This is a genomic window from Bradyrhizobium sp. ISRA442, assembly GCF_038085055.1.
In the GTDB taxonomy this organism is placed as follows: domain Bacteria; phylum Pseudomonadota; class Alphaproteobacteria; order Rhizobiales; family Xanthobacteraceae; genus Bradyrhizobium.
Genome location: NZ_JALGCN010000023.1, coordinates 1 through 56794, shown reverse-complemented (window position 1 = coordinate 56794; position 56794 = coordinate 1). Strand labels below are relative to the sequence as shown.

Annotated in this window: 49 protein-coding genes, 1 tRNA gene and 1 pseudogene; 21 read left to right on the top strand and 30 right to left on the bottom strand. The window is 64.7% G+C overall.

All coding sequences use genetic code 11. The features are described 5' to 3' along the window. Positions 1–173 precede the first annotated feature (173 nt). Positions 174–1100 (top strand): septal ring lytic transglycosylase RlpA family protein, encoded by a 927-nt coding sequence (locus tag MTR72_RS32870; protein ID WP_341511857.1) that lies wholly within the window; start codon positions 174–176, stop codon positions 1098–1100. Here the strand turns inward: MTR72_RS32870 and MTR72_RS32865 are convergent. Beyond that, on the bottom strand, positions 1094–2050 hold the full coding sequence (locus MTR72_RS32865; protein ID WP_341511856.1) for an alpha/beta fold hydrolase: 957 nt from the start codon (positions 2048–2050) through the stop codon (positions 1094–1096). The genes MTR72_RS32870 and MTR72_RS32865 overlap by 7 nt on opposite strands. A gap of 153 nt (positions 2051–2203) precedes the next feature. On the opposite strand from MTR72_RS32865, the gene MTR72_RS32860 reads away from it, so the two are divergent. From MTR72_RS32860 to MTR72_RS32820, 9 genes are all read left to right on the top strand, one after another. Next, positions 2204–3466 carry a D-alanyl-D-alanine carboxypeptidase family protein gene (locus MTR72_RS32860; RefSeq protein ID WP_341511855.1) on the top strand — a complete coding sequence of 421 codons (1263 nt, stop codon included), beginning with the start codon at positions 2204–2206 and terminating at the stop codon, positions 3464–3466. A gap of 2 nt (positions 3467–3468) precedes the next feature. Beyond that, the gene (gene tmk / locus MTR72_RS32855) at positions 3469–4155 is read left to right on the top strand and encodes a dTMP kinase (protein ID WP_280963912.1); all 687 of its coding nucleotides are present in this window, start codon (positions 3469–3471) and stop codon (positions 4153–4155) included. Beyond that, entirely contained in the window at positions 4152–5198 is a 1047-nt protein-coding gene (locus tag MTR72_RS32850; protein ID WP_341511854.1) for a DNA polymerase III subunit delta', read from the top strand. Before tmk ends, MTR72_RS32850 begins: the two co-directional genes overlap by 4 nt. A gap of 47 nt (positions 5199–5245) precedes the next feature. Then, entirely contained in the window at positions 5246–7207 is a 1962-nt protein-coding gene (metG, locus tag MTR72_RS32845) for a methionine--tRNA ligase (protein WP_341511853.1), read from the top strand. Between the two features lie 14 nt (positions 7208–7221). Beyond that, entirely contained in the window at positions 7222–7998 is a 777-nt protein-coding gene (locus MTR72_RS32840) for a TatD family hydrolase (protein WP_341511852.1), read from the top strand. 13 nt (positions 7999–8011) lie between these two features. Further along, positions 8012–8809: an MBL fold metallo-hydrolase gene (locus tag MTR72_RS32835; RefSeq protein WP_280963916.1), complete on the top strand. Its 798-nt coding sequence runs from the start codon at positions 8012–8014 to the stop codon at positions 8807–8809. 169 nt (positions 8810–8978) lie between these two features. Next, on the top strand, positions 8979–9575 hold the full coding sequence (locus MTR72_RS32830; protein WP_280963917.1) for a TRAP transporter small permease: 597 nt from the start codon (positions 8979–8981) through the stop codon (positions 9573–9575). Positions 9576–9577: 2 nt separating this feature from the next. After that, positions 9578–10891, top strand: coding sequence for a TRAP transporter large permease (locus MTR72_RS32825; protein WP_341511851.1), 1314 nt, complete (start codon positions 9578–9580; stop codon positions 10889–10891). Positions 10892–10930: 39 nt separating this feature from the next. After that, positions 10931–11908, top strand: coding sequence for a TRAP transporter substrate-binding protein (locus MTR72_RS32820; RefSeq protein ID WP_280963919.1), 978 nt, complete (start codon positions 10931–10933; stop codon positions 11906–11908). Positions 11909–12002: 94 nt separating this feature from the next. On the opposite strand, the gene MTR72_RS32815 is transcribed toward MTR72_RS32820, so the two are convergent. Genes MTR72_RS32815 through MTR72_RS32805 form a run of 3 tightly spaced genes read right to left on the bottom strand, consistent with a single transcriptional unit; the run spans position 12003 to position 16599 of the window. Next, positions 12003–13652, bottom strand: a complete 1650-nt coding sequence (locus MTR72_RS32815; protein ID WP_280963920.1) for an acyl-CoA synthetase — start codon at positions 13650–13652, stop codon at positions 12003–12005. Between the two features lie 22 nt (positions 13653–13674). Continuing rightward, entirely contained in the window at positions 13675–15564 is a 1890-nt protein-coding gene (locus MTR72_RS32810; protein WP_280963921.1) for a TRAP transporter large permease, read from the bottom strand. A 15-nt stretch (positions 15565–15579) separates the two neighbouring features. After that, positions 15580–16599, bottom strand: a complete 1020-nt coding sequence (locus MTR72_RS32805) for a TRAP transporter substrate-binding protein (protein ID WP_280963923.1) — start codon at positions 16597–16599, stop codon at positions 15580–15582. Positions 16600–17023: 424 nt separating this feature from the next. Between MTR72_RS32805 and MTR72_RS32800 the strand changes: the two genes are divergently transcribed. Further along, positions 17024–18229, top strand: coding sequence for a M24 family metallopeptidase (locus MTR72_RS32800; RefSeq protein WP_280963925.1), 1206 nt, complete (start codon positions 17024–17026; stop codon positions 18227–18229). 603 nt (positions 18230–18832) lie between these two features. Here the strand turns inward: MTR72_RS32800 and MTR72_RS32795 are convergent. Both MTR72_RS32795 and MTR72_RS32790 read right to left on the bottom strand, forming a co-directional pair. Next, entirely contained in the window at positions 18833–19507 is a 675-nt protein-coding gene (locus MTR72_RS32795) for an HAD family hydrolase (protein WP_280963926.1), read from the bottom strand. A gap of 137 nt (positions 19508–19644) precedes the next feature. After that, complete coding sequence (locus MTR72_RS32790) at positions 19645–20472, bottom strand: hypothetical protein (protein WP_280963927.1); 828 nt, start codon at positions 20470–20472, stop codon at positions 19645–19647. 183 nt (positions 20473–20655) lie between these two features. Here MTR72_RS32790 and MTR72_RS32785 point away from each other — a divergent pair, with 183 nt between their 5' ends. Next, on the top strand, positions 20656–21306 hold the full coding sequence (locus tag MTR72_RS32785; RefSeq protein WP_280963928.1) for a glutathione S-transferase family protein: 651 nt from the start codon (positions 20656–20658) through the stop codon (positions 21304–21306). On the opposite strand, the gene MTR72_RS32780 is transcribed toward MTR72_RS32785, so the two are convergent. After that, the gene (locus tag MTR72_RS32780) at positions 21303–23300 is read right to left on the bottom strand and encodes a primary-amine oxidase (protein ID WP_280963929.1); all 1998 of its coding nucleotides are present in this window, start codon (positions 23298–23300) and stop codon (positions 21303–21305) included. The two genes, MTR72_RS32785 and MTR72_RS32780, sit on opposite strands and share 4 nt — an antisense overlap. Positions 23301–23315: 15 nt before the next feature. Beyond that, positions 23316–24512 (bottom strand): serine hydrolase domain-containing protein, encoded by a 1197-nt coding sequence (locus tag MTR72_RS32775; protein WP_280963930.1) that lies wholly within the window; start codon positions 24510–24512, stop codon positions 23316–23318. A 180-nt stretch (positions 24513–24692) separates the two neighbouring features. Here MTR72_RS32775 and MTR72_RS32770 point away from each other — a divergent pair, with 180 nt between their 5' ends. Next, on the top strand, positions 24693–25682 hold the full coding sequence (locus MTR72_RS32770) for a helix-turn-helix domain-containing protein (protein WP_280963931.1): 990 nt from the start codon (positions 24693–24695) through the stop codon (positions 25680–25682). Between the two features lie 6 nt (positions 25683–25688). Here the strand turns inward: MTR72_RS32770 and MTR72_RS32765 are convergent, their stop codons facing one another. From MTR72_RS32765 to MTR72_RS32750, 4 genes and pseudogenes are all read right to left on the bottom strand, one after another. Further along, on the bottom strand, positions 25689–26354 hold the full coding sequence (locus MTR72_RS32765) for a methionine ABC transporter permease (protein WP_280963932.1): 666 nt from the start codon (positions 26352–26354) through the stop codon (positions 25689–25691). Then, positions 26344–27480, bottom strand: a pseudogene (locus MTR72_RS32760) (methionine ABC transporter ATP-binding protein). Before MTR72_RS32760 ends, MTR72_RS32765 begins: the two are co-directional and overlap by 11 nt. Before the next feature lie 237 nt (positions 27481–27717). Further along, complete coding sequence (locus tag MTR72_RS32755; protein WP_280963933.1) at positions 27718–29193, bottom strand: DASS family sodium-coupled anion symporter; 1476 nt, start codon at positions 29191–29193, stop codon at positions 27718–27720. A gap of 115 nt (positions 29194–29308) precedes the next feature. Next, positions 29309–30115 carry an enoyl-CoA hydratase/isomerase family protein gene (locus MTR72_RS32750; protein ID WP_280963934.1) on the bottom strand — a complete coding sequence of 269 codons (807 nt, stop codon included), beginning with the start codon at positions 30113–30115 and terminating at the stop codon, positions 29309–29311. Positions 30116–30238: 123 nt separating this feature from the next. Here MTR72_RS32750 and nthA point away from each other — a divergent pair, with 123 nt between their 5' ends. Genes nthA through MTR72_RS32735 form a run of 3 tightly spaced genes read left to right on the top strand, consistent with a single transcriptional unit; the run spans position 30239 to position 31910 of the window. After that, positions 30239–30874, top strand: a complete 636-nt coding sequence (gene nthA / locus MTR72_RS32745; protein ID WP_280963935.1) for a nitrile hydratase subunit alpha — start codon at positions 30239–30241, stop codon at positions 30872–30874. Continuing rightward, entirely contained in the window at positions 30871–31530 is a 660-nt protein-coding gene (nthB, locus tag MTR72_RS32740; RefSeq protein WP_280963936.1) for a nitrile hydratase subunit beta, read from the top strand. The genes nthA and nthB overlap by 4 nt, the downstream gene beginning before the upstream one ends. Continuing rightward, the gene (locus MTR72_RS32735; RefSeq protein WP_280963937.1) at positions 31530–31910 is read left to right on the top strand and encodes a nitrile hydratase accessory protein; all 381 of its coding nucleotides are present in this window, start codon (positions 31530–31532) and stop codon (positions 31908–31910) included. The genes nthB and MTR72_RS32735 overlap by 1 nt, the downstream gene beginning before the upstream one ends. A 158-nt stretch (positions 31911–32068) precedes the next feature. Here MTR72_RS32735 and queC read toward each other — a convergent pair whose 3' ends face one another. After that, positions 32069–32782, bottom strand: coding sequence for a 7-cyano-7-deazaguanine synthase QueC (gene queC, locus MTR72_RS32730; RefSeq protein WP_280963938.1), 714 nt, complete (start codon positions 32780–32782; stop codon positions 32069–32071). Between the two features lie 126 nt (positions 32783–32908). Here queC and mazG point away from each other — a divergent pair, with 126 nt between their 5' ends. Further along, entirely contained in the window at positions 32909–33766 is an 858-nt protein-coding gene (gene mazG / locus MTR72_RS32725) for a nucleoside triphosphate pyrophosphohydrolase (RefSeq protein WP_280963939.1), read from the top strand. Positions 33767–33804: 38 nt separating this feature from the next. On the opposite strand, the gene hflX is transcribed toward mazG, so the two are convergent. The 4 genes from hflX to MTR72_RS32705 all read right to left on the bottom strand — a co-directional run bounded on the left by hflX (position 33805) and on the right by MTR72_RS32705 (position 39441). Further along, positions 33805–35187: a GTPase HflX gene (hflX, locus tag MTR72_RS32720; RefSeq protein WP_280963940.1), complete on the bottom strand. Its 1383-nt coding sequence runs from the start codon at positions 35185–35187 to the stop codon at positions 33805–33807. 11 nt (positions 35188–35198) lie between these two features. Then, positions 35199–35447: an RNA chaperone Hfq gene (hfq, locus tag MTR72_RS32715; RefSeq protein ID WP_007591126.1), complete on the bottom strand. Its 249-nt coding sequence runs from the start codon at positions 35445–35447 to the stop codon at positions 35199–35201. A gap of 248 nt (positions 35448–35695) precedes the next feature. Continuing rightward, a complete protein-coding gene (gene ntrX / locus MTR72_RS32710) occupies positions 35696–37066 on the bottom strand; it encodes a nitrogen assimilation response regulator NtrX (RefSeq protein WP_280963946.1) in 1371 nt (456 codons plus the stop codon). Between the two features lie 17 nt (positions 37067–37083). Continuing rightward, positions 37084–39441, bottom strand: a complete 2358-nt coding sequence (locus MTR72_RS32705) for a sensor histidine kinase (protein ID WP_280963948.1) — start codon at positions 39439–39441, stop codon at positions 37084–37086. Between the two features lie 151 nt (positions 39442–39592). On the opposite strand from MTR72_RS32705, the gene MTR72_RS32700 reads away from it, so the two are divergent. Beyond that, on the top strand, positions 39593–39796 hold the full coding sequence (locus MTR72_RS32700) for a hypothetical protein (protein WP_341511850.1): 204 nt from the start codon (positions 39593–39595) through the stop codon (positions 39794–39796). 163 nt (positions 39797–39959) lie between these two features. On the opposite strand, the gene ntrC is transcribed toward MTR72_RS32700, so the two are convergent. The 3 genes from ntrC to dusB are packed head-to-tail and all read right to left on the bottom strand — an operon-like array spanning position 39960 to position 43585. After that, positions 39960–41402: a nitrogen regulation protein NR(I) gene (gene ntrC, locus MTR72_RS32695; RefSeq protein ID WP_280963950.1), complete on the bottom strand. Its 1443-nt coding sequence runs from the start codon at positions 41400–41402 to the stop codon at positions 39960–39962. Between the two features lie 9 nt (positions 41403–41411). After that, positions 41412–42587 carry a two-component system sensor histidine kinase NtrB gene (locus MTR72_RS32690; RefSeq protein ID WP_280963951.1) on the bottom strand — a complete coding sequence of 392 codons (1176 nt, stop codon included), beginning with the start codon at positions 42585–42587 and terminating at the stop codon, positions 41412–41414. Continuing rightward, entirely contained in the window at positions 42584–43585 is a 1002-nt protein-coding gene (gene dusB, locus MTR72_RS32685; protein ID WP_280970984.1) for a tRNA dihydrouridine synthase DusB, read from the bottom strand. Before dusB ends, MTR72_RS32690 begins: the two co-directional genes overlap by 4 nt. Positions 43586–43866: 281 nt before the next feature. Here dusB and MTR72_RS32680 point away from each other — a divergent pair, with 281 nt between their 5' ends. Both MTR72_RS32680 and MTR72_RS32675 read left to right on the top strand, forming a co-directional pair. Further along, positions 43867–45048 (top strand): bifunctional 2-C-methyl-D-erythritol 4-phosphate cytidylyltransferase/2-C-methyl-D-erythritol 2,4-cyclodiphosphate synthase, encoded by a 1182-nt coding sequence (locus tag MTR72_RS32680; protein ID WP_280963952.1) that lies wholly within the window; start codon positions 43867–43869, stop codon positions 45046–45048. Between the two features lie 3 nt (positions 45049–45051). Then, complete coding sequence (locus MTR72_RS32675; protein ID WP_280963953.1) at positions 45052–45654, top strand: CinA family protein; 603 nt, start codon at positions 45052–45054, stop codon at positions 45652–45654. A gap of 8 nt (positions 45655–45662) precedes the next feature. Here the strand turns inward: MTR72_RS32675 and MTR72_RS32670 are convergent, their stop codons facing one another. From MTR72_RS32670 to lipA, 4 genes are all read right to left on the bottom strand, one after another. Continuing rightward, on the bottom strand, positions 45663–46442 hold the full coding sequence (locus MTR72_RS32670; protein ID WP_280963955.1) for a mechanosensitive ion channel family protein: 780 nt from the start codon (positions 46440–46442) through the stop codon (positions 45663–45665). Positions 46443–46612: 170 nt separating this feature from the next. Beyond that, entirely contained in the window at positions 46613–46792 is a 180-nt protein-coding gene (locus MTR72_RS32665; RefSeq protein WP_280963956.1) for a hypothetical protein, read from the bottom strand. A 295-nt stretch (positions 46793–47087) separates the two neighbouring features. Beyond that, the gene (locus tag MTR72_RS32660) at positions 47088–47558 is read right to left on the bottom strand and encodes a type II toxin-antitoxin system RatA family toxin (RefSeq protein WP_280963957.1); all 471 of its coding nucleotides are present in this window, start codon (positions 47556–47558) and stop codon (positions 47088–47090) included. 6 nt (positions 47559–47564) lie between these two features. Beyond that, on the bottom strand, positions 47565–48521 hold the full coding sequence (gene lipA / locus MTR72_RS32655) for a lipoyl synthase (RefSeq protein WP_341511849.1): 957 nt from the start codon (positions 48519–48521) through the stop codon (positions 47565–47567). A 130-nt stretch (positions 48522–48651) separates the two neighbouring features. Between lipA and MTR72_RS32650 the strand changes: the two genes are divergently transcribed. Then, entirely contained in the window at positions 48652–49266 is a 615-nt protein-coding gene (locus MTR72_RS32650; RefSeq protein ID WP_280963959.1) for a DNA-3-methyladenine glycosylase, read from the top strand. 50 nt (positions 49267–49316) lie between these two features. Here the strand turns inward: MTR72_RS32650 and MTR72_RS32645 are convergent, their stop codons facing one another. The 6 genes from MTR72_RS32645 to MTR72_RS32620 form a co-directional block, all read right to left on the bottom strand. Continuing rightward, a complete protein-coding gene (locus MTR72_RS32645) occupies positions 49317–52193 on the bottom strand; it encodes a valine--tRNA ligase (protein ID WP_341511848.1) in 2877 nt (958 codons plus the stop codon). Between the two features lie 130 nt (positions 52194–52323). Continuing rightward, the gene (locus MTR72_RS32640; RefSeq protein ID WP_280963961.1) at positions 52324–53085 is read right to left on the bottom strand and encodes a PopZ family protein; all 762 of its coding nucleotides are present in this window, start codon (positions 53083–53085) and stop codon (positions 52324–52326) included. A 302-nt stretch (positions 53086–53387) separates the two neighbouring features. Next, positions 53388–54794 carry a TolC family outer membrane protein gene (locus tag MTR72_RS32635; protein ID WP_280963962.1) on the bottom strand — a complete coding sequence of 469 codons (1407 nt, stop codon included), beginning with the start codon at positions 54792–54794 and terminating at the stop codon, positions 53388–53390. 205 nt (positions 54795–54999) lie between these two features. After that, on the bottom strand, positions 55000–55662 hold the full coding sequence (locus tag MTR72_RS32630; RefSeq protein ID WP_280963963.1) for a protein-L-isoaspartate O-methyltransferase family protein: 663 nt from the start codon (positions 55660–55662) through the stop codon (positions 55000–55002). Positions 55663–55808: 146 nt separating this feature from the next. Continuing rightward, entirely contained in the window at positions 55809–55988 is a 180-nt protein-coding gene (locus MTR72_RS32625) for a hypothetical protein (RefSeq protein WP_280963964.1), read from the bottom strand. Positions 55989–56203: 215 nt separating this feature from the next. Beyond that, positions 56204–56278 (bottom strand) — tRNA-Asn (locus MTR72_RS32620). Positions 56279–56794: the final 516 nt, after the last annotated feature.

Below are 56794 nucleotides of genomic sequence, written 5' to 3'. Positions count from 1 at the left end.
GGTTTACCATCTTCGCGCGACGCTCGCGCGCTCCCCATTTCCGCCTTGTTCGGGTTGCGATATCGTCACGACTTCCGACGCGGTGGTGGGCCGCGCCGGGCAACGGCCGGCAGAAGGCCTGCTCGCGGTAAAAGCGAGTTGGGCACGCGTCCGGCCAAATGGTATTGGGGCGAATGGGGATCCGACGGTCAGATTCGGTGGTGCGGGCCGCGCGTGGTGTTGCTGCGGCTGCCGCATGCCTTGCGCTCGCAAATTGCGCCTCGTCGGGCAAATTCGCCAGCCGCGTCGATCCGAAATACGGCGTGTCCTCGAGCCCCCGGGTCGTGGCCTGGGGCGAACCGGTCCCCAAGGGCGGCGGCACCTACCGCGTCGGCAAACCCTATGTGGTGGCAGGCCGGACCTACGTGCCGGAGGAGGACGTCAACTATCGCGCCGAGGGCCTGGCGTCCTGGTATGGCGATGATTTCCATGGCCGCCTGACCGCCAATGGCGAGGTATTCGACATGGGCTCGCTGACGGCGGCGCATCCGACCTTGCCGATGCCGTGCTATGCGCGGGTGACCAATATGTCGAACGGCAAGTCGCTTATTGTCCGCGTCAATGACCGTGGCCCCTACCACGGCAATCGCCTCATCGACGTCTCGAACAAGGCTGCCGAACTCCTTGAATTCAAAGGCAATGGTGTCGCCAGGGTCCGCGTCGAATATGTCGGCCGGGCACCGTTGGAAGGCTCCGACGACCGCCAGCTCATGGCCACCTTGCGCACCGGCATTCCGGCGCCGTCGCCGTCGATGGTCCGGGTCGCTTCGGCGAAACCGTTCGTACCGGAACTGCCATCATCGACCCGCGGTGCTATCCGCGGCGAGGTTCCGATGCCCGAGGGGCGCCCCTACAGCCTCGGCAACACATCGGCCGATGTCGCCTCGATCAACGCGACCTCGGAAATGTCGGCCTCAAGCCGCAGCCGTGGCCGAGCGCTCCAGAACGTCCGTCAGGTGTCGTATGACGACGACGGCCGCTACGCCACCGACAGCGGTCCTGCCATCTCTGATGGCGCGGCGGAAGCCCGCAGCATCCTGAGCGGCCGCGGCCTCTACTGAGCCGCGCTCTCCTTCAGGAATTTCACCAGCGCAGCGTTGACCTCGTCGGGCCGCTCCTGCTGGACCCAGTGGCCGGCGCCTTCGATGATCAGCTTGCGCTTGAGGTTCGGCAGCACCCGATCGAGCTCGTTGACGCGCTTGGCGCCGATCAGACCGGTGATGACGGCGTCCCTCGAGCCTGCAATGAACAGGGACGGCTGATGGATCTGCGCGTCCTGCCAGGGCGCCGTCAGCTCCCAATTGCGATCGATGTTGCGATACCAGTTCAGCCCGCCACGAAAGCCGGACTTGCGGAAGGTCTCGGTGAAATAGGCGAGGTCGGTGTCGGTCAGCCAGGTGGGCAGCGGCTCGTCGCCGCTCGCATGGCCGAGAAAGCCCGTGTCCTCCTGGACGAACATGGCAGCGGTGGGATCGGAGAGGCCGCGTCCACCGAGCACGATGCGCATGGTGCGGGCGACGTCCCGCTCGAGCTCGGCCTCGGCGACGCCGGGCGTCTGGAAATACTGCCAATAGAAGTTGGTGACGCCGCCTTGGCGCAACAGGTCGAGCGGCTTGCCGCGGCCGCGGAACGGCGGCGGTACGCTCAGACCGGCGACCGCCGTGAAGATGTCGGGGCGGAACAGCGCGGCGTGCCAGGCGACCGGCGCGCCCCAGTCGTGACCGACCACCATGGCTTTGGTCTCGCCGAGCGCCTGCACCAGGCCGACCACGTCGCCGACCGTGTCGAAGATCGAATAGGTGGAGACCTCGGACGGCGCTGCGCTCTGGCCATAGCCGCGCATGTCGGGTGCGACGACGTGAAAGCCGGCGGCCGCCAGCGCCGGGATCTGGTGACGCCAGGAGTAGGATAGTTCCGGCCAGCCATGGCACAGCACCACCAGCGGCCCCTGGCCTTGCTCACGGATGAAGAGATCGATTCCGTTGGCGGTGATGACGCGGGTGGAAGACATCGCTTTTCCGCCTTGTTTCAGGGATTTGGTCGGAAATCATGAGACGTTACGATAGGGGCGCGGAAAGAATCGTGCAATGTCCGGCTTTTGCGCCCAACCCCGTGTTGTTCGCACTGGTTCCAACTGTTAGAACGCCGCTCTCAGGGCTTCGCCATGGCATTTCGCATTTCTTTGCCTCGTCCAAACCGCCTCACGGCCGGGACGCTGGCGCGCGGCCTGATTGCGGCGCTTCTGGTTGTGAGCGTCGGCTGGGGTGGGGGGCTCTACGCCGCCAACCAGAGCGTCCAGGGCGCCAAGAAGGCTGAAGACGTCGGCTTCGACGGCGACGCGCCGACCGCGATTCTGATCGAGGCCTCCAGCGGCAGCGTGCTGTTCGAGAAGAATGCCGACGAATTGCGTGCGCCTTCCAGCATGATGAAGCTGATGACCGCGGAGGTCGTCTTCAATGCCGTCAAGAAGGGCGACATCAAGCTGACCGACGAATACCGCATCAGCGAGAATGCCTGGCGCAGGGGCGGCGCGCCCTCGGGCGGCTCGACGATGTTTGCCGCCATCAACAGCAAGGTGTCGGTGGATGATCTCCTGCACGGCGCGATCATCCAGAGCGGCAATGATGCCTGCATTGCGCTCGCCGAAGGGATCGCGGGCAACGAGCGCATTTTCGCCGCCGATTTCATGACCAAGCGCGCGCGTGAGCTGGGCCTGACCAAATCGACCTTCGCCAACTCCAATGGCTTGCCCGATCCGGGCAACAAGATGACGGTGCGCGAGCTCGGAATCCTCGCCCGTCACATTATCCTGGACTATCCCGAATTCTACAAACTGTTCGGCGAGAAGGAGTTCACCTGGAACAAGATCCGCCAGCCCAACCGCAATCCGCTGCTCAACACGCTCGAAGGCGCCGACGGTCTGAAGACCGGCTACACCAAGGAGGGCGGCTACGGCATGGTCGGCTCGGCCGTCCAAAACGGCACGCGGCTGATCGTCGTCGTCAATGGGCTGGAAGACTCCGAGGATCGCGCCACCGAAGCCAAGAAGATGCTGGAGTGGGGTTATCGCAATTTCGAGACCCGCACGCTGATCGCGGCCGACCAGCCGGTCGGCTACGCCAGGGTTTTTGGTGGCGAAAGCCGCTCGGTGAAGCTTGTCGCCAAGACGCCTGTGAAGGTGATGGTGCACAAGAACGGCAACGACAAGCTGATCGCGCGGATCGTCTATAGCGGCCCGGTGCGCGCGCCGATCCAGGAAGGTCAGCAGGTCGGTGTGGTGCGGGTCTGGCGCAGCGGCAACATCGCGGTGGAGACGCCGGTCTACGCCGCCGAGGCGATCGGCACCGGCTCGACCATGCGCCGCGCGATCGATGGCGCCAGCGAGCTCGTGATCGGAGCGTTCCGCGCGGGCGCCGAGAAGCTCTGATCATGACCGAGATCGCGGCACAGCGCCCGTCCGGACGCGGACGCTTCATCACCTTTGAAGGCGGCGAGGGGACGGGCAAGTCGACCCAGATCAAGAGGCTCGCCGATCGCTTGAGTGCGGCCAAGCTCCGCACCGTCGTCACGCGCGAGCCGGGCGGCTCGCCGGGGGCTGAGATCATGCGCCATCTCGTGCTCTCCGGCATGGGCAAGCTGCTCGGGCCCGAGGCCGAAACGCTGCTCTTTGCCGCCGCCCGCGACGACCATGTCCGCACCGTGATCGAGCCGGCGCTCAATCAGGGCACCTGGGTGCTGTGCGACCGCTTCGCCGATTCCACGCGGGCCTATCAGGGCAGCCTTGGCAGCGTGCCGGCCGGCTTGATCAACGCGATGGAGCGGGTCACGATCGGCGACCTCAAGCCGGACCTCACCTTCATCCTCGACCTGCCGGTCGAGATCGGCCTGCAGCGCGCCGCCGCGCGCCGCGGCAGCGGGACGGCGGACCGGTTCGAAGGCGAGAACCTCAGGTTCCATCAGGGCCTGCGCGACGCCTATCGCAGGATCGCGGCGGAGGAACCCGCGCGCTGTGTGCTGATCGACGCCAATGCCGATGTCGACACGGTGGCCGGACGCATCTGGACGGCGCTGCGCGAGCGCCTTCTCCCCACGCCAGCATCGGTGGTTTCAATATGAGCCCGCGCCAGGCCGAGCGCGAAGCCGCCATTCCGCATCCACGCGAGACCTCTCGGCTGTTCGGCCATCGCGACGCCGAAATGGCGCTGCTCGCCGCCTATCGGAGCGGGCGCATCCCGCATGCCTGGCTGATCGGCGGCCCGCAAGGGATAGGCAAGGCGACGCTGGCCTATAGGATGGCGCGCTTCGTGCTCGCTTACAGTCAGCCGCTTGCGCCGGCCGTGCAGCGCGCCGACAGCCTTGCGATCGATCCGGACGACGCCGTGGCGCGGCAGATAGCCGCCGGCTCGCATGGCGGCCTGTTGACGCTGGAGCGCACCGCCAACGATCGCGGTGTGATGCGCACCGTGATTACCGTGGACGAGACGCGCGAAACCATCGCGTTCTTCGGCTCGACCGCGGCGGCAGAAGGCTGGCGCGTCTGCATCGTCGACACTGTCGACGAGCTCAATCCCAACGCCGCGAATGCGCTTTTGAAGATCCTCGAGGAGCCGCCACAGCAATCGCTATTCCTGCTGGTGAGCCACGCGCCTGCGCGGGTGCTGGCCACGATCCAGTCGCGCTGCCGTAAGCTGCGCCTGCGGCCGCTCGCAACCGACGAGGTGATCGGCGCTGCGGCCGCAGCCGCCGACATCGAGCCGAGCGATCCGGCGCTAGGCGAAGCGGCGGAAGCCTCCGAGGGCAGCGTCGCGCGGGCGCTGACGCTGCTCGGCGGCGATGCGCTCAAGCTTCAGCAGCGCACGGCCGCGCTGCTGGCGCGGCTGCCGCAGGTTGATCCGCGCGAATTGCATACGCTCGGCGATTCCCTCGGCACCAGCGACCGCGTCCCGCTTGCGGCCTTCATCGACGGCATCGATCGCTGGATCGCCGAGCGCCTGCATGCGGACGACGCCAGCGCCAACGAAAACCTGCCGCGCCTTGCGCGCCTTGCGGAGGTATGGGAAAAGATCGTCCGCGCCGCGCGCGACACCGAAACCTACAATCTGGAGCGAAAGCCCTTGGTTTTCTCGGTGTTCGGCTGGCTGGCGGACGCAACGCGCTAGGCGCAGGTTCGTTTCCAAATTTTGAGAAGCCGGTAAAGGAATTCGTGGTGGCAACGCGAGCTAAGAAGACCGTCAAACGCAAGAGCGGCAAGAAGGCTGCGAAGAAAGCCGCCAAGCGGCCGGCCGCGACTCTTGGGAGGGCTCGCGCGCGCAAGGCCGCCAAGAAGGCGAAGAAAGCTGCTGCCAAGAAGGGCGCGAAAAAGACAGCGGGCGCAAAGGCAGCGAAGACGAAGGCCGCGAAGAAGCAGGTCGTCGCCAAGAAGGCCGCGAAGAAAAAGGCGGCCAAGACACCGGCCAAGACTTCTGTAAAGGCTCCGGCGAAGAAAGCGGTCAAGAAGGCGAGGGTGGCGGCGCCGCCCGTGGCGCCTGCTGCCGTCGCTCCGCCGAAGGTCGTGAAAGCGAAGGCGTCGCGCGCGCCGAAGGCCGTTGCCGCGCCGCAAGCTGCGGTGCCCGTTGCGGCACCTGCGCGCGACAACGTCTTCTACATCACGACCGCGATCGCCTATCCCAACGGCCAACCGCACATCGGCCACGCCTATGAGGCGATCGCCACCGACGTGCTGGCGCGCTTTGCGCGGCTCGACGGCAAGGACGTGTTCTTCCTGACCGGCACCGACGAGCACGGCCTGAAGATGATCCAGACCGCGCAGAACGAGGGTCTTACGCCGTCCGCGCTCGCCGCCCGCAACGCCGGCCGCTTCAAGGAGATGGACGAGCGCCTGAACGTGTCGTTCGATCGCTTCATCCGCACCACCGAAGCGCAGCACCATGACTCCAGCAAGGAGATCTGGCGGCGCATGGCCGCCAATGGCGACATCTACGCGGACACCTATTCCGGCTGGTACTCGGTGCGGGATGAGGCCTATTACGCCGAGGACGAGACGCGCCTGAACGATGACGGCGTGCGCCTCGGACCGCAGGGCACGCCGGTGGAATGGGTCGAGGAGAAGAGCTATTTCTTCCGCCTGTCGGCCTACCAGGACAAGCTGCTGAAGCTCTACGAGGAGCATCCCGAGTTCATCGGGCCGGACGCGCGCCGCAACGAGGTGATGAGCTTCGTCAGAAGCGGCCTGCGCGATCTTTCGATCTCGCGCACCACGTTCGACTGGGGCGTGAAGGTGCCTGACGACGAAGAGCACGTGATGTACGTCTGGGTCGACGCTCTCACCAACTACATCACCGGCGTCGGCTTCCCGGACGAGAAGGATGCGAACTGGCGCTACTGGCCGGCGGATGTGCACATCATCGGCAAGGACATCATCCGCTTCCACGCAGTCTACTGGCCGGCGTTCCTGATGTCGGCCGGCCTTGCGGTGCCGAAGCGCGTCTATGCGCACGGCTTCCTGTTCAACAGGGGCGAGAAGATGTCGAAGTCGGTCGGCAACGTCGTCGATCCCTTCAATCTCGCCGACCAGTATGGCGTCGACCAGATGCGCTATTTCTTCCTGCGTGAGGTGCCGTTCGGCCAGGACGGCAACTACAATCACGAGGCCATCGTCGCGCGCATCAATGCCGATCTCGCCAACGATCTCGGCAATCTCGCGCAGCGCTCGCTGTCGATGATCGCAAAGCAGCTCGGCGGCGTGCTGCCCGAGCCCGGCGAGTTCAGCGACAACGACAAGGCGATCCTCAGCCAGGCCGACGGCATGATCGCGGCCGCGCGCGAGGCGATGGCGAGCCAGCAGATCCATCATTGGCTGAACGCCGTGTGGGCCGTGGTCGCGGAAGCCAACCGCTACTTCGCGGGCGAGGCGCCCTGGGCGCTGGCCAAGACCGATCCGGCGCGGCAGAAGACAGTGCTCTATGTGACCGCGGAAGTCGTGCGCCAGATCGCGATCCTGGCCCAGCCGGCGATGCCGACCGCCTCGGGCAAGCTGCTCGACAGCCTCGGTATCCCCCAAGCAGAGCGCAACTTCGCCATGCTCGGCGGCGCAAAGCGTATCGCGCCCGGCTCGACGCTGCCGGCCCCGACGCCGGCGTTCCCGCGCTACATCGAGCCGGCGGCCTAAGGGCAATTTTCGCAATGCTGGTCGACAGCCACTGCCACCTCGATTTTCCGGACTTTTCAGAGGACCTCGACGGGATCGTGTCGCGTGCGCGTGCGGCCGGCATCAAGCGCATGGTCACGATCTCGACGCGGGTGCGGCGGCTGAACGACCTGCTTGCGATTGCCGGGCGCTACGACGACGTCTACTGCTCGGTCGGCACCCATCCGCACAACGCAGATGAGGAGGACGGCATCTCGCCGGATGAGCTTGTCGCGCTGACGCAGCATCCCAAGGTCGTCGCGCTCGGGGAGGCAGGGCTCGACTATTTCTACGACAACGGCTCGCCGGAGGCGCAGGCGAGGGGCTTTCGCGCCCATATCGCCGCAGCGCGCGCGACCGGGCTGCCTCTCGTGATCCATACCCGCGAGGCAGACGAGGATTGCGGCCGCATCCTGGAAGAGGAGGCGGCGAAGGGATCGTTTCGTGCCGTGCTGCATTGTTACACAGGCGGGCGCGAGCTTGCGATGAAGGCGGTCTCGCTGGGGCTGTATATCGGCTTCACGGGCATCCTGACCTTCAAAAAGTCGGAAGCCTTGCGCGCGCTCGCAGCCGAACTGCCGTCCGATCGTATTGTGGTTGAAACGGACTCTCCCTATCTTGCGCCCGGCAAGTTTCGGGGCAAACGCAACGAACCGGCCTATGTGGTCGAGGTCGCAAAGGTGCTCGCCGAAACGCGCGGCGTGTCGCTTGATGAGATCTCACACCAGACCACCGAAAATTTCTTCCGCCTGTTCTCCAAGGTGAAAGCTTAAGTCCAGGAGCCGCATGACACTCACGCTGACGATCCTGGGCTGCGGCTCCTCCGCCGGCGTGCCGCGCCCGGCCCTCGGCTGGGGCGCCTGCGATCCGAACAATCCCAAGAACCGCCGGCGGCGCTGTTCCCTGCTCGTCGAGCACGTCGCCGACCATGGCGCCACGCGCATCGTGATCGACACCTCGCCCGACCTGCGTGAGCAACTCATCGACGCCAATGTCGATCACATCGACGCGGTGTTCTTGACGCACGAGCATGCCGACCAGACCCACGGCATGGACGATCTGCGTTCGGTCGTCCTTCACATGCGCAAGCGCATTCCGGTCTATTTCAACCAGTCGACCGCCAAGGACATCATGGCGCGGTTCTCCTATTGCTTCATCTCGCCGGAGGGCAGTGACTATCCGCCGATCCTGACGCGACACTCGATCGAGGCGGGCGAGAGCCAGGCGATTCTGGGGAAGGGCGGCGCGGTGACACTGCGGGCATTCTTGGTGCAGCACGGCAAGATCCCGGCGCTCGGCTATCGCATTGGCAATGCCGCCTACACGCCCGACCTCAACGACATCCCGCGCGAGAGCTGGGAGGCGCTGGAAAATCTCGATCTGTGGATCGTCGACGGGCTGCGCTACACCGGCCATTCCAGCCACTTCAGCATCAACGACGCGCTGTCCTGGATCGCGCGATTCAAGCCGAGGCGCGCCGTCATCACCAACATGACGGCCGATGTCGACTACGAGGTGATCCGGCAGTCGCTGCCCGCGGGCGTGGTGCCAGCCTATGATGGGCTGCGGCTGGAGACGCACTGAACCTCCAGTTGAGATCGCGGCCCAAGCCGGCATATTCCTTGCTTTCGCGGGCCGCATCATGTTGGTCTAACGTCTCAAAGACAGGTGTCGGACAGGGACGATAATCAAGAAGAGCCGGCGGCGCGTGACGCCCGATCGTCGGGTTCGTTTACACTAGCGTCATCTGAGAATGGGGAACGCGTTGGCGGGACATGACGACGTAGCGGCTGCGGGATTGATCCGACGCACTCTGGATCTTCTCTATCTTTGCGCAGGCTATGCGGCCGGAATCTTCCTGGTTGCGATTTTCGCGATCATGATGGTCATGTCGGTCGGACGGCAATTTGCCCTCAACATTCCGGCCGGCGACGACTTCGCCTCGTGGTGCATGGCGGCAATGGCATTTCTCGGTCTCGCCCACACCTTCAAGCGCGGCGAGATGATACGCGTCGGTCTCGTGCTGGAGCGCTTGCACGGGCGGAAGAAACAGCTCGCTGAGATCGTCGCGCTCGGCATTGCGGCTGCCTTCGTTCTCTACTTTACCCGACACGCCGTGCAGATGACTTACGACTCCTGGCGCTTCAACGACGTGGCACAAGGCGTCGTCGCGCTTCCGCTCTGGATTCCGCAGCTTGGTTTTGCCTCAGGTCTTGCAATTCTGTCGATCGCAGTGGCCGACGAGATGATCAACGTGCTCCGTGGCAATCGGCCGAGTTACGAGAAGGGTTCTCCAGACGAGAGCCCGGAAGAGTTCGTCGAACGCATATCGCAGGGCGGCGGGGGCTGACCATGGCCAATCTCGGCATGATCGAACTGTCGTTCATTCTGCTCGGTGTCATGATCCTGCTCCTGGCGAGCGGGGTCTGGATCGCCGTCGCGCTCGGCCTCGTCGGCTTTGTGGCGATGGCACTGACCACGAGCCTGCCGCTCGGCACGGTGCTTGCGACCACGACCTGGAGTGCAAGCGCCTCCTGGACGCTTGCGGCGCTGCCGTTGTTCATCTGGATGGGAGAAATCCTCTTTCGCACCAAATTGTCGGAGGAAATGTTCCGCGGCCTGTCGCCCTGGGTTCAGTGGCTCCCGGGACGGCTGACCCATGTGAACGTGATCGGATGCGGCATCTTTGCGGCGGTGTCGGGCTCCTCGGCCGCGACCTGCGCGACCATCGGCAAGATCGCACTACCCGAACTCGACAAGCGCGGCTACGACAAGGGCCTCAGCCTCGGCTCGCTTGCAGGCTCCGGCACGCTCGGACTGCTGATTCCGCCTTCGATTCCGATGGTGGTGTACGCGGTCACGGCGAACGTCTCGGTGCTGCAGGTGTTCCTCGGCGGCTTCCTGCCGGGGGCGCTCGTCATGGCCCTCTACTCCGGCTACATCGTTCTATGGTCGCTGCTCAATCCGAAGAAGATACCGCCGCGTGATCCGCCGATGCCGTTTCGCCGGAAGCTGCAGGAATCCGCCAAGCTGCTTCCCTGTCTGATTCTGATCCTCGCAGTCTTCTTTTCGCTCGTACTCGGCTTTGCCACTGCGACCGAATGCGCCGCATGGGGCGTTGCAGGCGCGCTCCTGCTTGCGTGGTGGAGCGGTACGCTCACGCGCAAGAACTTCTTCGAGAGCGTGATGAGCGCGACGCGGCTGACCTGCATGATCATGCTGATCCTGGCGGGTGCGGCCTATACCACAGCCGCGATGGCCTATACCGGCATTCCGGCGGCACTCGCCACCTGGGTCAAGGGGCAGGAGCTGACACCCAGCATGCTCGCGCTGTATCTGAGCGTCATGTACATCATTCTCGGCTGCCTGATCGACGGCATCTCGATGATTGTGCTGACCGCCGTGATTGTGCTGCCGATGGTGAAGCAGGCCGGGCTCGACCTCGTCTGGTTCGGGGTCTACCTCATCATTCACGTCGAGATGGCGCAGATCACGCCGCCGGTCGGTTTCAACCTGTTCGTGCTCCAGAACATGAGCGGGCGCGATACCCTGACCGTTGCGCGGGCGGCGTTCCCGTTCTTCGTCCTGTTGCTTGCCGCCGTGTTCATCATCACCGAATATCCGCAGATCGTGCTGTTCTTGCCTAAGCTCGCTTTTCCCGATTGATCGCGTCGGGCTTCCAAATTGACCGTGAGGAGACGTTCGATGAAGTTTCGCTTGTTCCGCCTGGGCCTGATGGCCGGAGTGCTTTTGGCCGCTACACCCGTGCTCGCCCAGACAAAGTGGAATCTGCCTGCGGCATATCCAGCCGACAATCCGCATTCGGAGAATCTCGTCGCCTTTGCCAAGGACGTCGAAGCCGCGACCTCAGGCAAGCTGCAAATCACCGTCCATCCGGGCGCGTCGCTGTTCAAGGCGCCGGACATCAAGCGCGCCGTGGCGACCGGGCAGGCGCAGATGGGCGAAGTGCTGCTATCGATCCACGAAAACGAGGATCCGGTATTCGGCATCGACGTGGTGCCGTTCCTGGCGACCAGCTTTCCGGAGGCGATGAAGCTGTATCAGGCTTCCAAGCCAGCGATCGCAAAGAAGCTGGACGCACAAGGCCTGAAGCTGCTGTTCGCCGTGCCGTGGGCGCCGCAGGGCGTTTATGTCAACAAGCCGCTCGCGACCATCGAGGACATGAAGGGCCTGAAGTGGCGCGCCTATAATGTCGGAACCGCGCGGATCGGCGAACTGGTCGGTGCCCAGGCGGTGACGATCCAGGCCGCCGAGCTGCCGCAGGCACTCGCTACCGGCGTGGTGAATTCATTCATGTCGTCGGGCGGTACCGGCTATGATTCCAAGGCATGGGAATCGCTGAAGTACTTCTACGACGTGCAGGCCTGGATTCCGAAGGACTACACCTTCGTCAACAAGGCGGCGTTCGACGCGCTCGACAAGCCGACCCAGGAGGCAATCCTCAAGGCGGCCGCAACGGCGGAGACACGCGGCTGGAAGGCCTGGGAAGAAAAGAGCAATTGGTACATTGCTCAGCTCAAGGCCAAGGGCATGACGGTGGAACCGCCAAGCCCGGCGCTGAAGGCCGGCTTTCAGAAGATCGGCGAACAGTTGACGGCCGACTGGCTCAAGAAGGCCGGGGCCAATGGCCAGGCCCTGATTGACGCCTACAAGAAGATGTAAGGACGAGGTTAGATCCTGCTCCTCGCCGTCGCGCGCGAGCAGGATCTTGCCCCGAGCAGGATCTTGCCCATTGGCCGCATAGGCGCCGGCTGGCTCAGGTCGAGATCGCCTTGGCCGATCCGACCTCGTTGCGCAGCAGGAATTTCTGAATCTTTCCGGTCGAGGTCTTCGGGATCGGTCCGAACACGACGGCCTTCGGCGTCTTGAAGCCCGATAGGTGGGTGCGGCAGAAGGCGATGATGTCGGCTTCGCTCGCGCTCGCGCCGTCCTTCAATTCGATGAAGGCGCAGGGCACCTCGCCCCATTTCGGATCGGGCTTTGCGACCACGGCCGCGAACAGCACGGCCGGATGCTTGTAGAGGATGTCCTCGACCTCGACGGAGGAGATGTTCTCGCCGCCGGAGATGATGATGTCCTTGGAACGGTCCTTGATGATGATGTAGCCGTGCTCGTCGAGCACGCCGAGATCGCCGGTGTGAAACCAGCCGCCTTCGAAGGCTTCCGTCGTCGCTTTCTCGTTCTTGAGGTAGCCCTTCATCACGATGTTGCCGCGGAACATGACCTCGCCGATGGTCTCGCCATCGCGCGGCACCTCCTGCATGGTCTGCGGATTGATGACGGTGACAGCTTCTTCCAGCGGGTAGGACACGCCTTGCCGGCGCTTCATGCGCGCGCGTTCGGGCGCGGGAAGCTCATCCCAGCCGGGCTGCTCGGCGCAGACGGAGGCGGGGCCATAGACCTCGGTCAGGCCGTAGACATGCGTGAGCTTGATGCCGATGCTCTCGGCGCCTTCGAGCACCGCGACCGGCGGGGCGGCACCGGCGATCAGGCCGACGACGCGGCGGGCCGCGTTGCCTTTGGGCGCATCGGGCGCGTTGATCAGCGTGTTGTAGACGATCGGCGCGCCGCACATGTGCGTGACGCCGTGCTGCTTGATCAGCGCGAAGATCTTGCTCGGCTCGACCTTGCGCAGGCAGACGTTGATGCCGGCGGCCGCCGCGATGGTCCACGGGAAGCACCAGCCGTTGCAATGAAACATCGGCAACGTCCAGAGATAGACCGGATGCTGGCCGAGATTGCCCGCGAGGATGTTGCTGACGGCGTTCAGATAGGCGCCGCGATGATGGGTGACGACGCCCTTGGGATTGCCCGTGGTGCCCGAGGTGTAGCTCAGCGCGATGGCGTCCCACTCGTCCGCCGGCAGGATCGCGGTGAAGTTCGGGTCGCCCTGGGCGACGGCGGTTTCGTACTCGATCTCGCCGATGCGCTTGCCGCCCTTGAACGCGGCGTCGTCGACGTCGACCACAAGAGGCTTTGGCCCGTTCATCTGCGCGAGCGCGTCGGTGATCACGCCGGCAAATTCGGGATCGACCAGGATGATCTTGGCCCCGCCATGATCGAGCTGGAAGGCGATCGAGGGTGCATCGAGCCGGATGTTGAGGGCATTGAGCACTGCGCCGGCCATCGGCACCGCAAAGTGCAGCTCGTTCATCGCCGGCACGTTCGGCAGCATGGCCGCGACCGTGTCGCCGACGCCGATGCCCTTGCCGGCCAGCCAGGACGCAAAGCGCCGGCAGCGCTCGTAAGTCTCAGCCCAGGTGAAGCTGCGGCCTTCATAGACCGTGCTGACGTGATCGGGAAAGACGGCGGCGCTGCGCGCGAGGAAGCTCAGCGGGCTCAAGGGCACGTAGTTGGCGGGTGTCTTGTCGAGGCCGATATTGTACTGGTTCTGCCGCTCACTCATCGACACCCTCCTGTACGCCGCGTCAAAGGAATCCGATCGAGATCCAGGGGAAGATCGCGACGATGATCAATCCCACGAGCAGCGCCAGCAGGTAGCCCCAGATCGGCCGGATGCCTTCGGCCGGATCGACGCGTCCGATGGCGCAGGCAGCATAATAGCCGACGCCGAAGGGCGGCGCGAATAGCCCGATACCCATCGCCAAAATGATCACCATGGCATAGTGCACCTCATGCACGCCGACGGCGCGGGCAATGGGAAACAGCAGCGGCCCGAACAGCACGATGGCGGGAATTCCCTCCAGCACGCTGCCGAGGATGGTGAAAGCCAGGATCGAGACCGCAATGAACGAGGCCGAGCCGCCGGGCAGGCCGGTCATGGCTGAAGCCAGCGAGCGCGAGAAGCCCGATTGCGTCAGGCCCCAGGCCATGCCGGTGGCGCTGCCGATGATCAGCAGGATGGCGCCGGAGAGCGAGGCGGTCTCGACCAGCATCGGAAACAGCCGCCGCCAGTCGAAGCGGCGGTAGATCAGGAGGCCGACCAGGACGCCGTAGACGATGCCGATCGTCGAGACTTCCGTGGCGGTCGCGATGCCCTCGACCACGGCGTAACGGATCACAAAAGGCAGCGCCAATGCGGGCAGGGCGATGATGAAGGTCTTGCCGATCTCACCAGTGGTGGCGCGGCGGACGTGGCTCATGTCCTCGTGGCGGTAGCGCCACCAGACCAGCATGCAGAGCGTCAGCGCCAGCACCACGCCTGGCAAGAGGCCGCCGGTGAACAGCGCCGCGATCGACACGCCGGTGACCGAGCCGATGGTGATCAGCACGAGGCTCGGCGGGATGGTTTCGGTCTGCGCGCCCGTTGCCGCGAGCAGCGCGACGAGATCGCCGGGGCGGGCGCCACGCTCTTTCATCTCGGGGAACAGCACCGGTGCGACCGCGGCCATGTCGGCGGCCTTGGCGCCGGAGATGCCGGAGACCAGGTACATGGCGCCGACCAGCACGTAATGCAGGCCGCCGCGGACGTGGCCGAGCAGGCTTGCCAGAAACGCCACCATGGCCCGCGCCATGCCGGTCATCTCGATCAGCAACCCTAAGAACACGAACAGCGGTACCGCGAGCAGGATCAGATGGCTCATGCCCTCGTCCATCCGGCCGACGAGCACCATCACGGGCGTACGCGTGGTCAGCGCCAGATAGCCGAAGATCGCGAGGCCAAAGCCGAACGCAATGGGAACGCCGGCAAAGACGCAGAAGCCGGCAACGCCGACAAAGAAGATGACGAGGTTGAGGTTGCCGAGCGGCCGCAGATAAGGCTCGGCGAGCCAGAACAAACCGACGACGATGGCGACGGACGCCACGGCCGCCAGCACCATGCGGTAATCCGCGGCCCGCAACAGCCGCAGCAGCGCGAATGCTGCCATCAGGCAGATGCCGACCGGCAGCGCCACGGCGCGCCACATGTTCGAAATCTGCAGCGCCGGCGTGGTGATGAAGCTTTCCTCATAGGCGTAGTCGTAGGACGGCCAGACGATCATCATGAGGAACGCCAGCGCGGCAGAGACCGCCACGAGATCAAGCCAGGCTCGCATCGCAGGTCCTGCGCTTGCGACGATCGCAGTCATGCGCATGTGCTCGGAGCGGCGGAATGCGACCGCCGCGCCCAGCATCGCCAGCCACAGGAACAGGATCGAGGCGAGCTCGTCCGACCAGATCAGCGGCCGGTGCAGCCCGTAGCGCGCGACCACGCCGGCAAACAGGATGACGATCTCGGCGACGACCAGGATCGCCGCCGGGATCTCGACGAGGAGGCCCAGCGCGCGCTCCAGCGAGGCAAGCACGGAAGATCGGCGAGGGGGCTGCACAGCCACCTCGCCCGCCATTTCGGTCACCGGTGCCTCGATATGAGCCATGACGGCTCCAACGCCTTACGACAGCTTGCCGACGGCTTTTTCCAAGAGGTCCCAGGCCTGCTCACCATACTTGCCCTTCCACTCGGCATAGAAGCCGGCGGTCCGCAGCTTGTCGCGGAACGGCGCGACAGTGGGCTGGTTGAAGGTCAGGCCCTTGCCGGCGAGCTCCTGCTGGAGATTGGCGTTCAGCTTGGCGGTGTCGGCGCGCTCGTTCACGGCAGCGGCGTTGATGTGCTTGGCGACGATGGTGCGCACGTCCGCCGGCAGCTTCTCCCACGCGCGGCGGTTGGCCAGGAACCAGAAGCCGTCCCACATGTGGTTGGTCAGCGAGCAGTATTTCTGCACCTCGTAGAGCTTGGCGGTCGAGATGATCGCCAGCGGGTTCTCCTGGCCTTCGACCACCTTGGTCTGGAGCGCCGAATAGACCTCGCTGAAATTGATCGAAGCGGGCGCGGCATCGAACGCCTTGAACATCGAGGTCCACAGCGGCGACACCGGCACGCGGATCTTGAAGCCCTTGAAATCGTCCGGCCCCGTGATCGGCTTGGTCGAGGACGTGGTCTGGCGGAACCCGTTGTCCCAGATCTTGTCCATGACCTCGAGGCCGGCCTTCTTGATCTCGCCGCGGACATAGGCGCCGAGGTCGCCGTCCATGGCCTTCCAGACCGTGTCGTAGTCCGGGAACGCGAAGCCGATGCCGTTGATGGAAGCTGCCGGAACCAGGGTCGCCAGGATCAGGCCGGACAGCGTGAAGAACTCGACGCCGCCGGACCGGATCTGGCTCAGCATGTCGGTGTCGGACCCGAGCTGGTTGTTCGGGAAGATCTGGAGGTCGAACTTGCCGTTGGTCTCGCTCTTGATCGCCGCGGCCATCTCCTTGGCGCGGGCGTTCATCGGATGTGAGTCAGGCAGGTTGTTGGCGTATTTGTAGGTGAACTCGGCGCTCTGGGCGCGGGCCACATGGGGCGCACCAATGCCGCCCAGGACCGCGGTCGCGGCGGAGGCCTTGAGAAGCGTGCGTCGGGAAAAGTTCATCGGGGTTTGCTCCCAAAAAAGGTTTGTTGTTGTTCTGAGACGCAAACCTATACGGACGGAAGGCCATGAGGTCATCTGCGATCTCGCGAGGCTTCGCTTATTGCAGCCACATCGAGCCGCGGCAATATCGGCTTTCAGACGATGCTGTTGACGCATGCTGCGGCGGATTGGCGCTCAGGGTCGTGGCGAGCGAAACGGTACTGGAGCGAAGGCGGCATCGCAGGATTTCTGCCTAAATATCTGATCTAATTCGATATAAATATATTCCATAATATACCTTATGCGAATTACGGCTGAGCATGCAGATCAGGCCGGACATTTCCGCAGCTAGCCAGAACCCTGCTCCCGGCTCACACTCGTCTTCCAGCAAAGCCCAGACCCACGACGCCGGCATTCAAGCTGCGCCAGCCATGGGAGGTTCGTCATGCAGGAGAACGTTGCGCGCGCGAACGGCTCTCGCGCGATTCCATTCGATGCCGCCAAGCTCGACGGTCTCATGGAGGCCTCCGGGCTCGACGTCCTGATCGCGACCTCCAAGCACAATGTGCAGTACCTGCTCGGTGCCGAGCGCGCGATCTTCTTCGACTACATGGATGCCATGGGCGTCAGCCGCTATCTGCCGGTGCTGGTCTATCCCAAGGGCGCTCCGGAGAAGGCCGTCTATGTCGGCCATCGGCTCGAGACCCATCAGCGCGCCGTGGCGCCGCCATGGGTACCGCAGGTCCGGACCGAGTCCAACGGATCGGTCGATGCGGTGATGCGGGCCGTGGGCCTGATCCGGGACGCCGGCGTGCCGCTGGAGCGGGTCGGGGTCGAGATGGCATTCCTGCCGATGGATGCGGGCCGGGCGCTTACTGAGGCCCTGCCCGGCGCCGAGCTCAAGGACGTGCTGTTGGTGCTGGAGCGGCTGCGCGCGGTCAAGTCGGCGGACGAGTTGGCAAAACTCAAGACCGCCTCCGAGCTCGTCATTGCGTCGATGCTGGAGGTGATTGCGCAGCACGGCCCGGGCACGACCAAGCAGCAATTGTCGGACGGATTGCGCGTTGCGGAAGTCAATCGCGGCCTCACCTTCGAGTATTGCCTGCTGGCCTGCGGCAAAAGCCACAACCGGGCGCCGTCGGCGCAGCGCTGGGAGCAAGGCGACGTGCTGTCGCTGGACTCCGGCGGCAATTATCACGGCTATATCGGCGACCTCGCACGGATGGCCGTGCTGGGCGATCCCGATGCCGAACTCAGGGATTATCTGGCCGAGATTGAGGCGGTGCAGCGTGCCGCCTTCGCCGCGGTCCGGCCCGGCGCCTTGGGTGGCGACATCTACGTCGCGGCCGAGCGGCAGCTTGCCCAGATCAGCCAGCGCGGCTGCACCGATTTCCTGGCCCATGGCATGGGCCTCGTCAGCCACGAGGCCCCTCGCCTGACCGCCACCGGTCCGGTTCCCTATGACGACGTCGATGCCCGCCAGCCGCTCGAAGCCGGCATGGTGGTGTCGATCGAAACCACGATGAAGCATCCCACGCGCGGTTTCATCAAGCTCGAGGATACGGTCGCGGTGACGCCGAGCGGCTACGAGATCTTCGGCGAGGGTGGCCGCGGCTGGAATCGCGGCGGCAGCGGGCTTACCGCGAGATAGCGTTGAGCATCTCGGCAGGCCCACGCGCAAATCGTGAGTTGTGGCGCGACGGGAGACTGTTCCTTTGGCGCACGACAAACGGTGAGCGCGATCCCATCAATAACTTCGGCCCGGGCCAGACGAGCCGCGCGAACCTCGCGCACCGCGGAAGTAACGGCACCACCCGTCCGGGCTGATAGGTCCGGCAACGATCTCGCAGCTACCGGGTGGCCGGAAGTGGGCACAAACGCCGCAGTGTTGGGCTCCGTTCGGTTGATACTGATAATGCGCGACCTCTTTCGGGATGGGCCTACGTGCGCGGGCATAGGCACCCGTGACATATCCTGCCGTGCCATGAGCCCACGCCGGAGCCACTGTCGCGCCGGCGAGCGCTGCGCCGCCGAGCGAGGTTTCGAAGAAGCCGCGGCGAGAGAGGCCTTTATCGGGCTTGTTGCTGGAGGAAGAGCTTGCACCTACCGGCTTGGATTGGTCACTCATCGGTCGCCTCCTGGCGGTACCGCCTTCGAAAAATCGGATTTCCCTGCAACTCACAAACCGTGCCGGAATATTCCTAGTTCCTAAATGCCCTCCGGTTATCGTAATCGCGCCCGCTGGACGCCTGCCTTAGCGCCGGCCGCCGACTTCATCGATCCGGCGCAACATGTCCGCGGGATCGTCATAGACGCGGAAGGCGCCGGATTGCCTGAGTTCGTCCGGTCCATAGCCGCCGCTCAGCAGGCCGACGCCAAGCGCGCGGCAGCGCACCGCCGCCATCATGTCCCAGACGCTGTCGCCAACCACGACCGCCGTCTCGATCGGTGCATTCAGCCGGGCCGCTGCGGCGAGAAACAGATCGGGGTCGGGCTTCGCGTATTTGACCTGGTCGCGCGTCACCACTGGCGTGCGCTGGGGATCGACGCCGAGTGAGGCCAGGTTGACGGCCGCGGTCTCCATCCGGCCGCTGGTCGCAATCGCCCAGGGAATCTTCGCGTCCGACAACCATCGCAGCAGTTCGCGCGCGCCTGGCAGCGGCCGGATCTGGCTGGCCTGCTGCTGGTACGACGCCGCGTGCGCCCGCCGCAGCCGGTCGATGCGTTCTTCGCTTATCTCCACGCCGATTTCGCGCAGGAGCTGGTTGGTGAAGAGCCCGCCGCTCATGCCGATCTTGCGATGAATGCGCCAGACCGACAGCTCGATGCCTTCGGCTTCGAGCGCGTGTTTCCAGGCCAGCACATGTTGATAGACGCTGTCGACCAGCGTGCCGTCGAGGTCAAACAGAAAGATTGGCTCGATGCGCATGTGATGTCTCCGTCGCCAGGCGTCGCCGACCGAGGCGCCCTCGCCTCGCTGGCCCGACGCTTGGCTTACGATCAACAGAGCCGCTGGTTCCCTCCCGTTGCATCACCAGGCCGCGATATACGTCCCCTTGAAGCGCTCTAGCGCAGCGGCAATTGGTCGAGCTGACTCTGCGCCTTCTTGACGGTGGTGGCGAACCAGCTCTGGCTCGGCGCCTGCTTGGCGAAGCACGCCGTGAATGCGGTCATCGCATTGTCTTCGCGGGTCATGTCGCCGCGCGGGTCTTTCTTGTCGACGGGTCTGGCCATCATCTGCTTCCAGACCTTCTCGCAAGCCGGGATCGGCGCCGTCTTTACCGCGTCCGACGTGGCGACAAAGAAAACCTTCTCGCCCTGGATCGCGACGACGTCGATTTCGTCAGGCGGTCCTTTCAGATCGCCATTGCCGCGCACGCCCAGCACGGCGACCGCTACGCTCGCCGTCGCGGGCTTTGCGATCGGCAGCTCTGCATATTTGGCGAAAGCGGAATCCTGGATCGCAGCGTAGTAGAAGCGGTCTGACCTGAACGCGGCGCTGATCTCCTGCGGCATGCCGTCCTCGCGATGCTCGGCAAGCCAGTGCTTGAGCAGCGTGCTGGTCGTCACCACGACTTGCGTCTTGTCGCCTTCGGAGGCGAAAGCGAGCCCATCGAGATGGCCGAAGCCCGAGTCGCCCTTATAGAGCGTGTCGACGTTCGACTTTGCCTCCGTCGGCAGCCCCTTGATCGTGATCGGCCCCATCAGGCCACGCAGCACCTCTGCCAACTCCTTAAGAGCCATATCGTGCTGCTTGTAAGTCTCGTCGTTCTCCGCCGCCTTCGAGAACTTTGCGATGTAGCGATCGCGTAGGTCGAGGTATGGCTGCTCGGGAGCGGCCGCATATGCGTTGGTGGCGAACACGAGCAGGCAGAGCAAGGCAAGCGGTCTCATGGCGATTCCCGCGGGGCGAAGTGATCTCCAGTCTTTGTGCCGGCGCTCGACGGGAGGTTCATCGGCCCCTCAGCCGTCAAAAAAATCTGCAGAATGATGTCGGTCTCCGAACGCCCCGTTCGTCGTGCCAATGCCGGGCCAATGACGCCGGCTCCACAGCTTTTGGCTAAGGAGAGCCTCACGATGACCATCACCATTACCGCCTTTGAACGGTCACCCGATGGCGGCATAGGACTGGCGCGTGATACGCGCGTTCGCTGGGCGTTTGAGGAAGTGGGTCAACCCTACAAGGTCCGCCTCGTTTCGTTTCATGCGATGAAGGAACCTGCGCATCTGGCTCTTCATCCTTTCGGTCAGATTCCGACCTATGAAGAAGGCGATCTCGTGCTGTTCGAGACGGGGGCGATCGTCTTCCACATCGCCCAGCGCCATGCCGGTCTTCTGCCGGATGACGCCAATGCCCGGGCGCGCGCGATCACTTGGATGTTTGCCGCGCTCAACACGGTGGAGCCGCCGATCCTTGAGCTTGGAACCGCCAGACTGTTAGAGGGCGACAAGCCCTGGAACAAGGAGCGCCTGCCTCTGGTCGAAGGTCGCATCCGCGACCGGCTGAACCAACTTTCCCGACGCCTCGGGGATACCGATTGGCTCGATGGTGCGTTCAGCGCGGGCGACCTGATGATGGTATCGGTGCTGCTCCGCCTGAAATCGTCGGGCATTCTGGACGAATATCCGAACCTGGCCGCCTATCTTGCCCGCGGTGAAGCGCGGCCCGCCTACAAGCGGGCTTTCGACGCTCAACTGGCGGTGAACACCGGCAAGCCGCTAATCTAGCTCCTTCGGCAGCACGATCCGCCGGCGCCGTTTTGGTCGGCGGCGAGCACGCTGCGGCTGTTGCGGTCCGGCGGGATGTCGCCGGCGGCATTGGCCGCAAAGAAGCCGGTCGGCTTCAGCATGAAGCCGGCATATTCGACCGGCATGATCGGGAAATCCTCGGGCTTGCAGATATGAGTGTGGCCAAAGGAGTGCCACACCACGAGGTCGGCATTCTCGATGTTGCGGTTCTGCGCGGCGTAGCGCGGCAGGCCGTCGCCGCCGGCATGGACGTTGGGATAGTCCCCGCTGGCGTATTTCTCGGCGGGATCGAACGCCGTGACCCAGACATGCTTGGTGGCGAAGCCGCCTCGTCTGCGCACGTAACTGCCCTCCTGCGCCAGCATCAGCGGGCTCGGATTGACCACGAGCTTGTAGGCCGGCGCGCCGCCGACCGAATTGGTCTCGTTGGGATTGCTGATCTTCCAGAACCGGCCGGTCCCGCCATTGGCGACCGAGGCCGCGTCGCGCTCGCGCGACAGAATGCGCGTTGTCGTGTCAAACACGTTGCCATGCGGATTGTCATCGCCCCAGGGCCGCGGCATGAACTCATGCTCGGTGACGGTGTTACCGCCGCCATCGAGATCCATGTGCAGGCGCACGTTGAAGAAGTGCTGGTGCGTCGGCCCGCCCAGATTGTCGTCGACCATGCCGCCCCAGCGATATTTATCGCCGGGCTTGACGGCCGCAGTCTGGATGATGCCGGTGAGCTTAGTCTCGAGTTGGATGGTGCCGTCCTGGTAGAGGTACCAATAGAAGCCGTAGTCGTAATTGCCGACGGTTGCGAAGAACGAGATGACGAGCCGCCGGGAGCGGCGGACCTCGAACAGGCCGTTGCGGAATTCGTAGTGTTTCCAGGCAATTCCGTAGTCTTCTTCATGCATGCAGATGGCGTTCTGCATGACGAACGGCTCGCCCTTGCTGTCGGCCGCCGGCACGTCGAAATAATGGATGTTGCCGAGGCAGTCGCAGCCGAGCTCGAGCGCATTGGCGAGCATGCCGAGCCCGTATTCGCCGGCGTCGAACGCCGACTTCCAGAAATGGTTGGCGGTCGGGTCGGCATAAGGCACCACCATCTCGGTGACGCTGGCGCGATGGATCAGCGAACGCTTGCGCCCGCCGTCCTGGTAGGCGAGCTGATGCAACACCAGCCCCTCGCGCGGCGTGAAGCCGACGCGAAAGCTCCATTTCTGCCATTCGACCAGCCAGCCATCGACGCGGAAGCTCGCGCCCTCCGGCTGCTCGATGTGCAGCGGCTTGATGTCGGTGCGAGCGTTCTTGACTTCGTGTGCGCCGTAGTTCCGCTTCTTGCGCGGGATCGGCACGATCGGATCCGCATCGGTGAGGTCGATGACCCTGCCCCCGATCAGGTCGACGACCGCGACGACGCCCTCGATCGGGTGGGCGTAGCCGTTGTCCTGGAGGTGCTCGCGAAAATAGCTGACGGCGCGCACGATACGTGCGCCGCGCTCGAACTCCTTGTCGAAGAAGCCCGAGGAGAACGGATCGACCTGGACCAGCTCGATATCCTTGTCGCTGAGGCCGCGCCGGTGCATCGCCGCGCGCCAACCGGGATCGGCCTTGACCACGGCCTCGCATTTGAAGAACTCCTCGAGCATCAGCGGGGGCTGCCCGTAGGGGGCCTCGCGGTTCGGCACGACCTTGCGGCCGACGATCTCGCCGCGGCTGAGATCGACGATGTGCTCGATCGCCTCGCCGGTCACGATGTCCAGCGTCAGCACGAAGGCGCGGCGCGGCAGCCCTGCCCCGCCTGCCGCCAGCTCCTGCTTGGTCGGCTCTTCCAGGCGCACGGCCGGGAAGCGGCAGCTCTCGGGCGATGTGGCTGCTGCGCGCACCAGCGCGCACGCCGCGGAGATTTCCGCGGTCGTCAGCGGATCGAGCGGATGCGGTGTGGCGGCCTGCGCCGGCGATGTGGCTGTGACGGTATCGAGCATGATGATGTCCGAGAGTCAGCGCGAGGCGAGATGCGCGGTGATGGCGCGAAACGCGGCGAGCCAGCGATGATCGAGCGGAACGTCCATCGCCTTCGGCTGAGTCGCGAGCTTGACGATCACGGTATCGGAGGCCGCGTCGACATAGAGCCACTGGCCATGGATGCCGATCGCGGCGAGATCGTTGCGCGAGGGATCGATCGTGTACCATTTGCTGCGGTAGCGCGCGCCCGGGAAGATGTCGGCGAGATCGCCGTCCGCCCACGCCTTGTGATCGCCGTTCTCGTGGATGTCGTCGATCCACCAGCCCGGCACCACCTGCCGCCCCTGAACAGTGCCGCGGCAGCGGATCATCTCGCCGAACCGGATCAGGTCGCGTGGAGTGACCGAGAGCCCGCCCGCGATGCGGCCCATGCCGTGGCTATCGAGAGTCATCGAGGCATCCTCCTCCGCACCCATCGGTTGCCAGAGATATTCAGAGAGGATGCGCGGGTACGACTGGGCGCAGGCGCGCTCATAGACCCAGCCGAGCACTTCCGTGTTCGGCGAGACGTAGTGGAACACCTTGCCGTGTGGTTTGCCTGTGGCCCGCAGCGTCGTGAGATAGGCCCGTTGGTGACCGGCCTCGACACCGGGCGGCGGCACGTCCCAGCCCGAGGAGAAGCGATAGCGCGCGACGTCGCCGGCAGGGTCCTCGTAGTCCTCCTCGAACTTGATCGCGACCGCCATGTCGAGGACGTTGCGGACGGTGCAGGTGCCGTAGGCCGAATTCTCGAGCTCCGGCACATAGCGGACCACCCTCGCCTCCGGATCGACCAGGCCGCGTGCGGCGAGCACGCCGCCGAGCGTGCCGGCGATCGATTTGCTGATGGAGCAGACCAGGTGCGGCGTGGTCGTGCTCATGCCGTCGTCATACCATTCGTGGATCAGCGAGCCCCGGTGCATGACGAGCAGCGCATCGGCGAAGGTCTCGCGCAGCGTGGCCTCGATGGTGGTGGGATTGCCGTCAGGCGCCGTGAAGCCTAGCTTGGTCAGCTCACGCGGCGCGCTTGCGATCGGTGTCGGCTGCGCTGAGCGGCGGATTTCCGCTGTCGGCAGCACCTCACGGACGTGGGTGAACCCCCAACGGATGGCGGGGAAGCTGCGCCAGTTGGCACGCGTTACTTGGGCCTCGGGCGCAGCCGGGCTGCCGCGCATGATCTCGGTCGGTCGCATCTCGATCCTCCGATAGGCCGTCCCGACCTCGATGGCGGGAACGGCAGGACGAAAGTCTGCATCCGGGCGCGGCCGGGCGTTATCGAGATCCGGCAATATTTCGCTGGACACCGCCCGCGGCCGTGCCAGTCTGGCGCGGTTCTTGCTGGTCGGAGGGCCTTGCAAATTTCGAGCGTTGTCATGGGCTTGGACGCGACTCTTCCGACGCCAGGTTCGGCCGTCAGCCTGCTTCAGGCCAGCAGCACGGATGTCGATGAGCATTGCGCCACGCTCGGCCGCTGGCGGCTGAGCTATGACCAGATCAGCGCCGGCACTTTCGCAGGCAGTTTCACGCAGCTCTCGCTGCCCCGCCTCGAGGCGTTCCGCGAAATCACCAGCCAACAGGTCCGCCAGTACGGCCAACTCGGCGCTGGTAGCTTTGGCATCGGCCTGCCCTGGCACGCTACGGACGAGGTCAATTGCAATGGTGCCAGCGTCGCAGGTGCCAAGGTCATCGCCTGCATCGACGCCGAGGTCGATATGTGCACGCCGAAGGCATTTGAGCTGCGCGGCGTCGTCACCAGCGCTGGCCTGATCGAGGAGCTCGCCGCGCGTCTCGACATCGCGCTGCCACGCGCCGTCTGGCACCAGCTCTCCGTGATCGAGATGGCGGAGGCGCCGGTGGCGCGACTGCGCCGGCATCTCGCCGTGATCCACGACATCATCACGGTCGCACCAGAGTCGTTCAACGATCCGGCGGCGCAACTGGCGCTCGAGGACGCCCTCCTCGTCGAGATCATGGACATGCTGCCGACCGCACGCCCAAGCGATCCCGGACGCAGCGCCACGGCCCGCAAGCGGACCGTCGATCGCGCCCGCGAACTGATGCACGGCAGCGGCGATCGCTCGCTCTCGCTCTTGGAGGTGTGCAAGGCGGTTGGCGCGAGCCCACGCAAGCTCGGCTATTGCTTCCAGGAGGTCTTGGGCACGAGCCCGATGCACTATTGGCGTGCGATGCGCCTGAACCGCGTGCGGCGCGATCTCAAGCGCGCCGATGGCGCCAACACGTCCGTCTACGACATCGCCGTGCAGCACGGCTTCTGGCACTTCAGCCAGTTTTCGCTCGACTATAAGCGCCACTTCTCCGAGCTGCCCTCGGAGACCCTGCGGCGCGCCAGGCTTGTGGCCTAACCCGTATCAGCGATGCCGCAGCCGGCGGTTGACCCGGCGCGCGAGATAGTCGCCTGCGCTCTGGACGAGCTGCACCAGCGCGATCAGCACCACCACGACGGCCAGCATCATCTCCGGCATGAAGCGCTGGTAGCCGTAGCGAATGCCGAGATCGCCGAGCCCGCCGCCGCCGACCGCGCCGACCATGGCGGAGTAGCCGAGCAGGCTGACGACCGCGAGCGTCAGCGCCAGGAGCAGCCCCGGCAGTGCCTCGGGGATCAGCACCTTGAGCACGATCTGGAGCGGCGACGCGCCGAACGAGGACGCGGTCTCGATCAGCCCTGCATCGACCTCGCGGATTGCGGCTTCGACCAGGCGCGCGATGAACGGCGTCGAGGCGATCGTCAGCGGCACGATCGCCGCCGTCGATCCGATCGAGGTTCCGGCGACGAGCCGCGTGAACGGGATGATCGCCACGACGAGGATGATGAAGGGCGTGGAGCGCGTCGCATTGACGATGATGCCGAGCACGGCATTGATGACGGGCGCCGCGAACAGCTCGCCTTTCCGACTGGTCGCGAGGAAGACGCCAATCGGCAGGCCGAAGGCGGTGCCGAGCAACGCCGCGACCCCGACCATGAACAGGCTCTCGCCGGTGGCCTGGATGATCAGGTTGATGAGTTCAGGCGACATAGCCGAGCCGCTCCGCTGCGAATTGATATTGAGATAACCAGGCGAGCGCCCGCCCCACCGCGGCCTCGCCGCCGGGAATGCCAAGGGGAATGCCAAGCGTCAGTGAGCCGACATGCTGGCCGCCGATCTCGTCGATGCGGGCCGACAGCAGCGAGACGTCAAGGCCGAGCTCGCGCGCGAGCCGCGCGACCAGCGTATCGCCGGTCCCTGCGCCGCGCACCTGGACGCGGATGACGACCTGCCCGCCTGAAAGCGGTTCAGACACAAGCCGGCTCGCCAACGACACCGGCAGGCTGTCGCCGATCACCTCGGCCAGGAAGGACTGCGTGATCGGGTGTTGTGGATGGGTGAAGATGTCGGCGACATGGCCCTTTTCGACGATGCGGCCGCTATCCAGCACGACGACTTCGTTCGCGAGCTGACGGACGACTGACATCTCGTGCGTGATCAGCACGATGGTCACCCCGAGCTCGCGGTTGATGCTCGCGAGCAGATCGAGGATCGCACGCGTGGTCTGCGGATCGAGCGCCGAGGTTGCCTCGTCCGACAACAGCACGCTCGGCCGGGTCGCAAGCGCCCGCGCGATGCCGACCCGCTGCTTCTGGCCGCCGGACAGCTCCGAGGGATAGCGGTCGTGCTTGTCGGCGATGCCGACCAGCGCGAGCAACTCGGCCACGCGCGCCTTGATCTCTGCTTTCGGCCATCCCGCGATCTCCAGCGGCAGCGCGATGTTGGCGGCCGCCGTCCGCGATGACAGCAGGTTGAAGTGCTAGAAAATCATCCCGATCGAACGCTGCGCCAGTCGCAGCTCATGGCCGGCGAGTGCGGAGATGTCGCGGCCGTCGACGACGACGCGGCCCGTCGTCGGTTTTTCCAGCCCGTTGATCAGGCGGACCAGGCTCGACTTGCCGGCGCCCGAGCGGCCGATCACGCCGGTGATCGATCCGCGCGCGATGGCGAAATCGATGCCTTGCAGCGCATTGACGCCGGGTTTGCCGCGATAGGCCGGATAGAGCTTCGAGATGCCCTCGAAGCGGACCATCGTATCCGCCGGGACTGGGGCTTGTGATACCGCCTCACGAGGATCGATCGGCCGTCCGATGGCCAGGGATTGGTGCGCGTTCATCTTTTTCACAACGGATCGCCGGCTCGCAACGCCATGCAGGGTGCGAGGGCAAGTCGCTTCAAGCGACGGGGAAACAGCGTGGCAGACGGTTCCATCGGAAGCGCTGCACTGCAGCACACACCATCGCGCGTTCATGGCCGTCTGGCAATTTCAGATATTTTCTCCGCGGAGGAGAAATTTTCCAGATCCCTCCCCGCCGAAGAAAATTCATCCGCGGCGGGCGACCGGCGAGTCCCCTTACCGGACCATCTGCAACCAGGGCAGCACGATGAGCAGCAGCCCTGCGAAATAGATCAGCCCGAAGATCAGGCCAAAACTCCAGAACCGGCCTTTGCCGATATAGCCGCTGCCGAAATACATCGGCGCAGGTCCCGTCGCGTAGGGCGAGATCACGCCCATCAGGCCGAGCGAATACATGCAGAGCATGGCGAGCGTTCCGACCGGCAGGTCGGCGATGCCCGAGCCGACCGCGAGCACCACAGGCAGCACTGCGGCCGCGTGCGAGGTGATGCTGGAGAAGAAATAGTGGATCCAGAAGAACAGCGCGACCAGCAGGAGCATGGCGGTGGCCGGCGACAGGCCGGCAAGCGGCTTGGCGTATTCGTTGGCGAACCACTTGATGAAGCCGATCTCGTTGAGGCCCGAGGCCAGCGTCAAGAGCGAGGTGAAGTAGAAGAACACCTCCCAGGCGCTCTTCTCGGCCACGATGTCGGCAAACTCGATCACGCCGGTGACCAGCATCAGCGAGATCACGATGAACACGACGGTGGTGGCGTTGACGAAGTTCGAGCCGAGCAGTGGCACGTGGATGTCCGGGCTCGAGCCCGCGATCCACAGGAACATCGCGAGCACGATCAGGCAGAGCATGATCCATTCGTTGCGCGACATCGGGCCCATGCCTGCGAGCTCTTTCGCCGCCCATTCGGAGATTTCGGGGCTGCGCTTCACCTCAGGCCGGCACACGAGATAGCTGAGCAACGGGACGAGCAGCATCAGGACGATGCCGAGCGGCGCGAAGCCGATGAACCACTGGCCCCAGCTCACCTCGACCCCGACCGTCTTCTTGGCGATCGCGAGTGCCGCCGCATTGGGCGCAAGCGCGGTGAAGAACAGCGAGCTCGTGACAGCGGTCGCAGCAAAAGCGGTCCACATCACATAGGTGCCGATCTTGCCGGCGGTCGGTCCAGGCTCGGAGCCGTAGATGCGCGGGATGTTGCTGATGATGGGATAGACGATGCCGCCGCTGCGCGCGGTGTTGGACGGTGTCGCCGGCGCGAGCAGGAAATCCGACATCGCCACGGCATAACCGAGGCCGAGCGTATTGCGGCCGAGGCGTTGCACCAATACGAGCGCGATGCGGCGGCCGAGCGCGCTCTTGCGATAGCCGATCGAGAACACGAAGGCGCCGACGATCAGCCACACCGTGCTTTCGGCAAATCCCGCCAGCATCCAGCGCAGCGACTTGGTCGGGTCCGCATCGATATAGCCACTGATGCCAGCGACGGTCAGCCCGATCAGGCCGACCGCGCCGACCGGCATCGATTCCAGGATCAGGCCGGTGATGACCGCCGCGAATACTGCAAAATAGTGCCACTGGTTGACGTTGAGTCCCGCGGGAACCGGCCACAGATAGATCGCGAGCCACACGACGAGCGGCGCGATCAGTTTCCAGCGAAATCCTTTCGCCTCAGGCGCCTGCGAGCTGGCGTTCATGGGCCCTCCCCGTCGATTTCGTCGTATCTTGCCGGCTCGTCGGCCGGCGCGCTCTTGTCCCTATCGCGGCGTATACGAACTGTCCGCGGCCCGATCAATGGCCTGACATAGCGTTCTACCGTCCCTTGAACCGCGGCTTGCGGCGGCTCAGGAACGCTTCAACGCCCTCCTTGTGGTCCTCGGTGAGGCTCGCGAGCGCGTACTGGTCGACGTCCATGTGGCTGGCGAGATCGTCCAGCGCATGCGCGAGCCTGTTGACGGTGAGTTTGGTCATGGCGACCGAGAGCGGCGGCTGAGCGGCCACCTTGCGACCAAGGTCCATGGCGGCATCGAATGCCTTGCCAGGATCGACCACCTGCTCCACCAGGTGCCATTCGTAGGCCTCGTCCGCCGAGATGCGCTGGTCGGCCAGGATCACCGCCTGCTTGGTGCGGGCCGGGCCGATCAGATGCAGCATGCGCGGGATGCTCTGCCAGCTCATGTTCATGCCGAGCCCGATCTCAGGCACGCGTAGATGCGCATCGCGCCCCATCACGCGGAAGTCGAGCGCGACTGCGAGTGCCACGCCGCCGCCGACGCAAAAGCCCTCGATGGCCGCGATCGTGATCTGCTCCATCCCCTGCCAAGCCTGGGTCAGGCGCGGCCCGAGCTTCAAGTGCCGACGCAGCGTGCCGAGGTCCATGTCTTTGCGCGATCGGCCCTCGGCATCCTTCAGGTCGAAGCCGGCGCTGAAGCAGTTCACACTTCCCGTCAGCACCACGACGGAGGTCGCTGCATCATCCTCGAAGCTGCGCGCAGCCGCGGTGAGCTGCCGCAGCGCCTCCGGCGACAGCGCATTGATGCCATCGCCGCGGTCGAACCGCACAATCGCGATTCGCCCTTCGGGTCCGTGGCCCTTCTCGATCTTCACGAAGTCGGTCACCAGGCGCCTCCAAAGCACAATTTAGGTCGATGCTAGCGCACAAACGGCGTCACGAATACGTGGCCGGATTGCACTGCAACGAACGCTCGACAGGCAGGGAAGATTGCGCCTATCTTCCGCCCCATGAGCAGCGATCATGACCACCACCATCATCACGATCACGACCATTCGGAACTGTCCGAGACCGAGCTGCGCGTGCGCGCGCTCGAGACGATCCTGACCGAAAAGGGCTATGTCGAGCCGGCTGCTCTCGACGCCATCATCCAGGCCTATGAGACCAAGATCGGTCCGCATAACGGTGCGCGCGTCGTCGCCAAGGCCTGGACCGATCCTGCGTTCAAGAAGGCGCTGCTGGAGGATGGCAGCAAGGCGGTCGGCACGCTCGGCCATGTCAGCCGCGTCGGCGATCATCTCGTGGTGGTCGAGAACACGCCGCAGCGTCACAACATGGTCGTGTGCACGTTGTGCTCCTGCTACCCCTGGGAAATGCTGGGCTTGCCGCCCGTCTGGTACAAGGCTGCGCCCTACCGCTCCCGCGCGGTGAAGGATCCCCGCGGCGTGCTCGCCGACTTCGGCGTGACGATGCCGAAGGACGTCGAAATCAGGGTGTGGGATTCGACCGCCGAGACGCGCTTTCTGGTGCTTCCGATGCGCCCGGAAGGCACGGAGGGCTGGAGCGAGGAGCAGCTCGCCGAGCTCGTCACCCGCGATTCCATGATCGGCACCGGCTTTCCCAAGAAGCCCGGAGCTCCGTCATGAACGGCGTACACGACATGGGCGGCATGGACGGCTTCGGCAAGGTCGAGCCCGAGCCCAACGAGCCGATGTTCCACGCAGATTGGGAAGCCCGCGTGCTGGCGATGGTGCGCGCGATGGGCGCCGCCGGCGCCTTCAACATCGACACCTCGCGCTTCTATCGCGAGACGCTGCCGCCACACGTGTACCTCGCGAGCTCCTACTACAAGAAGTGGTTCCTCGGCCTCGAGGAGATGCTGATCGAGAAGGGCTATCTCACCAGGGAGGATGTCGCCGCCGGTCACGCGGTGCAGCCGGCGAAGGCGCTCAAGCACGGTAAGTTCGATCTCGACGATATCGAGCGCGTGATGGTGCGCGGCAAGTTCGCCCGCCCTGCCCCGGCGCCGGCCAAATTCAACATCGGCGACCGCGTGCGCGCGAAGAACATTCATCCGACCACGCATACGAGGCTGCCGCGCTATGTCCGCGGGCATGTCGGCGTGATTGAGCTGAACCATGGCTGTCACGTGTTCCCGGACTCTGCGGCGATGGACCTCGGCGAGAATCCGCAGTGGCTCTACACGGTTGTGTTCGAGGGCCGCGATCTCTGGGGCACCGACGGTGATCCGACCTCGAAGGTCTCGATCGACGCCTTCGAGCCCTATCTGGACCCGGCGTGATGAGCAGCACGGCTGCGGCCGCCGCGACCGCGGCGATTCCGAGCATTCCGCGCGATGACGACGGCCCGGTGTTCCGCGCGCCATGGGAAGCGCACGCCTTCGCGATGGCGCTCACCCTGCACGACCGCGGCCTGTTCACCTGGCCCGAATGGGCCGCCGCGCTCGCCGACGAGATCAAGCGGGCGCAAGCCGCGGGCGATCCCGACACCGGCGAGACCTACTATCTGCACTGGCTCGCCACGCTGGAAAAGCTCGTCGCAAGCAAGGGCGTCACTTCCGCGGAGGCCTTGCATCGTTACCGCGACGCCTGGGACCACGCCGCCGACCGCACCCCGCACGGCAAGCCGATCGAGCTGACGCCGGAGGATTTTGCGCGGTAGTTTTCTGCGCGTAGCGTGGGAGCTGTTCGCCTTAACCCGCACTGTCATTCCCCGCGCAAGCGGGGAATCCAGTACGCCGCGGCTTCTCCGTATCTGACAAGCGCCTCTGGAATACTGGATCACCCGCTTTCGCGGGTGATGACACCAAGTATTTGGCGTCAGCGTGCCGCCACGTACTCCGCCCATCCCTTCGCCCGCAGGCTGCACGCGGGGCACTCCCCGCAGCCATAGCCCCAATCGTGCTGCGCGCCGCGTTCGCCGAGATAGCAGGTGTGGGACTGCTCGCGGATGAGGTCGACGAGCGCGTCGCCGCCGAGGTCATGCGCCAGCTTCCAGGTCGCGGCCTTGTCGATCCACATCAACGGCGTATGCAGCTCAAACGTTTTCGCCATGCCGAGCGAGAGCGCGGCCTGCATGGCACGGATGGTCTCGTCGCGGCAATCGGGATAGCCGGAATAATCGGTCTCGCACATGCCACCGACTATGTGAGTGATGCCGCGACGGTAGGCCAGCGCTGCGGCAAAAGTCAGGAACACCAGGTTGCGGCCGGGCACGAAAGTGTTCGGCAGGCCATCCGCCCCCATCGCGATTTCGACGTCGCGCGTCAGTGCGGTCTCGGACATGGCCGCGAGCGTCGGAATCGACAGCGTGTGGCTCTCGCCGAGCTTGTCCGCCCACTCCGCGCGCACCGCCTTGAGGCCGTCTATAAGCCGTTCCCGGCAGGCGAGCTCGATCGCGTGGCGCTGGCCGTATTCGAACCCCAGCGTTTCCACGCGCGCAAAGCGGCTCAGCGCCCAGGCAAGGCAGGTTGTGGAATCCTGGCCGCCCGAGAACAGCACCAGCGCGGTTTCGGATGAAAATGCGTCGCTCATGGCCCGCGCTTTAGCACTGCGGGCGCGGCCCGCCAATCGGTGGAAATCGGCCCGTTCCGCCGCGTTGTGCTGGGAACGGAGGGCTGGTTTTGGCATAAGGCCTAAGAGTTAGGAGAATGGCCTGCAATGACCCCTTCCCGCGACATTTCACGCCTGATCGAGATCATGGCGGCGCTGCGCACGCCGGTGACCGGCTGCCCCTGGGACCTCGAGCAGAATTTTGCGACGATCGCCCCCTACACGATCGAGGAGGCATATGAGGTCGCCGACGCGATCACGCGAGGCGATCTCGACGATCTGCGCGAGGAGCTTGGGGATCTCCTGTTGCAGGTCGTGTACCATGCCCGGATGGCCGAGGAGCAGAATGCGTTCGCGTTCGGTGACGTCGTCGAGGCCATCACCCGCAAGATGATCCGACGCCACCCTCATGTGTTCGCCGACATGGACGGCAACCTCGCGCCCGCCCACGTCACGGAAGTCTGGGATCGCATCAAGGCCGAGGAGAAAGCCGAGCGCGCCGCGCGGCGGCCGCCGGAGGAGACCTCGCACAAGTCGCTCTTGTCGAGCGTGAAGGCCGGCCAGCCGGCGCTGACGCGCGCCATGGAGCTGCAGCGCAAGGCCTCAACCGTCGGCTTCGACTGGAACGATCCGCGCGCCGTGCTGCAAAAGATCCGCGAGGAAGCCGACGAGATCGAGGCGGCGCTGGACCGCAACGACAAGCAGGAGCTGGCAGAAGAAACCGGCGATCTCCTGTTCGCGCTGGTCAACCTCGCCCGCCATATCGACGCCGATCCGGAAAGCGCGCTACGGACCACCAACGCGAAATTCGAACGCCGCTTTGCCTATATCGAGCGCGCCCTGCAAGCGCAGGGCCGAACGCTGGAGCAGGCGTCGTTGGCGGAGATGGACGCGCTGTGGAATACGGCGAAGGGCGAGGAGAAGAAGGCTCCAGCAGTCGAGAAAAGCAAACAAGCCCGTCGCTAACTCTGATATCGTCCTGACGAACGCCAGGACGACAGACACTATGCCGCGTGATGCGGCACGGCATCGAACCGCGACACCACGAGGTCACGCTTGGTCTCGTCCACGCGCACGGTCATGTCGAAGCGGCCGTCGTGCAGCTCTTTCGCCAGCACCTCCGAATTGCGGTGCAACCAGGAGATTCCGGCACCGTCGGCGGCGTCGATCGACAGGTCGAGCGTGGTGCGCTTGGTCGCGAGCCGCTCCTCGATCGTGACGAGCAGCGCGTCGATCCCCTCGCCTGAGGTGGCCGAGACCAGCATCGCCGGATGATCGGCCGGCCGGCGCGCGGCGATGTTGAGCAACTCCTCGCGCTGCTCCGCATCGAAGCGATCGACCTTGTTCCAGACCTCGATGATGCGGCCGGAGTCGTCGGGGTTGATGCCGAGCTGGCGCAGCACCGCATCGACGTCGCTCTGCTGCGCCTCGGCGTCCTCATGCGAGATGTCGCGGACGTGCAGGATGACGTCGGCTTCCAGCACCTCCTCCAGCGTCGCGCGGAAGGCGGCCACGAGCTGCGTCGGCAGATTTGAAATGAAACCGACGGTGTCGGACAGCATCGCCTTGCCGCCATGCGGCAAGTTGAGCGCGCGCAGGGTCGGATCGAGCGTGGCGAACAGCATGTCGGCGGCCTGCACGTCCGCGCGCGTCAGGCGGTTGAACAGCGTCGACTTGCCGGCATTGGTGTAGCCGACCAGCGCCACGACGCGATACGGCACGCGCTGGCGGCCGGCGCGGTGCAGGCGGCGCGTCGCCTGCACTTTCCTCAATTCGTTCTCGAGCCTGGAAATGCGCTCGGAGATCAGACGGCGGTCGGCCTCGATCTGGGTCTCACCGGGGCCGCCCATGAAGCCGAAGCCGCCGCGCTGGCGTTCGAGATGGGTCCAGGATCGCACCAGGCGCGAGCGCTGATAGTTCAGATGCGCGAGCTCGACCTGGAGCGCGCCTTCCTTGGTCTTGGCGCGGCGGCCGAAGATCTCGAGGATCAGCCCGGTGCGGTCGAGCACCTTGGCGTTCCACGCCTTCTCGAGATTGCGCTGCTGGATGGGCGACAGCGCACAGTCCATCACGACGAGGTCGACCTCCAGGCTCTTGATCAGCCCGGTAATCTCTTCGACCTTGCCCTTGCCGATATAGGTCGCAGGCCGGATCTGGCTGATCGGCGCGATGATGGCATCCGCAATGACGAGATCAATCGCGCGCGCAAGGCCCGCGGCTTCGTCGAGCCGGGCTTCTGCATCGCGCAGGACATGACCGTCCGATTGCGCGTCGGCTCCGCCCGCGCGCACCCGCGTGTAGGGGCCGATGACCAGCACCCGCCCCGTCGGTTTAGCCCCTGCCGACCGCGGACGGTCGGCATCCCCGTCGAAATTCCGGGGTTCCAATCAGATCACTCTCAAGCCGGCTGGTCCTCGCCGCCTTCGAACAACTGGATCGGAGCTCCCGGCATGATGGTCGAGATCGCATGCTTGTAGACAAGCTGCGAGTGACCGTCGCGCCGGAGCAGCAAACAGAAATTGTCGAACCAGGTCACGATGCCCTGGAGCTTCACTCCGTTGACCAGAAAGATCGTCAGTGGCGTCTTGGTTTTGCGAACGTGATTAAGGAAGGTGTCCTGTAGGTTTTGTGCGCGGTCTGCCGCCATTGTTTTTATCTCGCTTTGAGTTTCTTTTTATTGCGCCGGTTGCGGCCCTCTTTTGAAATTCGAGGCCTCGTCCGGTTGCCGGCCCTCATGAGATCCCCCTCGGAGGGCCAGCGGTTCGATTAGAGGACAGGTGGACTTATTAGGCAAGCCGCTTCACGCGGCACAGCCCGTCCTACTGGACCGAAAAATTACGGAAATCGATGGTTTTCCTCGGATATTGTGAACGTGTGGCCGTGAGGTCGCGGCCCTCAACCGACGCCGAGGGCCTTCAACTTCCGGTGTAGGGCCGAGCGCTCCATGCCGACGAACTCAGCCGTGCGCGAGATATTGCCGGAAAAGCGGCTGATCTGCGCAATTAGATAGTCGCGTTCGAACACTTCCCGCGCCTCGCGCAGCGGCAGGCCCATGATGTGCTCGCCATTGTTGCTGGTCGGCATCGCCGGCACCATGGAGCCGACGTCCTGCGGCAGCATGTCGGCGGTGATGATCACCTCCGGACCGCCTGCGGCGAGAATCATGACTCTCTCAACGTTGTTGCGGAGCTGGCGCACATTGCCGGGCCAGACGTGCGATTGCAGCACCGCCATAGCGTCCTGCCCGATCTGGCGCTTGGGCAGGCCGCTGCCGGCCGAGATCTGCTCCATGAAATAATCGATCAATTCCGGAATATCCTCGCGCCGCTCCGACAGCGCAGGCACGCGGATCGGCACCACCGAGAGGCGATGATAGAGGTCCTCGCGGAAATGGCCGGCCGCGATCTCCTCCTCCAGGTTGCGCGCGGTTGAGGAGATGATGCGCACGTCGACCTGCACCTTGGCGGTGCCACCGACGCGCTGGAACGACTGCTCGACCAGCACGCGCAGGATCTTGTTCTGGGTCTCGCGCGGCATGTCCGCGATCTCGTCGATGAACAGCGTGCCGCCATGGGCCTCTTCGAGCGCGCCCGATTTGCGCGGCTGCTCGCCGTTGGTCTGCTCGATGCCGAACAGCTCGTGCTCCATGCGCTCGGGCGTGATCGCCGCCGCGTTGATCACCACGAACGGACCATCGGCGCGGCCGGAGGCCGCGTGCAGCGTGCGCGCGGTGAGCTCTTTGCCGGCGCCGGCGGGGCCGACGATCAGGATGCGGCTATTAGCCTTGGCCGCACGCTCGATGGTCTGGCGGAGTTGGTTCATGCTGGGCGAGCGGCCGACGAGCTGGCTTGCGCTCGGCGCGAGTTGCTTCAGCTCCTTGACCTCGCGCTTGAGCCGGGAGTTTTCCAGCGCGCGTGTCGCCACCAGGATCAGGCGGTCTGCCTTGAACGGCTTCTCGATGAAGTCGTAGGCGCCCCGCTTGATCGCGGCCACCGCGGTCTCGATGTTGCCGTGGCCCGAGATCATGACGACCGGCAGGTCGGCATTGTCCTTCTTGACCTGCTCGAGGAGCTGCAATCCGTCCAGCTTGGAGCCCTGCAGCCAGATGTCGAGAAACACCAGATGCGGTCTGCGGTTGGCGATTTCGGCGAGCGCCGTATCGCTGTCGCGCGCGGTCCGGGTCACGAACCCCTCGTCCTCGAGAATGCCCGCAACGAGATCCCGAATATCGGCCTCATCATCGACAATCAGAATTTCACTAGCCATGGGTCGCGCCTGTGTTGTCAGTTGCCTGTTGAGGCTTCGATTTTCGTTGAGTCATTAGTCTTTTCGGCCGGCTCTTTGGTTCCGCCTGCCGGTTCTTTTGTGTCCTGGGCCGTCGCGGCTGGTGCCGTCTCCGCGACCTCGATCTTCTTGGGATGGCCGGAGATCGCAAAGCGCATCCGCATCCAGGCACCGCGCTGGCCCTCGCGGAAGTCCGCGGCGTCCTTCAATTCGATGCGCCCGCCATGGTCCTCCAGCACGCGGCCGACGATCGCAAGCCCAAGGCCGGTGCCCTTGGCGCGAGTCGTCACATAGGGCTCCAAGAGCCGCGAGCGCGCGACCTTGGGCAGGCCGATACCGTTGTCGACGACGTCGATCAGGACGTCCTCGCCTTCGCGCGATACCACGACGTCAATGCGGCCGCGGCCCAGCTCCTCGGGCGGGACCTGCTCGATCGCTTCCGTGGCGTTCTTGACGATGTTGGTGACCGCCTGCGAGATCAGTCGCCGGTCGAACTGCGCGCGTAGCGGATCCTCCCTGAACTCGGTCTCGATGTCGAGCTCGGGATGCGCCACCTTCATCAGGAACACGGCCTGCCGCACGGTGTCGGCGACGTCCTCGCCCTCCATCACCGGCTTCGGCATGCGCGCGAAACGCGAGAACTCGTCGACCATGCGGCGGATGTCGTCGACCTGGCGCACGATGGTGTCGGTGCACTGGTCGAAGATTTGCTTATCCTTGTCCTCGGTGATGGTCTTGCCGAACTTGCGCCGGATGCGCTCGGCGGAGAGCTGGATCGGCGTCAGCGGGTTCTTGATCTCGTGGGCGATGCGGCGGGCCACGTCGCCCCACGCCGAGGTCCGCTGCGCCGAGACGAGCTCGGTGATGTCGTCGAGCGTGATGATGTAGCTGTCGCGCGGCTGGCTGGTCTTCTCGGCGCTGACGCGGACCGACAAATTGCGCTCCTGCCCATCGCGCGTGATGGTGATCTGGCCCTGCACCAGGCGCTGCGTCCCTTCCCGCGCCGTCTTCATCATCTCGTCGAGCTCGGGCAGCACGTCGGAGAGCGGATGGCCGAGCGTCTCGGATTCGGCGTGCCCGATCAGCTTCTCGGCCGAGCGGTTGAGGATGCCGACGCTGCCGGACGCATCGACGCCGATGATGCCGGCACTCGCCGAGGACAGCACCGCCTCGATGAAGCGGCGGCGGCTGTCGATGAGATCGCTGGCGTTAACGAGCTCGTCGCGCTGGCTGCGCAATTCCTGCGTCATCTTGTTGAAGGTCTCGCCTAGCTGCGCGAGATCGCCTTCGGATTTGTGCACGGGCACCTGGACATGCAGGTTACCGGTCGAAACCGTATGGGCCGCGTTCATCAGCCGCCGGATCGGCGCCACCAGCGAGTTGGCGAAGTTGAACCCGATCAGCACCGACGCCATCAGGATGGTGAGCGCGATCACCGCGAACATTAGCGCGAACGCGACCTGGATGCCGAGCCGGCGCGACTCGATCTGGGCGTATTCGGCGACGCTGAGCTCGGTCTGCTTGAGCTGGTCCACCACGCGCGGGTCGAGCTGGCGGGCGACATAGAGGAAGAAGGTGTCGTTGAAGGACCTCAGCCTGATCACGGCGGCGACCAGATTCTGGTCGGGCAGGACCGCGATCTCGGGCTCGTTCTCGTTGACGTTCTTCAAGAATTCAGGATTTGGCGGCGCGAAGGCGAGCGGGATGCCGCCGGTTTCCGCCGACAGGATCGGATTGGCGTCCTTGCCCATGATCATCGCGCCCGGCAGGTTTCTGGCCGCCGCCCCCGCCGTCAGGAGCTGCAGGAAGGACTGCCGATCGCGGTCGAACAGCAGCGAGGCGCGCGAGACGTCGTTGGCCATGCCGATGATGTCGCCGCGAATGAGCTGCGCGTGCTCCTGCATGTAGGCGCGCGCGATAATCAGCGAGTTCTGAATGACCTCCTTGGTCGGTCCCGAGAACAGGCGGTCGAGGCCGCGCTCGATGGTGACGTTGGCGACGACCGCAACCAGTACCGCCGGCAGCACCGCGACGATCGAGAACAGGCCGACGATCTGGACATGCAGCCGCGCCGCGGCCCTGCCCCGCCGGCGGGCCTGGATCATCTGCCAGACCTCGCGGATGATGATGCCGACCAGCAGCAGGATGGTCCCAGCGTTGATCAGCAGGAAGGATCTGACGACCTCGGGCGTGGGTTCGATGCTGGTCAGGCCGGTCAGGACGACGAAGGTCAGGAAGGCCGACAGCAGCGCCAGGCCGACCGCAAAAGGTGCCAGCCACCGGCTCAACGACCAGCGCCTGGGCTCTTCGGGTGGGGCCGTGTCAAAGGATGCGGCCGAGGTATCTGCGCTGGTCATTCCGGCAATGGCGATGCTGAAAAACGGGTCCGCGGCGGCGGATACTGATGCATTCGTACCACAATGTTGCCGAATTGCGACAATTCCGCGGCGCCTACGCCGCTGTGGACCGGTGCATCCACAGGGCTGCGGCTCGCTCGAGGGAGCGGGTATGTCGGGCCGACGGCCATCACGCGGAACGGATTGCCGGCTTCAGGGCTTGAAGGCGATGGATCGCTTCTTCCTCGCGATGATGGTTTCAGCCGTCCTGCTGCTGATCGTGGCCACGGACCTCCTGGTCAACGGCCCCGGAATGCAGGAGCCGGCCAATGTCGCCAACATCCTGCCCGCGGCACCAGCCCGGCTTGTGAGATAGGTGCGACGTCCCGCCCCGCCACCGAGCGACCAATTCACGCGAGAACGCGGAACATTTCCGTCATAGTCCGACTTCCGTTCACCGCGGGCCACCCAGTCAGCGCGATTCGGACAGGCTCAGCTCCCGCTTTGGTAGGGAGCTGAGCTACTGTTCGTCGTTGGAACTAGCCTCCGCTGCGGTAGACCTGGATATCCAGATCCCGAATCTTCTTGCGCAGCGTGTTGCGGTTGAGGCCGAGCAGGTCCGCGGCGCGGATTTGGTTGCCGCGGGTAGCGGCCAGAGCGGCCGTGAGCAGCGGCACCTCGATTTCCTTGAGAATGCGGTGATAGAGGCCCGGCGGCGGCATGCCGTTCGGAAACCCCTGGAAGTGCGAGGACAGATAGGCCTCCACGGCCCCGCCGAGATTGTCGACGCCCTGCTGGACCGCTGTGCCCGGGCTGACCGATGGCGGCGCCAGCTCGCCATCGATGACCGAGGACGTGATCACGTCCTGAGGGTAGAGCGCCGCAAGGCGCCGGGCGAGGTTCTCGAGCTCGCGCACATTGCCCGGCCAGCGGTGCTGCTTCAGCCGCTCCAGTGCCAGCGCATCCAGCTTCTTTGGCGGCAGGCCGTCCTTCTCGGCGAGCGCGAAGAAGTGACGCACGAGATCCGGCAGATCTTCGATGCGCTCGCGCAACGGCGGCAGCCGCAGCGGCACGACATTGAGGCGGAAGAACAGGTCTTCCCGGAACAGCCCCTGCTGGATCAGGACGCGCAGATCCTTGTTGGAGGCAGCGACGATGCGCACGTCTGTCTTGATCGGGGTGCGACCGCCGACCGTGGTGTACTCGCCCTGCTGGAGCACGCGCAGAAGACGCGTTTGCGCCTCCATCGGCATGTCGCCGATCTCGTCGAGGAACAGCGTGCCGCCCTCGGCCTGCTCGAAGCGGCCGGAGGCGCGGGTGTTGGCGCCGGTGAAGGCACCGCGCTCATGGCCGAACAATTCCGATTCGATGAGGTCGCGCGGGATCGCCGCCATGTTGACGGCAACGAACGGCCCGTTGCGGCGCTTGCCGTAGTCGTGCAGCGCGCGCGCCACCAGCTCCTTGCCGGTGCCAGATTCGCCCGTGATCATCACAGTCAGATCGGTCTGCATCAGGCGCGCGAGCACGCGGTAGATTTCCTGCATCGCCGGCGAGCGGCCGACCAGCGGGATCGCCTCCATCTCGGCGTCCTCGTCGGGACTGGGCGTGCGCTCCTTCGGCTCGGCGAGCGCGCGGCCGACGATGGCGATCAGCTCTTTCAGGTCGAAAGGCTTCGGCAGGTACTCGTACGCTCCGCGCTCGGAGGCGCGGATCGCCGTCATGAAGGTGTTTTGCGCGCTCATGACGATGACCGGCAGATTCGGCCGCATCTTCTTGATCCGCGGCAACAGGTCGAAGGCGTTCTCGTCCGGCATCACCACGTCGGTGATGACGAGATCGCCCTCCCCCTGGCTGACCCACCGCCACAGCGTGGCGGCATTGCCGGTCAGCCGCACTTCATAGCCGGCGCGGGAAAGTGCCTGATTGAGAACCGTGCGGATGGCGGTGTCGTCATCAGCAACGAGAATGCTACCTGCGGGCATCGTTATTCCTCATTTTGCCCCCTGTGACGCAGGCGACGACTTCCCGGCAGAGTCGGCGTGGCTGCTTTGATCGGCGTGTTTGAGAGACGTCGAGTACATCGGCATCAGCACGCGGAAGGTGGTCTTGCGCGGCTGAGACTCGCATTCGATGATGCCCCCGTGATCACCGATGATTTTCGCGACCAGCGCGAGGCCCAGACCCGAGCCGGTCTGCTTGGTGGTCACGAAGGGATCGAACAGGTTGGGCAGAAGATCGTCCGGCACGCCTGGTCCATTGTCCTTGACGCAGAATTCAAGCGGCAGCGATACCCGGGATTTTTGACCGGGCACTGACAGGCGGACGCCGGGACGGAACGCGGTGGTGAGCTGGATCTCGGCGTCGGGGACGTCGATCAGGGCTTCGGCGGCATTCTTCACCAGGTTGAGGAACACCTGGATGAGCTGGTCCTGGTTGGCCAGAACCGGCGGCAGCGAGGGATCGTAGTCCTCGATGAAGCGGATGTTGCGGGCAAAGCCGGACTGCGCCAGTCGCTTCACGTGATCGAGTACGGAATGGATGTTGACCGGGCCACGCACCACGGGCCGTTCGTCGCCGAACACCTCCATGCGGTCCACCAGCGTCACGATTCGGTCGGCCTCGTCGCAGATCAGCCGAGTCAGCATGCGGTCCTCGGACGAGGCCTGCTGCTCGAGAAGCTGCGCCGCGCCGCGGATGCCGGAGAGCGGATTCTTGATCTCATGCGCAAGCATCGCGGCCAGCGCGATCACCGAGCGCGCGGCACTGCGATGGGTGAGCTGGCGGTCCATCTTGTCGGCGATGGTACGCTCCTGGAGCATCACCACGATATGGCCGGGCCGTTCCGTCAGCGGTGCGACATGGAGGTCGACTTGACGGTCGCCGCCCATGCGCGGCGTGCCGAGGTCGACCTTGTATTCATTGACAGGCGAATTGGAGGAGCGGACCTGATCGATCAGCGCCAGCAAGGGGCTTCCGAACGGCACCAACTCCTTCAGCGACTGCCGCTTCAGGAATTGCGTCGAGATCTCGAAGAAGGCTTCAGTTGCGATGTTGGCGGCGACGATCTTGCCGTCAGGCCCGATCGTGAGCACGGGATTGGGCAAGGCATCGAGGATGGCGTCGCTCTCGGACGAAAGCGGCCGACGATGGTCAGCGGCTGAGCTCATGCGGCAGCGCTCCATGCGAAGTCGTCGAAGGCGTCCTGCAGCGACCGCTGGACAAGGCGCGGGTCCTCCGAGGTGAGGATCGTCTGGCGCCAGGCTCTCAGCTTTTCGGCCGGCGCGCGGCTCGCTTGCGCGGCCACCTCGAGGGCCCAGCCGAGATGTTTTCGTGCATGCTTCAGGCCGATGCGCAGGCCATAGAGCGCGCAGACGCCCTCATAGAGCGTGCGGACATAGTCGAGCTGCTGCTCGAGCGACGGTGCGGCCTCGGCTTCCCCGCCGTTGAGGCGGCGGCCGATCTGGCCGGGCAGCCAGGGCTGGCCTTGCGCGCCGCGTCCGATCATCACCGCATCAGCGCCGGAGGCATCGAGCGCCGCGATCGCCTTGTCGTAAGATGTAATGTCGCCATTGACGACGAGCGGGATGGAGATCGCCTCGCGCACCGCGCGAATTGCGTCCCAGTCGGCTTCGCCCTTGTAGAATTGGGCGCGGGTGCGGCCATGCACGGTCACGAGTTCCACGCCGGCAGCCTCCGCGCGCCGCGCCAGCTCCGGCGCATTGCGGGTGCGCTCGTCCCAGCCAAGTCGCATCTTCAGCGTCACCGGCACCTTCACCGCCGCGATTGTTGCCTCGATCAGGCTGACGGCGTGGTCGAGGTCGCGCATCAAGGCCGAGCCGGACTGGCCGCCGGTGACGTGACGGGCGGGACAGCCCATGTTGATGTCGATGATGTCGGCGCCGCCGGCCTCCGCGATCCGGGCGCCCTCGGCCATCCAGCGCGCCTCGCAGCCGGCAAGCTGTACGACATGAGGGCCGATCCCGGTCGCTTCGCAGCGCAAACGCGACATCGTATGGCCATTGGCGAGATCGTCGCTGGCGGTCATTTCGGACACGACAAGGCCGGCCCCAAGCTCGGCGGCCAGCCGCCGGAACGGCGAGTCGGTCACTCCCGACATCGGCGCCAGGAAAACCGGGGTGGCGACGTCAATATCGCCTATCTTCAACGGCTTAGCGCCGAATGCTTCCGAGCCGGTCACGAAGGTCTCGTTCACAAGACAGGGGCCTCATCGCACCTGTCATGATCTATCTTGCGCACAATTCTTGTGCAGTCAAGCGTCATGCCTACAGTTTAGACAGTTCTTCCAATCTTTCAAGTGCAGTGCAGCAAAATGCGATTTCCCACAACGCAGGGAAACCTCTTTTTTTGCGGCCCTGCCGTGCTAGAGGCATGCCGGCAATCACCCCACTCCCCGACTCTTCACCAGCAATTGAGTAATCGAGCCCTATGGCGAAATCAGAGCGCACTGGAGTCGTTCTCGTCGCAGCCGGTCGCGGACTGCGCGCAGGCGCCGGCGGGCCGAAGCAATACCGCACGATCGGCGGCCAGCCCGTGATCTTTCGAGCCATGGAAGCCTTCAGCCGCCATGCGGATGTGTTCGCGGTGCAGCCGGTGGTCAATCCCGACGACAGCGCGATGTTCACGGCCGCAGTCGCAGGGCTGCGGCACGAGCCGCCGACCAATGGCGGCGCGACCAGGCAGGCTTCCGTGCTCGCCGGTCTTGAGGCACTCGCCAGACACAAGCCGGATATCGTCCTTATCCACGACGCGGCGCGGCCCTTCGTCTCGCAGGCGCTGATCTCCCGTGCAATCGACGCGGCAAGCCGCACCGGTGCGGCGATCCCGGCAATTCCCGTCACCGATACCATCAAGCTCACCGGCGAGGCCGGCGACGTCGAAGGCACGCCGGACCGTACGCGCCTGAGAATCGCCCAGACGCCTCAATCCTTTCGTTTCGACGTCATCCTCGAGGCGCATCGTCGCGCGGCAAGAGAAGGACGCAGCGATTTCACCGACGATGCGGCGATTGCCGAATGGGCGGGATTGACGGTTGCAACCTTTGAAGGCGATGTTGCCAATATGAAGCTCACCACTCCCGAAGACTTCGTGCGCGAGGAAGCGCGCCTGGCCGCCCAGCTCGGCGATATCAGGACGGGCACGGGCTATGACGTGCATGCCTTTGGCGAAGGCGACCACGTCATGATCTGCGGCGTCCGTGTGCCGCACACCAGGGGGTTTCTGGCCCATTCCGACGGCGATGTCGGCCTGCATGCGCTGGTCGACGCGATCCTCGGAGCACTGGCCGACGGCGACATCGGCTCGCACTTCCCGCCGAGCGATCCGAAGTGGAAGGGCGCCTCCTCCGACCAGTTCCTGAAATACGCCATCGACCGCGTCTCGCAGCGCGGCGGCCGCGTCGCCAATCTCGAGGTGACGCTGATCTGCGAACGGCCGAAGATCGGCCCGTTGCGCGACACCATGCGGGCGCGCATCGCCGAGATCTCGGGCGTCGACATCTCCCGCATTGCCGTGAAAGCGACGACCAGCGAGCGGCTCGGCTTCACCGGCCGCGAGGAAGGCATCGCGGCGACCGCGAGCGCCACCATCCGCCTGCCCTGGAGCATCTAGGCCATGGGCGGCAGCGACGCACGCGCCCTCTCCCGCTCGCTGCTCGATCTGTGCCGGATGCGCAAGCTGACGATCGCGACCGCGGAATCCTGTACCGGCGGCCTCGTCGCCGGCGCCCTAACCGACATCCCCGGCTCTTCCGATGTGATCGACCGCGGCTTCGTTACCTATTCCAACGACGCCAAGCGCGCGATGCTCGGCGTCGAGGCGGGCACGCTGGCGAATTTCGGCGCGGTCAGCAAGGAGACCGCGACTGCGATGGCAGTCGGTGCGCTGGAGCGCGCTGGCGTCGATCTCGCGGTCGCCATCACCGGGATTGCCGGCCCCGGCGGCGCCACGCCCGGGAAGCCGGTCGGGCTCGTGCATTTCGCTGCCGCCGCGCGGGACGGCCGGATCATTCATCGCGAGCACCGCTTCGGCGCCATCGGCCGCAGCGCCGTGCGGCTGCGCTCGGTGGTCGAGGCACTGCGTATGCTGATGGATCTCGCGCGCGGCCCGCAGGCCCAGGTCAAGCCGCGCCGCGAAGCCGTAAGCCGGCTGCGCCCGCGCGTCGCCCGCTCGCCACGGCGGCATGCGGTGAAGCGCCGGCGACCGCCGCGCGGGTAAGGCACGGCTCACGCAGCCGCCAGCAGCGTGCTCGCGTGATCGAGCACGCGCTGCTTGACGGCATCGGTATCGGACGGGTTCACCGTCGCGCTGACGGTCAACTCCACGACGGGTGCGGTGGAGTTTGCGACATCGATCACCTTGGACACATGGACTGCCGGATTGACCCGCGTGTCGATGCGCGGATCTTCGCGCAACGCCTTCAGGATCTGGCCGGCCAATGTATTGGCCGTCCCGGCCCTGACCGGGAAGGTCACCTTGATCTCGCCTGTGCCGGGATAGGCGCTGTGGTTTATGATGGCTGCGCCCCAGACCTGTCCGTTCGGCAGCAGGATCTGCGTGTTGTCTGGCGCGACCAGCTCGGTCATGAACAGCGACAGCGATCTCACCTTCCCCGCCTTGCCGGCGACCTCGACGTCATCGCCGATGCGAAAGGGACGAAACAGCAGCAGCATCACGCCGGCGGCGAGATTGGAGAGTGTGCCCTGCAAGGCGAGGCCAATGGCGAGTGATGTCGCGCCCAGCACGGCGACGAGACTCGCGGTCTGGATGCCGAAGAGCTGAAGCACGGCAATGCCGACCACCGCGAGCACGCCGTAGCGCGCGACGCTGGCCACGAACAACGTCACCAGCGGATCGACCCGGTGCGTGACGCTCAGCATCCGGGTGAGGAAGCGTTGCAATGCGCCGGACAGATACCAGCCGATCGCAAGCAGCAGGATCGCATAAAGCACGTTCAGCCCGTACAGGACGAGCGACGCCTTCAACGTGTCGAAATTGATGGTCATGGCGGCTCCATCCGGAACAATCGGTTGAGAACTCGCAACGCCCTGAAATGATCCCCCCGGCAGCCTGCCAAAGCATCGAACGAAGAGACGCCGGACATCTATTCCGCGAGAAGCAGTATCGGGCTCGGAACGCAACCGGCTCGGATTCCACGCTCCCACAGCGGCGGCGATCATTGTCCCGTCTGTTTGATCCGATGCAGGACGGGAAGCTTTTGCTCGATCGCCTTCGCAAGCACCGTGCCCGTGGTGCGGCCAAGCTCCTTGGCGATGATCGCGACCGGTTTAGTGCCTGCGAGTGTCCTGAGCTTGCTCAGATCTTCCGCACTCCAGGACTGCTTCCAACGTCCCATGTCCCCTTGGTCCTGCCCATACATTCCCCCATCCACCGATTCGTATTTTAGTTGAACAGTCCATGAAATGCAGCTTCACCGGTGTGCCGCTCGCGGCAAGGGGTGTTCCGTCAGGACGCCGCGCTTTGGCACAAACTGCACTTGTCGCCGCCCATGGCGCACAGTTTGAATGTGGGGTTGCGCGCGGGAGGCGCCTTGGAAGCCACAATGTGTGCGGGAACGCGAACGCGCGTCTGCATCAACCTCGTAACCGCCGCTGTCGTCAACAAGACGAATTGACGTGGAGTTGTCTCGGTTAGGACGGTGCGAGCTTGGGCCGACCGTAGATCGCATCGGCCCGTTTTTCGAACGCGGCGGAAAAGCGCGCGAACGCGGTATCGAACATCGAGCCCATCAGCATCGCGAGCATGCGGCTCTTGAACTGATAGGACAGGAAAAAGCCGACGTCGCAGACGCCATCACCCTTCGGCTCGAACGTCCAGCGATTTTCGAGATTGCTGAACGGCCCTCGCAGATATTCGACGAGGATTTTCAGGTTGGCGCGGTCGAGCGTCACGCGGCTGGTGAAGGATTCCTTGACCAGCTTGAACGACACCGTCATGTCGGCGACCAGCACCTCCGTCCCGTCGGGCTTGGCCATCCGCTGGCGCACCTTCAGCGCGCTGCACAGCGGCACGAATTCCGGATAGCGCTCGACATCGGCGACCAGATCAAACATCTCGGACGCACTGTGGTTGACGCGGTGCTTGCTCGACACTCGATGCATTGAACGTCAGCGGGCTGTTGCGGCCCGGGCTGCCTTCAGTCTTGCAAAATCCTCGCCGGCATGATGCGACGAACGGGTGAGCGGGCTCGCCGACACCATCAAGAAGCCCTTGGTGTAGGCGACCTTTTCGTAGGACGAAAACTCGTCCGGCGGCACGTAGCGCATCACCGCGTGATGCTTCCGGGTCGGCTGCAGATACTGGCCGATGGTCAGGAAGTCGACGTCCGCGGAGCGCAGATCGTCCATCACCTGCTGCACCTCGTGACGCTCCTCGCCGAGGCCCACCATGATGCCGGATTTGGTGAAGATCGCCGGATCGATCTCCTTGACCCGCTGCAACAGCCGGATCGAATGGAAGTAGCGCGCGCCGGGCCGCACCGTGAGGTAGCGCGACGGCACGGTCTCGAGATTGTGGTTGAAGACATCGGGCTTGGCCGCCACGACAACCTCGAGCGCCCCCTCCTTGCGCAGGAAGTCGGGCGTCAGGATCTCGATCGTGGTCGACGGACAGGCGGCGCGGATGGCGCGGATGGTCTGGGCAAAATGCTCGGCGCCGCCATCGACAAGATCGTCGCGGTCGACAGAGGTGATGACGACGTGGGCGAGGCCCAGCTTGGCCACTGCCTCGGCGACGTTCTGCGGCTCGGCTCCATCCAGCGCGTTGGGCAGGCCGGTCTTGACGTTGCAGAAGGCGCAGGCGCGGGTGCAGGTATCACCCATGATCATGAAGGTCGCGTGCTTTTTGTCCCAGCACTCGCCGATGTTCGGGCAACCCGCCTCCTCGCACACCGTGTGCAGGCCATTCGCCCGCACGATGTTGCGGGTGTCGGCATAGCCGCGGGTGTTGGGCGCGCGCACGCGAATCCAGTCCGGCTTCGGCGGCGAAGCGGAATCGGGCCGGTTCACCTTTTCAGGATGGCGCGGGCGCAGCGGGTTCGAGATGGTATCGACGATAACGACCATGGGATGTCCGGTCTGTTCAGGTCCTACCTAGTCGGTATCGCATGGCATCGCAACCCGGCTCGCCCTGCTTCAGGGAACATGGCAGATATGGGGAATATCCTGCTCTGTTCTCAAGCGATTCTCACCTCGAATGGCTCCAAGAAGACTACCAAGATCGAACGCATCCACGCCCCGCCTCGGCAAGCCGCTGAAGCGTGGCTTCTTCGGCCGCAGCGTCCATGAGGTCGCTCCCGACCTGATCGGCGCGACCCTGCTGGTCGGGGGCGTCGGCGGGACAATCGTCGAGGTAGAGGCCTATCATCATACCGACCCGGCGGCGCACTCCTATCGCGGGCCAACGCCGCGGAACAGGGTGATGTTCGGCCCGCCGGGCTTTGCCTATGTCTACCGCTCCTACGGCATCCATTGGTGCGTGAATTTCGTCTGCGAGGAGGAAGGCTCGGCCAGCGCGGTCCTGATCCGCGCACTAGAGCCGACACACGGGATCGCCGCGATGCGCCGCCGCCGCCATCTCGACGACGTGCACGCGCTGTGCTCGGGCCCGGGCAAACTGACGGAAGCGCTCGGCGTCACCATCGACCACAACGCCCTGCCGCTGGACCGGCCGCCGATCGCGCTGCATGCGCGGACCGAGGACGTCGAGGTCGCGGCCGGCATTCGCATCGGCATCACCAAGGCGGTCGAACTGCCCTGGCGTTACGGCGTCAAGGGGTCGAAGTTTCTGAGCAAGCCGTTTCCGAAGTAAACCGTCATTCCGGGGCGATGCACAGTATGGACCCCGGAATGACGGAAGCCTCACGATACCTGCTTCAAACGCTCCAGCGCCTCGAGCAGTTTCGCCTTGCGCGCGATCGCTGTCTCGAGCTTTTCGCGCTCCTCCTCGACGACCTCTTCCGCCGCGTTGGCGACGAATTTCTCGTTCGCCAGCTTGGACTCGGCGCGCCTGATGTCGGCGTCCGCTTTCGCGATCTCCTTGTCGAGACGCGCGCGCTCTGCGGCGAGATCCACCACGCCCTTCAGCGGCAGGGCTGCGACTTCGCCGCGCACCAGGATCTGGACGGCGCCGTCGGGCGCACGATCGGCGAAGGAGATGTCCGACAGCCGCGCCATACGCTTGATCACGTCGGTCCAGCGCGGCGCGCGCTCTTTCGTCCCGGCGGATGCACCGGCGAGCAGCAGTGCCGTCAGCGTCGCCGGCGGGATGTTCATCTCGGCGCGCACCGAGCGGATCTGCGTGACGAGGTCGATCACCCAGCCGATCTCGGCCTCGGCCGCAGGATCGGTGAAGTCAGCATGATCGAAGATCGGCATAATGAGAGCCGGCGAGATGAGCGGATCGGTCGGCCCGGCGGCCGCCGCGAGCATTGCAAGCTGCTCCGGGGTCGGTTCGGCCGGTTTCAGCGGCCACGGCGCGAGCGCCAGCAAGACCTCGCGCTTGGCGGTCACCTCCCACAGCTCCTCGGTGATGAAGGGCATGAAGGGGTGCAGCAGCTTCAGGATCTCGTCGCGCGCCCAAGCGACCATGGCGCGGGTCTCGGCCTTGGCGGGGCCATCCGGGCCAAGCAGCACGGGCTTTGCAAGCTCGACATACCAGTCGCAATAGACGTTCCAGACAAAGCGGTAGATCGCGCCGGCGGCATCGTTGAAGCGATAAGCCTCGATCGCTTCGGTCACTTCGCGCGTGGTGTGCGCGGTCTCATGCGCGATCCAGCGGTTCAGCGTTTCCTTCGCTTTCGCCGGCTCGAAGCCATCGGGCACGGTGCAGTGATTCATCTCGGCGAAACGGCAGGCGTTCCAGAGCTTCGTCGCGAAATTGCGGTAGCCCTCGACGCGGCTGGTCGCGAGCTTGATGTCGCGGCCCTGCGCTGCCATCGCGGCCAGCGTGAAGCGGAGCGCATCCGCGCCGTACTCATCGATCAGGTGCAGGGGATCGATAACGTTGCCCTTAGACTTCGACATCTTCGCGCCCCTCTCGTCGCGGACGAGAGCGTGGATGTAGACCGTCGAGAACGGCACCTCCTTCATGAAGTGCAGGCCCATCATCATCATGCGAGCGACCCAGAAGAAGATGATGTCGAAACCGGTCACCAGCGCGTTGGTCGGGTAGTAGCGCTTCACCTCAGGCGCATCTTCGGGCCAGCCGAGCGTCGAGAACGGCCACAGCGCCGAGGAGAACCAAGTGTCGAGCACGTCCTCGTCGCGGGTGATGAAGCCCTCGCGCTTGTTGCGGTCGAGCGCCATCTCGCGGCCCTGCTCGGCCGTAATCACCTCCTGCTCGACGTAATAGCCGAGTGCGTGGCTGACGGCCTCCTCCTCGGTCTCGGCGACGAAGACCTTGCCGTCTGGCCCGTACCAGGCCGGGATCTGGTGACCCCACCAGAGCTGGCGCGAGATGCACCAGGGCTGGATGTTCTCCATCCATTCGAAATAGGTCTTTTCCCAGTTCTTCGGCACAAACGTCGTTTTGCCCGAACGCACCGCCGCGATCGCGGGGCTCGCGAGCGTCTTCGCATCGACGTACCACTGGTCGGTCAGATAGGGCTCGATCACGGTGCCGGAGCGATCGCCATGCGGGACCATGTGGGTGTGCGGCTCGATGCGCTCGATGAACCCGAACGTCTCCAGCCGCTCGACGATGCGCTTGCGCGCGGCGAAGCGTTCGACCTTGTGAAACTCCTCGGCGAACTGTGATGCGCCTTCGGGCAGGTCGCGCAGATAGTCCTCGTTGCCGAGAAGATCGAGGCAGCCTTCCTTGTCGAGCACGCTGATCTGGCGCAGCCCATGGCGCCTGCCGACCTCGAAGTCGTTGAAGTCATGCGCCGGCGTCACCTTCACCGCGCCGGAGCCCTTTTCCGGATCGGAATACTCGTCGGCGACGATTTGAACCTTGCGACCGACCAGCGGCAGGATGACGTGCTTGCCGACCAGCTTCCGGTAGCGCTCGTCCTCGGGATGCACTGCGACGCCGGTATCGCCGAGCATGGTTTCAGGACGCGTGGTGGCGACGACGATGAAGCTCGAGGGATCGTCCGGGCTGAATGTCTTGCTTTCAATCGGATAGCGCAGATACCAAAGGCTGCCCTTGACCTCGACCTGCTGCACTTCGAGATCGGAGATCGCGGTGAGCAGCTTGGTGTCCCAGTTCACCAGCCGCTTGTCCTTGTAGATCAGGCCATCGCGGTGCAGCTCGACGAACACCTTGACGACGGCTTTCGACAGGCCCTCGTCCATGGTGAAGCGCTCGCGCGACCAGTCGCAGGAGGCGCCGAGCCGCTTGAGCTGATTGATGATGGTGTCGCCGCTCTCGGCCTTCCACTCCCAGACCCGCTCCAGGAATTTCTCGCGGCCCATCTCGCGGCGGCCGGGCTCCTGGCGCTCCATCAACTGCCGCTCGACCACCATCTGGGTCGCGATGCCGGCATGATCGGTCCCAGGCTGCCAGAGCACGTCACGTCCGCGCATTCGCTCGAAACGGCACAGGATGTCCTGGAGCGTGTTGTTGAGTGCGTGGCCCATGTGCAGCGATCCCGTCACGTTCGGTGGGGGGATCACGATGGTGAAGGGCGCCGCATTGCGACGGTCGGGGCGGCCGGCCTTGAACGCAAGGCTGTCCTCCCAGACGACGGACATGCGGGTTTCGATATCGGCGGGCTGGTAGTTTTTCTCGATCATGGGGCTGCTAGAAAGCCGCGCGCGGGGTTCAAGTCAACGGAAAGCTCAGCGACAAAAGAGCTTTCCGGCCCGCCAGACAGACCAGATAGGACACGAAAGCAGGGCTTTATCGGGGCCGGGCGGCTCGGTCTCACCGGCCGCCGCGCGAGACCCTCTCGATTTCCGCCTTCACGATGCGTTCAACGAGGCCCGGCAGATTGTCGTCGAGCCAGGACTTCAGCATCGGCCGCAGCATTTCCTTGACCAGATCCTCCAGCGTCCGCGCATTGCTGCTAAGCACCGTGTGAGCCAAGGAATTGAAGGCTGATTCGACTGCGGAAACCGTCGATTGCGCCAGGATCGGCTGCTGTGGCGGTAGCGGCGGGGCGTCGAAATCCACGGGTGCATATGACGGCGGCGGCGCGGACTGACTGGGTGGCACCGCTTCGGCGAACTCGAGGTCGTCGCGCGGCTCGACCTTGCGGAAGCTCGGCGGCGCAGGCGGCGTCGGCTCGACGGCCATCTCGTCGGTTAGTTCGAGCACATCGGCTTCAGGCTCGGGCTCCGGTTCCCGCACCTCGGGTGCAGGTGTCGCCTCGTCCAACCCGGCCAGGAGAGCGTCGATGTCGTCTTGGCTGTTGGATGCCGCGGGCGCAGGCGCGGGAGTTGGTGCCGGTTTGGCGGCCGGCGGCGGCGCGGCTTTTTCGACCGCGGGCTTTGCGGACGCGATCTTGGTGGGGGGAATGTCGTTCACGACCTGCGGCTTTGCCGCAGGTGCGGCGGGCGCAGCAGCTTTCTCCGGTTTGGCAGCTTCCGTCGGCGGCGGCTTGGCCTCGTCGTCGGCAATGATGCGCCGGATCGAGGCCAGAATCTCCTCCATCGAGGGTTCTGAGACCTTTGCAGGCTGCGTCATCTCCGACTCCACATCATCAACGCCCTCGCATGCGTTGTTTTACACCAAGCACGACAGGATTGGCCGGTTCCGCGAAAAGCAGTCCGACATTTTCGTCGTGACGGCCTGACTTGTCCCCAGTTCACGGCTCAACGTGCGGCGGTGCGCCCCTGCCCCCGGCACCAAAGCTTTACGCAAACGACATCGCATGCAGGGCGAATCGCTCCGCAGCTTCCTTCAAAGGCTATGTCAGGGATTTTGATGATTGCAAGCAAACCGCCGATTGGCCTCGCCCTTTTGCGAGGCCAATCTCATTGCGGCAATCAGCGTCCGTCGGGCGTGCGCACGCCGGCCCAGCTATCGCGGACCTGATGGTAGTGCACGCTGGGATCGTAGGTCGTGGTGGCGAGACCGAGCACCTGCGGCGACAGGCGGCCGACCGAGCTCAGCACGGAGTAGGACGCAACCACGCGATCATGCTGCGCGGTGACCAGCGCGACGCGGGCATTGACGAGCGCCTGCTGCGCGTTGAGCACGTCGAGCGTGGTGCGCTGTCCGGCCTTGGCTTCCTCGCGCACACCGTTCAGCGCGATCTCGGAGGCCGTGACCTGCGCTTGCGCCGAGGCGACCTGCGCCTTGCCGGCCTGCAACTGTCCCCACGACTGCACGACGTTGGCGCGGGTCTGGTCGCGGGTCGTTTCGAGATTGAGACGCTGCTGCGCCAGGTTTTCCTTGGATTGACGGATCAGCGCATATTCAGCACCGCCCTGATAGATGGGTGCGGAAACCTGCGCGACCGCCGAGGCACCGAACGAGCGGAAGATCGTCAAGGTCTGCTCGTATGACTGCGTCGCCGCGACCTGGAAATTGATCGTCGGCAGCAGCGCGCCTTCGTTGATCTTCACCTGGAGATAATTGACGTCGATGCCGTACATGGCGGCGGTGACGTTGGGGTTCTCGACCAGGCTGAGACTCACAGAGGAAGCCAGCGTTGCCGGCAGGAAGCGATCGACCGGCGAGCCTGGCGCGAGGTTTTCCGGCTCGTTGCCGATGATGCGGCGGAAGTTGGCGCGGGTCGTGACCAGGTTCGATTCGGCCTGCAGCGCCTGCGTCTTGCCGGCGGCGAGCTGGGCCTCGGATTGCGCGACGTCGGTGCGGGTCACCTCACCGACGTTGAAGCGGTCGCGCGTCTGCTTGAGCGTCTGCTCGAGCACGCGCACGTTGCTGCGCTGGACTTCCAGCGTCGCCGAATCGCGCAGGTAGTCCATGTAAGTGGTCGCGGCCGAGAGTAGAACGCTCTGCTCCATCACACGCAGCGCCTCGCGCGCGCCCGAGACCTGGCTCTCGGCGGCACGCGTCCTGTTGGCGGTCTGGTTGCCGTTGAACAGGTTCTGCGTCACCGTCACGCCGGCGCTGCGCGGCGCATTCACGCCGTGGTTTTCGGTCCTCACGAGCGTCGTCGGTGAGCCCCCGGAGGTAATATTCGTATCCGTGTATTGAACGCCGACGCTTGCGGTCAGTGCGACCTTGGGGCGATAGCCCGATAGCGCCTGCGGCACGTTTTCGTCGGTCGAGCGCACCTGGGCACGCTGTGCGTTGAGCTGCGGGTTGTTCTGATAGGCGCGAACCAGCGCAGCCTCGATCGTGTCCGCCAAGGCAGGCGTCGGCCCGGCAAGCGCCGTCAGCAGGACCGAAACCGCAGCTCCGGTGAAGAGCTTCACCCCATGCATCCCTTAAATTCCGTTTCATCTCACGCCAGGTTCGTGCCCGCGAACCTGGTTACCGTATCCGAGTGGAGTCGTTGCCCCTGGGCAACATAGGACGCGGTTAAGCGCAACGGAACTACCTCGAGGCAGTTCTCAGCCGAAACTCTTCACGTGCAGCTTCCCGGCCACACTTCTGATTCAGAACGGTATTTTAACGGGTTATCGGCGGTCAGAAGACGAAGGCGGCGGCCCGTTCCAGCCCGGGAAGGACCGGGGCGGAGGCATCGAACAGCGTCCGATGACCGAAATCGCCGTGAGAATGGGTCACGATCATGGCCCGAGGCGGCTTCGATTCGGCGGAGACCCCGACCAAGCGCCCGCCGTCCTTGAGCTGGGCAAGTAACCCTTCCGGCGTCACCTCGGTGGCACCGTTGAGGATGATCACGTCATAGGGGGCTGCCGTCGCGTCCCCCTCGGTGCAGGCCGCAGCCTCGCAGGTGACATTGGCGAGCCCGAGCTTGGCAATGATGTCCTTGGCCTTCGCAGCAAGTGCCGAATCGCATTCCGTCGCAGTGACCTGTCGTGCAAACTTCGCGATCAGCGCGGCCAGATATCCGCTCGCACAGCCGACGACGAGCACGTTGTCGCCCTCCCCAATCTGGGCGGCCTGAAGCAGCTTGCCGGTCAGTGCCGGCTTGATCAGGAACCGCTTGGCGGCCCCCTCGCTCACATCGAGATCGAGGTCGAGATAGGCCAAGGCCTGCCGGCCGGCCGGCACGAAGACCTCTCGGGGAACCGTGAGCATGGCATCGAGAATGCGGCGATCGGTGACGTCATTGGTGCGCACCTGGCCATCGACCATTTTTTGGCGCGCGGTCGAAAAACCGGACATTTGGGACCCTGAAATGCGGATGATGCCGCGGACGAAAGTTGGCGGCATCTTTGGAACAAGCTCCGCGAAAACGCAACACGGGCGTTGGCCCGGAACAGCCGCGGTGGCATCCCGGTGCCCGTCACCGCGAAACGATCCAAGCAGGTCTATTCGATTGCGACCGCGAGCCGGGCAATCAGCGCCGCAACCTCGTCGAGCCGCACCGAATCGGGCGCGTTGACGGCACGCGCTAGCCGCGCCAGGCATTCATCGTCACTGAGCTCCGGAACGTCCGCCGGCAGAATCGAGGGGGCCACACGGGTATGGTCGACCTGGGCGTCTGGCATAGGAATCAGCTCCACAAGGGTCAGGCCTCTGGAACCTCGGTTTGAATTGGGCCGATTTGGCGTCCTCGCCATGGCACGACGATGCGACGTCACACACAAGGGCTTGAAACGAGTTTACGTCGGATGCGCACCAGCGCACGCTTGCGGGCCTACTACAGCGAGATCGCGTAGCGGATCCGAAGGTAACCGTAATCCATTGAGATTGTGCGGAAAATTGGCTCCCCGGGCTGGATTCGAACCAGCGACCATCCGATTAACAGTCGGATGCTCTACCGCTGAGCTACCGAGGAAAAGGGCGAACCGGCGTTCGCGCGCGGCTGCGTATAACAAAGCCGCTTGCGCTTGCAAAGGACGAATTCGTCATCTTCCGCAAGCGCGTCGAGGAAAGCCCTGAAGGAGCCTTCAGCCCCCTCCTCCCGGCCATCGGGCGAACTACCGCCTGTTCTTATCGATCGGCAATCACCGCAGCAATGAGCGGGCATTCATAAATCTGCGGCGTTTGTCTTCCCGGCGAGTGCGCTTCAAAACGTGGACGTACAGGTCCGCGTCCTCACGGCCCACTTCGCACCAGCCTTTCCCTCGTGCCGAATCCTGACGAACCGCGCCGCAATTTCGTGCGACCGCTGAGCGATATGATTTCGATCCTTGACAAATATGCGTCAGCATTCCGTCCCTCAACAGCATATCCGCAGCATATCCACAGCCACGGTCCGGCAGATTTGTGCAGGCATCGCAAACTACTTGCTGCGCACAAACCCACAGGCCGCGCTCAGCCGCCCCGCATTGGCTGGGCGTCGCATGAAGAG

Bases quoted from the DNA above. Each gene is read 5' to 3' on its own strand.
- MTR72_RS32870 (WP_341511857.1), top strand. From the start codon at position 174: ATGGGGATCCGACGGTCAGATTCGGTGGTGCGGGCCGCGCGTGGTGTT.
- MTR72_RS32865 (WP_341511856.1), bottom strand. From the start codon at position 2,050: ATGTCTTCCACCCGCGTCATCACCGCCAACGGAATCGATCTCTTCATC.
- MTR72_RS32860 (WP_341511855.1), top strand. From the start codon at position 2,204: ATGGCATTTCGCATTTCTTTGCCTCGTCCAAACCGCCTCACGGCCGGG.
- tmk (WP_280963912.1), top strand. From the start codon at position 3,469: ATGACCGAGATCGCGGCACAGCGCCCGTCCGGACGCGGACGCTTCATC.
- MTR72_RS32850 (WP_341511854.1), top strand. From the start codon at position 4,152: ATGAGCCCGCGCCAGGCCGAGCGCGAAGCCGCCATTCCGCATCCACGC.
- MTR72_RS32840 (WP_341511852.1), top strand. From the start codon at position 7,222: ATGCTGGTCGACAGCCACTGCCACCTCGATTTTCCGGACTTTTCAGAG.
- MTR72_RS32835 (WP_280963916.1), top strand. From the start codon at position 8,012: ATGACACTCACGCTGACGATCCTGGGCTGCGGCTCCTCCGCCGGCGTG.
- MTR72_RS32830 (WP_280963917.1), top strand. From the start codon at position 8,979: ATGGGGAACGCGTTGGCGGGACATGACGACGTAGCGGCTGCGGGATTG.
- MTR72_RS32825 (WP_341511851.1), top strand. From the start codon at position 9,578: ATGGCCAATCTCGGCATGATCGAACTGTCGTTCATTCTGCTCGGTGTC.
- MTR72_RS32820 (WP_280963919.1), top strand. From the start codon at position 10,931: ATGAAGTTTCGCTTGTTCCGCCTGGGCCTGATGGCCGGAGTGCTTTTG.
- MTR72_RS32815 (WP_280963920.1), bottom strand. From the start codon at position 13,652: ATGAGTGAGCGGCAGAACCAGTACAATATCGGCCTCGACAAGACACCC.
- MTR72_RS32810 (WP_280963921.1), bottom strand. From the start codon at position 15,564: ATGGCTCATATCGAGGCACCGGTGACCGAAATGGCGGGCGAGGTGGCT.
- MTR72_RS32805 (WP_280963923.1), bottom strand. From the start codon at position 16,599: ATGAACTTTTCCCGACGCACGCTTCTCAAGGCCTCCGCCGCGACCGCG.
- MTR72_RS32800 (WP_280963925.1), top strand. From the start codon at position 17,024: ATGCAGGAGAACGTTGCGCGCGCGAACGGCTCTCGCGCGATTCCATTC.
- MTR72_RS32795 (WP_280963926.1), bottom strand. From the start codon at position 19,507: ATGCGCATCGAGCCAATCTTTCTGTTTGACCTCGACGGCACGCTGGTC.
- MTR72_RS32790 (WP_280963927.1), bottom strand. From the start codon at position 20,472: ATGAGACCGCTTGCCTTGCTCTGCCTGCTCGTGTTCGCCACCAACGCA.
- MTR72_RS32785 (WP_280963928.1), top strand. From the start codon at position 20,656: ATGACCATCACCATTACCGCCTTTGAACGGTCACCCGATGGCGGCATA.
- MTR72_RS32780 (WP_280963929.1), bottom strand. From the start codon at position 23,300: ATGCTCGATACCGTCACAGCCACATCGCCGGCGCAGGCCGCCACACCG.
- MTR72_RS32775 (WP_280963930.1), bottom strand. From the start codon at position 24,512: ATGCGACCGACCGAGATCATGCGCGGCAGCCCGGCTGCGCCCGAGGCC.
- MTR72_RS32770 (WP_280963931.1), top strand. From the start codon at position 24,693: ATGGGCTTGGACGCGACTCTTCCGACGCCAGGTTCGGCCGTCAGCCTG.
- MTR72_RS32765 (WP_280963932.1), bottom strand. From the start codon at position 26,354: ATGTCGCCTGAACTCATCAACCTGATCATCCAGGCCACCGGCGAGAGC.
- MTR72_RS32755 (WP_280963933.1), bottom strand. From the start codon at position 29,193: ATGAACGCCAGCTCGCAGGCGCCTGAGGCGAAAGGATTTCGCTGGAAA.
- nthA (WP_280963935.1), top strand. From the start codon at position 30,239: ATGAGCAGCGATCATGACCACCACCATCATCACGATCACGACCATTCG.
- nthB (WP_280963936.1), top strand. From the start codon at position 30,871: ATGAACGGCGTACACGACATGGGCGGCATGGACGGCTTCGGCAAGGTC.
- MTR72_RS32735 (WP_280963937.1), top strand. From the start codon at position 31,530: ATGAGCAGCACGGCTGCGGCCGCCGCGACCGCGGCGATTCCGAGCATT.
- queC (WP_280963938.1), bottom strand. From the start codon at position 32,782: ATGAGCGACGCATTTTCATCCGAAACCGCGCTGGTGCTGTTCTCGGGC.
- mazG (WP_280963939.1), top strand. From the start codon at position 32,909: ATGACCCCTTCCCGCGACATTTCACGCCTGATCGAGATCATGGCGGCG.
- hfq (WP_007591126.1), bottom strand. From the start codon at position 35,447: ATGGCGGCAGACCGCGCACAAAACCTACAGGACACCTTCCTTAATCAC.
- ntrX (WP_280963946.1), bottom strand. From the start codon at position 37,066: ATGGCTAGTGAAATTCTGATTGTCGATGATGAGGCCGATATTCGGGAT.
- MTR72_RS32705 (WP_280963948.1), bottom strand. From the start codon at position 39,441: ATGACCAGCGCAGATACCTCGGCCGCATCCTTTGACACGGCCCCACCC.
- MTR72_RS32700 (WP_341511850.1), top strand. From the start codon at position 39,593: ATGTCGGGCCGACGGCCATCACGCGGAACGGATTGCCGGCTTCAGGGC.
- ntrC (WP_280963950.1), bottom strand. From the start codon at position 41,402: ATGCCCGCAGGTAGCATTCTCGTTGCTGATGACGACACCGCCATCCGC.
- MTR72_RS32690 (WP_280963951.1), bottom strand. From the start codon at position 42,587: ATGAGCTCAGCCGCTGACCATCGTCGGCCGCTTTCGTCCGAGAGCGAC.
- MTR72_RS32680 (WP_280963952.1), top strand. From the start codon at position 43,867: ATGGCGAAATCAGAGCGCACTGGAGTCGTTCTCGTCGCAGCCGGTCGC.
- MTR72_RS32675 (WP_280963953.1), top strand. From the start codon at position 45,052: ATGGGCGGCAGCGACGCACGCGCCCTCTCCCGCTCGCTGCTCGATCTG.
- MTR72_RS32670 (WP_280963955.1), bottom strand. From the start codon at position 46,442: ATGACCATCAATTTCGACACGTTGAAGGCGTCGCTCGTCCTGTACGGG.
- MTR72_RS32665 (WP_280963956.1), bottom strand. From the start codon at position 46,792: ATGGGACGTTGGAAGCAGTCCTGGAGTGCGGAAGATCTGAGCAAGCTC.
- MTR72_RS32660 (WP_280963957.1), bottom strand. From the start codon at position 47,558: ATGCATCGAGTGTCGAGCAAGCACCGCGTCAACCACAGTGCGTCCGAG.
- lipA (WP_341511849.1), bottom strand. From the start codon at position 48,521: ATGGTCGTTATCGTCGATACCATCTCGAACCCGCTGCGCCCGCGCCAT.
- MTR72_RS32650 (WP_280963959.1), top strand. From the start codon at position 48,652: ATGGCTCCAAGAAGACTACCAAGATCGAACGCATCCACGCCCCGCCTC.
- MTR72_RS32645 (WP_341511848.1), bottom strand. From the start codon at position 52,193: ATGATCGAGAAAAACTACCAGCCCGCCGATATCGAAACCCGCATGTCC.
- MTR72_RS32640 (WP_280963961.1), bottom strand. From the start codon at position 53,085: ATGACGCAGCCTGCAAAGGTCTCAGAACCCTCGATGGAGGAGATTCTG.
- MTR72_RS32635 (WP_280963962.1), bottom strand. From the start codon at position 54,794: ATGCATGGGGTGAAGCTCTTCACCGGAGCTGCGGTTTCGGTCCTGCTG.
- MTR72_RS32630 (WP_280963963.1), bottom strand. From the start codon at position 55,662: ATGTCCGGTTTTTCGACCGCGCGCCAAAAAATGGTCGATGGCCAGGTG.
- MTR72_RS32625 (WP_280963964.1), bottom strand. From the start codon at position 55,988: ATGCCAGACGCCCAGGTCGACCATACCCGTGTGGCCCCCTCGATTCTG.